Origin of the sequence: Streptomyces formicae, assembly GCF_002556545.1 — a bacterium.
GTDB lineage: Bacteria > Actinomycetota > Actinomycetes > Streptomycetales > Streptomycetaceae > Streptomyces > Streptomyces formicae_A.
Genome location: NZ_CP022685.1, coordinates 4,843,473 through 4,900,473, shown reverse-complemented (window position 1 = coordinate 4,900,473; position 57,001 = coordinate 4,843,473). Strand labels below are relative to the sequence as shown.

The following is a 57,001-nucleotide window of genomic DNA, read 5'->3' as shown; positions in this document are numbered from 1 at the left end:
TCGGTCGGTACCGGTGCGCAACGTTTTGGGCAGCGTCACGGTGTAGACGATCTCGACGCTCTTGCCGCGCGGGATGTCTCCCGTCCAGGTCAGCAGGGGCGCCGCGTACGAGGGCCGGTTCGCGGTCGCCTCGCCGTCGACGGTCGCCTTCGCGTCGTCGTTGTACGCGGCCTCGTCCACGACCCCTGCGAGGTCGTCCTGGACGGTGACCCCGCCGGCGTCGTTTCCTCCGGTGTTGGCCGCGGTGATCGTGTACGTCACCGTGCCGCCCGCGCCGACCGCCGTGCGGTCCACCCGCTTGGACAGCTCGACGCGCTGCGCGGCGACGGGGCTCGCGGTCGCCTTCTTGCCGGTGGTGTCGTCGGTGTGGCTCGGCACCGGCCCCTCGATCACGGTGACCGTGTTGGCGGGCGCCGCCTTGGCATCGGCGTCCAGAGTGCCGGTCAGCGTCCAGGTGGCGGACGCACCGGCCGCGAGCGCGTCGACGGAGCAGAGGTAGCTGTCGTCCTCCTTGCCGGGAGCGCACGCCCCGTCACCCCTCATGGAGTGGTCCGTGACCCCGGCGGGCACCCGCTCGACGACGTTGACGAGCCCGGCGTCCGAGGGCCCGTTGTTGGTCACCGTGACCCGCCACTGGACCGGCCGCCCCGGCAGCACCGGGGAGGTCACGAGGACCTTGGAGACGACCAGGGACGTGCGGTGGCTCGGCGAGGCCGTGGGCGTCGCGGTCACCGCGTGGGTGGGCGTCCCGGGGTCGGGCCCGCCCGTCACCGTCACCGCGTTCGACGGGGTGGTCGTGGCGTCCGCGTCCAGGGTCCCGCTCAACGTCCACGTCTTCGAGGCACCCGTGGCGATCTCCACGGCGTCGCAGGTGTACTCACCGCCCGCGAGCGCGCAGCTCGAACTCCCGCTCATCGAGACCTTCTTGACCCCGCTCGGCACCCGGTCCCGCACGACCACGTCACGCGCCCGCGAAGGCCCGTTGTTCTTGACCGTCACCCGCCACTCGATCTTCTCCCCGGGCACGACCGGCGAGGTGACCAGCACCTTCGTCACCTCAAGCCGCGCACTCCCGTCCGGCGAGCCCGACGGGGACGCCACCGCCGTATGCGTACCCGTACGCGGATCAGTACCACCCGTCACCGTCACCGTGTTCACCGGCGCCGCCGTCGCGTCCGGATCCAGGGTCCCGCTCAGCGTCCACGACTTCGTCGCACCCGCGGCGATCTCCACCGGCTCGCAGACGAACTCGCCCGACGTCAGGGCGCAGCCGCGCATCACGGCTCCCTCGACGCCGTCGGGCACCCGGTCCCGCACGACCACGTCACGCGCCCGCGAAGGCCCGTTGTTCTTGACCGTCACCCGCCACTCGATCTTCTCGCCCGGCACGACCGGCGAGGTGACCAGCGTCTTCGTCACTTCGAGCCGCGCCCGCGCCTGCGGGGAGGCCGTCGGGGACGCCACGGCCGTCCGCGTGCTCGCGCTCGGGTCCGGACCGCCCGTCACCCGCACGGAGTTGTTCGGCGTGGTCGTGGCGTCCGGGTCCAGGGTCCCGCTCAGCGCCCACGTCTTCGAGGCACCGGCCGCGATCTCCACGGCCGCGCACGCGTACGTCCCTTCCGTGAGCGTGCAGGTCGAGTCCCCAGTCATGGCGGGCGAGTCGACGCCGGCCGGAACCGTGTCCTCGACCACCACGTTCCGTGCCCGCGAAGGCCCGTTGTTCTTGACCGTCACCCGCCACGTGATCTCCCCGCCCGGCACGACGGGCGACGTCACGAGCACCTTCGTCACGACGAGGGACGCCCGGGGCGCGGCCGAGGTGGCGGAGGCGACCGCCGTGCGCTCGGTGGCGCTCGGGCCGGGTCCTCCGGTGACCCGTGCCGTGTTCCGCGGCGCGGAGGTGGCGTCCGGGTCGAGCGTGCCGTCCAGGGTGAACGACCGCGACGCGCCCACCGCCAGGTCGAAGGGCTCGCAGACCGCCTCGCCGTCCGTGACCGGGCACGCCTCGTCGGCAGGCCCGCGGAAGCGCGGCTCGTCCACATCGGTGGGGATCCGGTCGCGTACGACCAGGTTCTTGGCCCTGGACGGGCCGTTGTTGGTGACCGTCACCCGCCACTCGATGTCCGCCCCCGGCACGACCGGCGAGGTGACCAGCGTCTTGGTGACCGTGACGTCCGCCCTCGGGGCGACGCTGCCGGACGGCGACGCCACCGCCGTGCGCGTGGCACCGTCCGGGTCGGGCCCGCCCGTGACCGTCGCGGTGTTCTCCGGCACGCCGTCCGCGTCCTGGGCGAGCGTGCCCTCCAGGGTGTACGACCGGGAGGCACCCACGGCCAGTTGGACCGCCGGGCACACGGCGGTGCCCGAAGTGACGGGACACGCCGCGCGGTTGGCGTCGTCGGTCAGCTTCGCGCCCACCACCTGGTCCGGGATCTCGTCGCGTACGACGACGTCCCGGGCCAGCGAAGGCCCATTGTTCCTGACGGTCACCCGCCACTGGATCTTCTCGCCCGGCACGACCGGCGACGTCAGCAGCACCTTGGAGATGCTCAGCCGCGCGCGGGCTTCGGGGGACCCGCTGGGCGAGGCGACGGCCGTACGCGTGGCGGCACTCGGGTCGGGCCCGCCGGTCACGGTCGCCGTGTTCGTCGGCGTGGTGGTGGCGCCCGCGTCCAGGGTCGCGCTCAGCGTGTACGCCTTGGCAGCACCCACGGCAAGGTCGGTCGCCGCACACTTCGCGACGCCCCCGGTGACCGGACAGTCGGCGCCGTCGGAGTCGGCGGTCATCGACGCCTTCGCGACCCCGCTCGGCACGGTGTCGCTGACCTGGACGTCACGGGCCCGCGAGGGCCCGGCGTTCTTGACGGTCACCCGCCACTCGATCTTCTCGCCGGGCACGACCGGCGAGGTCAGCAACACCTTCGTCACCTCGAGGCGCGCCCGCGCCCCAGGACTCCCGCTCGGAGACGCCACCGCCGTGTGCGTACCCGTACTCGGGTCGGGACCGCCCGTCACCGTCGCCGAGTTGCTCGGCGTCGCCGTCGCGTCCGCGTCCAGCGTGCCGCTCAACGTCCACGACTTCGTCGCACCCGCCGCGATCTCCACCGCCGCGCACGCATACGTCCCGTCGGCGAGCGTGCAGACCGAATCCCCCGTCATGGACGGCGAATCGACACCGGCCGGTACCGCGTCCCTGACCACCACGTTCCGCGCCCGCGAGGGCCCGGCGTTCTTGACGGTCACCCGCCACTCGATCTTCTCGCCGGGCACGACCGGCGAGGTCAGCAACACCTTGGTGACCTCAAGGTGCGCCCTCGGCTCCGGGGACGCCGTCGGCGACGCGACCGCGGTCCGTTCGGTCGCGCTCGGGTCGGGGCCGCCCGTCAGCCGGGCCGTGTTCGTCGGCGTCGTCGTCGCGTCCGGATCCAGCGTGCCCCGCAGGGTCCAGGAGCGGTTGCGGCCCGGCTCGATCTGTACGGCGGGGCAAGTGAACTCCCCGGCAGCGAGCACGCAGTCGGACGCGCCGTCCATGGTCGCCCCGGTCACCCCGGCGGGCACCCGGTCCTTGAGGACCACCTCGCGGGCGAGCGAAGGGCCCGCGTTGAAGACCGTGACCCGCCACGAGATGGCCTGTCCCGGAACGACGGGCGAGGTCTGGAGCACCTTGCTGATCTGGAGGTTGGCCTGCGGACTCGCGGAAGAGGGCGACGCCACCGCCGTGCGCTCGCTCGCGCTCGGGTCGGGGCCTCCGGTCACGGTCGCGGTGTTCTCCGGCGCGCCGGTCGCGGCCGCGTCGAGGCGGCCCTCCAGCGTCCAGGACTTGGTCGCACCTCGGTCGATGTCCACCGCGGGGCACGCGTAACGGCCGTCCGCCAGCGTGCAGACGGACGCGCCGTCCATCGTGGTGGCGCTCACGCCCGCGGGAACGGCGTCCTTGACGACGACGTCGCGGGCCTTCGAAGGACCGTTGTTCTTCACCGAGACCCGCCACTCGACCTTCTGCCCCGGCACGACGGGCGAGGTGAGCAGCACCTTGGTGATCTCAAGTCCGGCCTTGGGCTCGGCCGTCAGGGCGGAGTCGGAGCGGCAGGAAGCGTCGCAGTTGTCGTCCACCGAGTCCGCGGGTCTGGTCACGAAGGCGCTGTTGGTCAGCCGCCCCGTCGTGTCGGCGGGCACGGTCCCCGTGACGGTGTACGTGACCTTGCCGCCCACCCCGATGTCGACCTGCCGGTCGATGGTGGCGCTCCCCGTCGTCGTACTGCCGCACGAGCTGCCCTCGGTCGCCGCGCAGCTCCAGGTGAACGCCTTGAGCGCGTCGGGCAGCCGGTCGGTGATCCGCGCGCTGACGGCCGGGGCGGGACCGCTGTTGGTGGCCGTGATCGTGTACGTCAGCGGGGATCCCGGCGTGTACGTGCCCGTCGCCGGTGTCTTGGTGATCGAGAGGCCGACCTTGACCCGGTACTGGATCACCACCATGCCCGCCCCGCCGACGTGCGACGTGTTGGCACCGCGACCGACGCCGACACCGGACACGTACTGCCCGTCGGAGGCGCCCGCGGGTGCGGTGTCCGTGCTCGCGGCGGTCGCCGAGGCACCGGCCGTCGTCGTGGCGTCGCTGACCCCCGTACCGCCGACGTAGCCGGATCCGCCGCCACCGCCGCCACCGCTGGACGTGTTGTTGGCGGCGCACCCGCCACCGCCGCCGCCCCAGTAGCCGCCGCCACCACCGCCACCGCCGTTGGGCTGGCCGACCACGACGGGGTTGCCGCCGCCGTCACCGCCCTGGAACTTCGCCCCCACCTTGGGGGCCGTGGCGCAGTTCGCCGTCGAGCCGGTGACCCCGCCCCCGTCCTGCCTGCCCCACCACGCCTGCCGACCGTCCGTGTTGGCCACGTAGGTGCCGGTGTCGCCGCCACCGCCGCCGCCCGCGTTGGTGGTGTCGCCGGTGCCGCCCGTCGAGCCGGGCCCGCCACCACCGCCGCCCGCGATCAGCAGAGGCGCGGTCGTACGCCACAGGGCGCTCATGCCACCGCCGCCACCGGCGAAGTTCGCGCCGGTCCCGGCCAGTCCGCCGCCCCCGTAGGACCTGCTCCCGCTGCTGATGGTGCCGCCGGCGCCGGCCGTCACCTTCAGGCTCTCGCCGGGCGTCACCGCCACCGTGCCCTTGGTGAATCCCGCGCTGCCGCCGCCCCTGGTGCGCACCGAGGTCGACACGTGTCCGCCGCCCGCGCCCCACATCCGCACGTCGAGCCTGCTCACCCCCGCCGGTACGGCGAAGGTCTGGTCGGCCCCGCTGGACGTGTAGCGCACGCAGTGCGTGAAGCCGGTGTCCGGGGTGCACGACTCCGTGGCGCGGCGGCCCCGGGAGCCCTCGGCGCCGCCCGCGCTCGGTGGACCGGGCGTGTTCAGTGAGCGTGCCGGACGTGGCGCGCGGGGCGAACCGGACGCACCCGCCGGGCTCTTCGACGCCACAGGCCCCCGCGACCCCTCCGTACGCCGCACCGGCCGCTTCCCCACGGCGACGACCACCCGCACCGGAGCGGCCGCCAGCGCCCGCCGCCTGCCGTCGACCACCGCGTCGGCCCGGCCCTGCACCTCACCGCTCTCGGCACCGGTCCTCAACACCCGTGTGCGGTAGGAGACCTGGGGCGCGTCACCACTGAACGCGACCACCATCCGGGCACCCGCACCGCCTTCGCCGCCCTTCGCCGTGACCGTGACCTTCGACGTGTCGTACGACGTACCGGCCGCGCGATGCACCGGATACCCGAGGCCACTCAGGTCCAACACGCCACCCGAAACCACCCGTTGGACGAAACCCGCGACCGGCCTCCCCGCCGCGTCCCGCACCGTGACCTTCGTCCGCACGCCGGTCGCCGCGCCGTCCACGCGGACCACGCCCCAGCCCCGTACGTGCGAGGCCGTGGGAAGCCCGTCCGCGTAGAAGTCGGCCGGGCTCAGCTCGACCCGGGCCCTGCCTCCCTCGAAGGGCGCGGCGGCGACCGTGGCATGGCCCTCCACGCCGTCGGGATAGCGTCCGGTCAACAGGAGCTTGTCCGCTGCGAGTTGGCTCGTGACCCCCGGTGGCGTCCGCAGGGATCCCGGCCGGTACGCAAGCCGTTCGTCGATCGTGTCCTTCACCGTGAGCCGGGACTCCCCGCCCCGGCCCGCCGCCAGGTCGGGCAGGTTGACGACCCAGCGGACCGATTTCCCCTCCCGCACCTCGGCCAGGACGCGGCCCTGCCGGTCCACGGGGTACTTGCCCTCGCCCGCGACCGCGCGCGCCCCGCGCGACACCCCCAGCGCGCTGCTGACCTCGGCCCAGTAGGGCAGGGACATCAGGAGCGCGAGGACCAGCCCCAGCACCTGGAGGCGCCGGAGGGTGGGGGCGGGCGCCTGCGGACGTCTGAAGGGGGGCATCGCGATCCCGCTCTCGGACTCGGCTGCCGGACGCACACCGCAGCAGTCACTCTGCGTGCCGACCGTCACGTACCGTCACAGCAAGCCACGGAGGAGCGAAAACGCCACTATCTGACATGCAGTCAGTAGGCTCATTCATCCACCCGGCCCACCAGATGTCGCGACGACGGGCCAGTGCGGCGGGTCACCCCCGCCGGGCGGGCAGCGCGTCAAGGAGGTGCAGCCGGGCGTCCTTGGTCGTGACGCTGCCGCACACCACCCGCGCGCCGCCCACCGTCGCGCCGCCGTCCGCCGCCGCCGTGCGCACCTCGACGCCCTCCTGGAGCGTCGGATAGGCGCGGCCCGCGGCCAGGTCGTCCTTGGTGAGGTCCTGGGCGACGACCAGCGAACGGACCGCGTCACCCGCGCCCTTCGGCTCCGTGAGCTCCTCGCGCCGGTCGGCGGGCAGCTTGCCGAACGCCTCGTTCGTCGGCACGAAGACGGTGACGTTCTGCATCGAGGCGAACATGTCCGCCGCCCCGGCCCTGTCGACGAGCGCGGCGAACCGCGAAAGCCGGGGCATCCGCCCGACGGCGTCCAGCGCCCGCATGCCGGAGGCGTTCCGCACGGCCTCCGGACACTGGGCCCCGAACGCCTTGTCGTCCCGCCGCGGCCCCTCCACCGCGCTGCCGGGGAACTGCGCGGTGGACCCGGCACACCCCGCGACGGCGGGCAGGGCGAACAGCAAGGACAGGGCGAGCACGGCGGTACGACGGGGGCTTGCCTTCATGAGCGGCTCCATTCCTCCAAGGACGGCGGCTCATCAACATGACAGTCGGGCCCGCCCGTCCCGCGCGACGCGAGGACGGGCGGGCCCGTGATTCAGCGGCTCGGCGCGGACGGCTGGGCCGTCCGGAGCACACGCGCCGCGCGGTGCGGGGCGCCGGTCACATGCCGTGGACCGCCGGGACGGTACCCAGCAGACCCTTCTGGAAGTCCTCGAAGGCCTGCTCCAGTTCGGCCCTGGTGTTCATCACGAACGGGCCGTAGTGCGCCATCGGCTCCCGGATCGGCTGCCCGCCGAGGAGCACCACCTCCAGGTCGGGGGCGTGCGCGTCCTGCCGCTCGTCCGCGCGGACGGTCAGCGAGGAGCCCGCGCCGAAGACCGCGGTCTGCCCCATGTGCACCGGACGGCGCTCGGCACCGACGGTGCCGCGTCCGGCCAGGACGTACGCGAGGCCGTTGAAGTCCTCGCGCCAGGGCAGCGTCACCTCGGCGCCCGGCCGCACGGTCGCGTGGATCATCGTGATCGGCGTGTGCGTGATGCCGGGGCCCTGGTGTCCGTCCAGCTCACCGGCGATGACGCGGAGCAGCGCGCCGCCGTCGGGGGTGGTGAGCAGCTGGACCTGGCCGCCGCGGATGTCCTGGTAGCGGGGGTCCATCATCTTGTCCCTCGCGGGCAGGTTCACCCACAGCTGGAGGCCGTGGAAGAGCCCGCCGGACTGGACGAGGGACTCCGGCGGCGCCTCGATGTGCAGCAGGCCCGAGCCCGCCGTCATCCACTGGGTGTCGCCGTTCTGGATGGTGCCGCCGCCACCGTTGGAGTCCTGGTGGATGAAGGTGCCGTCGATCAGGTACGTGACCGTCTCGAAGCCACGGTGCGGGTGCCAGGGAGTCCCCTTGGGCTCTCCGGCCTCGTACTCCACCTCGCCCATCTGGTCCATCATGATGAACGGGTCGAGGTGCTTGTAATTGATTCCCGCGAAGGCCCGGCGCACCGGGAACCCCTCGCCCTCGAAACCGCTCGGCGCGGTCGTCACCGTCAGCACGGGGCGCGCCGTGGCATCGGCCGGGGCCACCACCCGGGACAGGGTCAGCGGGTTCTCGACAGTCACTGCAGGCATGGTCGGTACCTCCTCGTGGACTCACTTTAGTTGAACGTAGAACTTTCTGCCACTGGGAACGAAGGAAGCCCGGAGGGAATTCCCTCCGGGCTTCCGGGGTGACTGAAAACGATCTACGACACAAGGGGGGGCGCCCCTCAGGGGCGCGGGGAACTGCGCGACCAGCCACAGCGGCGCCGCAGCCGAAAACGAACCAGGGGGCAAGGCCGAAGGCCGAGCACCAGAGAACCCGTCAGGCCTCAGCCATACATACGCCGCATCGCGAAGTCGACCATCTGCTCCACGGCCTTCGCGTCGAAGACCATCCGGTGCTCCCCCTCCATGTCGAGGACGAACCCGTACCCCGTCGGCAGGAGGTCGATGACCTCCGCCCCGGTGATCACGAAGTACTTGGAGTCCTTGCCCGCGTACCTCCGCAGCTCCTTGAGCGAGGTGAACATCGGGATCACGGGCTGCTGCGTGTTGTGCAGCGCGAGGAAGCCGGGGTTGTCGCCGCGCGGGCAGTAGACCTTCGACGTGGCGAAGACCTGCTGGAAGTCCTCCGCGGCCATCGAGCCCGTGGTGAACGCGCGCACCGCGTCCGCGAGGGACGGCGGCGAGGGCTCGGGGTAGAGGGGAGGCTGCTGGCCGTAGCCACCGCCGGGCATGCCCTGCATCTGCTGCGGCGGCGGCTGCGCGCCCGGCGGAGCGTACTGCTGCTGGGCGCCGGGGTTCTGGTCGTAGCCGTACATGCCCGCAAGAGTACTGAGTCACAGATGACCTATTAGGGGTTGCATCTTATTACCGACGGGTAGCATCATCGTAGCTACTTGCTGGTATTCATCCCTTTCCTGCTTACGGAGCCTTCGCCATGGGCCACTACAAGTCGAATCTCCGCGACATCGAGTTCAACCTCTTCGAGGTGCTCGGCCGCGACAAGCTGTACGGCACCGGCCCGTTCGCGGAGATGGACGTCGACACCGCCAAGAGCATCCTCGACGAACTGCGCCGCCTCGCCGAGAACGAGCTCGCGGAGTCCTTCGAGGACGCCGACCGCAACCCGCCGGTCTTCGACCCCGCGACCAACACCGCCCCGGTGCCCGCGACGTTCAAGAAGAGCTACCAGGCCTTCATGGACTCCGAGTACTGGCGCCTCGGCCTGCCCGAGGAGATCGGCGGCACCACCTCGCCGCGTTCCCTGATCTGGGCGTACGCGGAGCTGCTGCTCGGCGCCAACCCGGCGATCTGGATGTACTCGTCGGGTCCCGCGTTCGCGGGCATCCTCTTCGAGGAGGGCAACGAGGCGCAGAAGAAGGTCGCCACGATCGCCGTCGAGAAGCAGTGGGGCTCCACCATGGTCCTGACCGAGCCGGACGCCGGTTCGGACGTGGGCGCGGGCCGCACGAAGGCCGTGCAGCAGGAGGACGGCTCCTGGCACATCGAGGGCGTGAAGCGCTTCATCACGTCCGGCGAGCACGACATGTCGGAGAACATCCTCCACTACGTCCTCGCCCGCCCCGAGGGCCACGGCCCCGGCACCAAGGGCCTCTCGCTCTTCCTCGTACCGAAGTACGAGTTCGACTGGGAGACCGGCGAGCTCGGCGAGCGCAACGGCGTGTACGCCACCAACGTCGAGCACAAGATGGGCCTGAAGGCGTCCAACACGTGCGAGATGACGTTCGGCGACCAGCACCCCGCCAAGGGCTGGCTGATCGGTGACAAGCACGACGGCATCCGCCAGATGTTCATGATCATCGAGTTCGCCCGCATGATGGTCGGCACGAAGGCCATCGCGACGCTCTCGACGGGTTACCTGAACGCCCTGGAGTACGCCAAGGAGCGCGTGCAGGGTCCTGACCTGGCCCAGTTCATGGACAAGACCGCGCCCAAGGTGACGATCACTCACCACCCGGACGTGCGCCGCTCGCTGATGACGCAGAAGGCGTACGCGGAGGGCATGCGCGCCCTGGTCCTGCACACCGCGGCCGTCCAGGACGACATCCAGATCAAGGAGGCGGCGGGCGAGGACGCGTCGGCGCTGATCGCCCTGAACGACCTCCTGCTCCCGATCGTCAAGGGCTACGGCTCGGAGAAGTCCTACGAGCAGCTGGCGCAGTCGCTCCAGACGTTCGGCGGCTCGGGGTACCTCCAGGAGTACCCGATCGAGCAGTACATCCGGGACGCCAAGATCGACACCCTCTACGAGGGCACCACCGCGATCCAGGGCCAGGACTACTTCTTCCGGAAGATCGTCCGCAACCAGGGCGCCGCGCTGAACGGCCTCGCCGAGGAGATCAAGAAGTTCCTCGCGGTCGGCACGGGCGGCGAGGCCCTGGCCGGGGCCCGCGAGGAGCTGGCCAAGGCCGCGGTCGAGCTGGAGGCCATCGTCGGCGTCATGCTGACCGACCTCGCGGCCACGGAGCAGGACGTGAAGTCCATCTACAAGGTGGGCCTGAACACCACGCGCCTCCTGATGGCCTCGGGTGACGTCGTCGTCGGCTACCTGCTGCTGCGCGGTGCCGCGGTCGCCGCCGAGAAGCTGGAGACGGCTTCCGCCAAGGACAAGGCGTTCTACGAGGGCAAGATCGCGGCGGCCAAGTTCTTCGCCACGAACGTCCTGCCGGGCGTCGCCAACGAGCGGAAGCTCGCCGAGGGCGTGGAGCTGGACCTGATGGAGCTGGACGAGGCGGCGTTCTAGCACGCCGACCCCGTACGGGCTTCTTTCGCACGTCAGCGCGATGCCGCCACTCGATCCTTTCGGGTGGCGGCATCGTCGTATGCCCTGGGTACGCTGACGGAACGGCCGAGAATCCCGTCCATGGGAGGAACCATGACCGCTGAGCCTCGCACCGACGCGCTGCACGCGCTCCAACCCGACGGCTCGGCATGGCCGATGCCGCCGCAGGACGGCTACACGACGGACGACTTCTTCACACTCGACCTCCCGCCGCACACAGAACTGATCGACGGGAGCCTGGTTTTCGTGAGTCCGCAGCGAAAGTTCCATACGCTGGCGATTGATCTTTTGGTGAACGGCGTACGGGCCGCCCTCCCCGAGCACCTACGCGTCCGCCGCGAGATGGCCGTCGTCCTCGGCCACAAGCAGGCACCCGAGCCCGACCTCGTGGTCGTGACCGCGGAAGCCGACGCCGACGACTGCCAGACCCGCTACCAGGCCGAAGACGTCCTGCTCGCCGTCGAGGTCGTCTCGCCGGACTCCGAGGACCGCGACCAGGACACCAAGCCCCGCAAGTACGCCGCAGCCGGAATCCGGCACTACTGGCTGGTCCGGATGGACGAGAACAAGCGGCCCGCCGTCCACACCTACGAACTCGACCCGCACACCGGCGCCTACGCACCCACCGGCATCCACCACGACCGGTTGAAGCTCGCCGTGCCCTTCACGATCGACATCGACCTCACCGAGTACCACCGCCTCTGATCGCCCCGCCACCCGAACACCGGCCCCATTAGGCTGGCAGGCATGCGCACACCCTCCGGGCCCTTCGACCGCGGCCACACCGAAGACCTCATGTCCTTCCTCGCCGCGAGCCCCTCGCCGTACCACGCCGTGGCGAGCGCCGCCGAGCGGCTCGAGAAGGCCGGTTTCCGGCAGGTCGAGGAGACCGACGCCTGGGACGGCACGACCGGCGGGAAGTACGTCCTGCGGGGCGGCGCCATCGTCGCCTGGTACGTCCCCGAGGGCGCCGCGGCGAACACCCCCTTCCGGATCGTCGGCGCGCACACCGACTCCCCGAACCTGCGCGTGAAGCCGCAGCCCGACGCGGGCGCGCACGGCTGGCGCCAGATCGCGGTCGAGATCTACGGCGGACCGCTGCTCAACTCCTGGCTCGACAGGGACCTCGGCCTGGCCGGGCGGCTCTCGCTGCGCGACGGGACCTCGCGGCTCGTGAACATCGACCGGCCGCTGCTCCGGGTGCCCCAACTGGCCATCCACATGGACCGTTCCGTGCACACCGACGGCCTCAAGCTCGACAAGCAGAAGCACATGCAGCCCATCTGGGGACTCGGCGACGACGTCCACGAGGGCGACCTGATCCGCTTCCTGGAGGAGGAGACGGGGCTCGGCGAGGGCGACGTCACCGGCTGGGACCTCATGACGTACGCCATCGAGGCGCCCGCCTTCCTCGGCCGCGACCGCGAACTGGTCGCGGGCCCCCGCATGGACAACCTCCTGTCCGTGCACGCCGCCACGGCCGCCCTCGCCGCCGTCGCCGCCCAGGAGGACCTCCCCTACATCCCCGTGCTCGCCGCCTTCGACCACGAGGAGAACGGCTCGCAGTCCGACACCGGCGCCGACGGCCCGCTCCTCGGCACCGTCCTGGAGCGGTCCGTGTTCGCGCGCGGCGGTTCGTACGAGGACCGCGCGCGGGCCTTCGCCGGGACCGTCTGCCTCTCCTCCGACACCGGTCACGCCGTGCACCCCAACTACGCGGAGCGGCACGACCCGACGCACCACCCGCGCGCCAACGGCGGCCCGATCCTCAAGGTCAACGTCAACAACCGCTACGCCACGGACGGCGCGGGCCGCGCGGTGTTCGCCGCCGCGTGCGACAAGGCGGGCGTGCCCTTCCAGTCGTTCGTCTCCAACAACGCGATGCCGTGCGGCACCACCATCGGCCCGATCACCGCGGCGCGGCACGGCATCAAGACGGTCGACATCGGCGTCGCGATCCTGTCGATGCACAGCGTGCGCGAGCTGTGCGGCGCCGACGACCCGCACATGCTGGCCAACGCGCTCGTGGCGTTCCTGGAGGGCTGAGTACCGCTTCCCCTGTGTGGCCGCCGACTTGCCGGGTACCCGGCCACTTCGTAGCCACTACAGCAGGGAGGCGGTCCACATGGGCCTGGGCGGATGCATCATTCTGATCGCCGTGGGCGCCATACTCGCGTTCGCGACGGACTGGAAGACGGACGGGCTCAATCTCACCGTCGCCGGGCTCATCATGATGGCGGTGGGCATCATCGGCGTCGCCGTCTTCACCAGCATCGGACGACGTCGTCGGGCCGTACCGCCGGTCCAGACCACCGTCGTCGAACCGGATCACGATCGGCGTGGCTACTGAGTCCGATCTGCGGCGGTACGGGGTAGTCATGGCGTCATGAGACTTCTCGTACGCGATCGCGTGCTCGGCATCGGCGACGACTACTGGATCGAGGACGACCAGGGCCGCAAGGTCTTCTTCGTCGACGGCAAGGCGATGCGCCTGCGCGACACCTTCGAGCTGAAGGACATGCAGGGCCGCGTCCTGATCGACATCAAGGCCAAGATGCTCGCGCTGCGCGACACGATGCTGATCGAGCGCGAGGGAGAGCCGCTGGCGCGGGTGAAGCGCAAACGGCTCTCCCTGCTGCGCAACCACTACCGCGTGGAGCTGGTCGACGGCACCGAGCTCGACGTCAGCGGCAAGATCCTCGACCGTGAGTTCGCCATCGAGTACGACGGCGAGCTGCTCGCCGACATCTCGCGCCGCTGGTTCCGCGTCCGCGAGACGTACGGCCTGCACGTCGTGCGCGAGGACGCCGATCCCGCGCTCCTGCTCGCCGTCGCGGTCTGCGTGATCCGGCTCGCCGAGAAGGAGCGCGGGGAGGACTAGCGCGGGGAGGACTGGCGCGGGGAGGACTGGCCCCCGGCCGGGGCCGCCCCCCGTCAGCGGCGGGGCGCGGCCAGGCCGAGCAGGCGGTCCTTGAGCGCGGGGAACTGCTCCCTGGTCGCGGCCACCTTCGCCGGATCGAGCTCGACGGTGAGCACCTCCTCGCCGTCCCCCGCCTCGGCGAGCACCTCGCCCCAGGGGTCGACGACGACGCTGTGCCCGGCCTGCGGAACTCCCGCGTGCGACCCGCCCGTGCCGCAGGCCAGGACGTACACCTGGTCCTCGACCGCCCGCGCCTTGGCGAACAGGAGCCAGTGCTCGCGCCGCCGCGCGGGCCAGCCCGCGGAGACCACGAACATCTCGGCGCCCGCGTCCACGAGCCCCCTGAACAGCTCGGGGAAGCGCAGGTCGTAGCAGGTGGCGAGGCCGAGGGTGGTGTCCGGCGTGCGCACCGTGGCCAGTTCGGACCCGGCCGCCATCATGACGGCCTCGCCCTGGTCGAAGCCGAAGCGGTGGATCTTCCGGTAGGCGGCGGCGAGTTGGCCGTCGGGGGAGAAGACGAGCGAGGTGTTGTAGAGCGGCCCTTCCGGGTCCCTCTCGGGGATGGAACCGGCGTGCAGCCACACCCCCGCGTCGCTCGCGGCCTTCGCCATCGCCTCGTACGTGGGCCCTTCGAGCGGCTCCGCCTCGCTCGCGAAGGACTCGTACGCGAAGGCGCCCGTGGTCCACAGTTCGGGCAGTACGACGAGGTCCGCGCGCTCGCGCGAGGCGACGTCGCGGACCAGCGAAGAGACCCGCGTCCTACGGGAATTGACCGATTCGCCCTCGTCTACGGCGATCTGGATCAGAGAGGCGCGCACACTACCACCGTCCTGGCATTCGAGCCGTCAACACGGCCTACGATCGTCACACGAAAGCACTGCCGGGGTGCCTGCGGGCAGCGTACTGTGATTTTCCGGGGGAGCCCCCCGGACCCCCACGACGCCCATCAGACGCCCACCGCCCGCGTACGACCGCCGAGGGGTCCCGTGAGTCTCCATCCCAGCCTGCAAACCTACGCCGATGCCTGGACCCAGTCAGTGGAAGCGATATCCGAGCTGGTGAACCCGCTCGCCGAGAGCGAGTGGAGTTGGGCCACTCCCTGCCCCGGCTGGTCGGTGCGGGACATCGTCTCCCACGTCATCGGGCTCGACTGCGAGATGCTGGGCGACCCGCGTCCCATCCACACCCTGCCGCGCGACCTGTACCACGTACAGACCGAGGGCCAGCGGTACATGGAGATGCAGGTCGACGTCCGCCGCCACCACACGGCGCCGGAGATGACCTCGGAGCTGGAGTACACGATCATCCGCCGCTCGCGACAGCTGCGGAACGAGTCGCGCGACCCCTCCCACAAGATCCGCGGCCCGCTCGGCACCGAGCAGACCCTCGAACTGGCCACGCGCATGCGCGCCTTCGACGTCTGGGTGCACGAGCAGGACCTGCGCACGACGCTGAAGAAGCCCGGCAACCTCGACTCCCCCGGCGCCCTCGTCGCCAGGGACCTGCTGCTCCAAGGGCTGCCGAAGGTCGTCGCCAAGAAGGCGGGCGCGCCCGCGAATTCGGCGGTCGTCTTCGACGTCAGCGGCCCCGTGGAGTTCCTGCGCACGGTCCGCGTGGACGCCGAGGGCAAGGCCACGGTCGACAGCGCCCCCTCGCTCGGCCCGCTGGCCACCCTCAGCCTCGACTGGGAGACCTACTTCAGACTCGCCTGCGGCCGCGTGACGTACGCGTCGGTGGCGGACCGCGTGAAGATAGAGGGCGACCACGAACTGGCAGACGCGATCCTGCGCAACTTCGCGGTGACGCCGTAAGAATCAGCCCGCAAGAACCAGCCCGTCCGGCGTGAAATTCAGCCCGTCCGGCGTTTGAGGACCGGGGGCCCGGGGGCAGAGCCCCCGAACCCGGCTCAGACAGGCACGTGCACGGCTTCAACCCGACTGGCAACCAACCGCTCCCGCTCCCTGCGCACCGCAAGCGACTTGAGCCGCAGGATCTGCCAGAGCCCGACCGCCTCAAGGACGAACACCGCCGAGAACGCCACGCGATAGTTCTCGTCCGTCGCGTCGAGCAGGATGCCGATGGCGAGCAGCGTCGTCATGGAGGCGACGAAGCCGCCCATGTTGGTGATGCCGGACGCCGTGCCCTGGCGCTCCGGCGGATTGGCGGGCCGCGCGAAGTCGAAGCCGATCATGGAGGCGGGCCCGCACGCGCCGAGCACGGTGCACAGGACGATCAGCAGCCACATCGGCGCGTGCTCGCCCGGGTAGGCGAGCGTGGCCGCCCAGGCCGTCGCCGTCGCCCCGATGGTGCCGAGCGCGAGTGGCAGGCGCGCGGCGTGGTGCCGGGCGACGATCTGGCCGTACAGGAGTCCGACGGCCATGTTGGAGAGCACGACCAGGGTGAGCAGTTCCCCGGCCGTCGCCCGGGAGAGCCCCTGCGCCTCGACGAGGAAGGGCAGCCCCCACAGGAGCAGGAAGACCATCGCGGGGAACTGCGTGGTGAAGTGCACCCACAGGCCGAGCCGGGTGCCCGGCTCCCGCCAGGACAGGGCGATCTGCCGCCGTACGAAACCCGCTCCGGTGTGCCGCACGGGCTCCGGCTCGTGCCCCTCGGGGTGGTCCTTCAGGAAGAGCGTCATCAGGACCAGGACGACGACACCGCACAGCGAGCTGCCGGCGAACGCGGCGGTCCAGCCCACCGAGTGCAGGAGCCGGGCGAGGACGAGCGTGGAGACGAGGTTGCCCGCCATGCCCACCAGGCCCGCGAGCTGCGCGACGAGCGGTCCTCGCCGGGCCGGGAACCAGCGGGTGCCGAGCCGCAGCACGCTGATGAAGGTGAGCGCGTCGCCGCAGCCGAGCAGGGCGCGGGAGGCAAGCGCCATCGCGTACGTGGGGGAGAGCGCGAAGCCGAGCTGCCCGATCGTGAAGAGGACGACGCCGATGGTCAGCACCTTCTTGGTGCCGAGCCGGTCGACCATCAGACCGACGGGTATCTGCATGCCCGCGTACACGAGCAGCTGGAGGATCGAGAAGGTCGAGAGGGCCGAGGCGTTGACGTGGAAGCGGTCGGCGGCGTCCAGGCCCGCGACCCCGAGGGACGTACGGAAGATGACGGCGACGAAGTAGACGGCGACGCCGATGCCCCAGACGAGCACGGCCTTCTTCCCGCCCGGCGGATCACCGGGCAGGGAGACGGGCGCTGCGGCGGAGCTCATCGGACCTCGCCCCTCGCGAGGTTCTGGAACCAGCCGACGTGCCGCGTGACCACGGCCACCGCGGCCTCGGTGTCGCCCGCGGTGAGCGCGGCGAGGATCTCCTCGTGCTCGGTGAGCGTCTTGGCGATCCGGTCGGGGTGCGAGTGCATCACGGCGACGCCCATCCGCAACTGCCGGTCGCGCAGCTGGTCGTAGAGGCGCGAGAGGATCTCGTTGCCGCCGCTGCGCACGATCTCGGCGTGGAAGCACCGGTCGGTGACGGCGGCCGCGGCGAAGTCCCCCGCCTCCGCCTGCACCCGCTGCTTGTCGAGGAGCTCACCGAGCCGGTCGAGCAGGGCGGCGGGCGCGGGCACCGCCTTGCGCACGGAGTGCGTCTCGACGAGCAGCCGCGTCTCGACGACGTCGGCGATCTCCTGCGCGGAGACCGGCAGGACCAGGGCGCCCTTCTTGGGGTAGAGCCGCAGCAGCCCCTCCACCTCCAGCTTGAGCAGCGCCTCGCGCACCGGGGTGCGCGACACCCCCACGGCCTCGGCGAGCTCGCCCTCGGTGAGCAGCGTGCCGCCCTCGTAGCGACGGTCGAGGACGGCTTGCTTGACGTGCGCGTAGACGCGTTCGGCGGCGGGCGGCCGCTTGGCGGCGGCGAGGGTGGTGGCTGGCATGCGCACAGCATAGATACAACACGTATACGCCGAAACTCTCGTCCACATGGCGGGCAATCCAGCACATCCATTCACCCCCCTCACTCGTCTTATGTGTGAGCGGCACCTTCATGTGGCCGCCAACCAGGGGCATTTGGAGTAGGTAACTTGAAAACCGGCATTAAGGATGTACGCCGCGTATCGGTCGTAGCGATGACTGCGAGCGCGATACTGGCCGGCGGCGCCCTCACGACCCCGGCCCACGCGGCCGCACCGCCGAAGCCGTCGATCACCGCCAAGGGCGGGTTCGTGATGAACAACGGCAACGGAAAGACGCTGTTCACCAAGGCCGCCGACACCCGCCGTTCCACCGGCTCCACGACGAAGATAATGACGGCGCGCGTGGTGCTCGGCCAGCGGAACCTGAACCTGAACTCCAAGGTCACGGTCCAGAAGGCCTACAGCGACTACATCGTCAGGAACAACGCCTCGTCGGCGCGGCTCATCGTCGGTGACAAGGTCACCGTCCGCCAGCTCCTCTACGGTCTGATGCTGCCGTCCGGCTGCGACGCCGCGTACGCGCTGGCCGACAAGTTCGGCAAGGGCTCCACCCGCGCCAAGCGGGTGAAGAACTTCATCGGACAGATGAACACGACGGCCAAGAACCTGAACCTGAAGAACACCCACTTCGACTCGTTCGACGGCATCGGGAACGGCAGCAACTACTCGACGCCGCGCGACCTGACGAAGCTCGCGAGCAACTCGATGAAGAACTCCACGTTCCGCTCGGTCGTGAAGACGAAGTCGACGAAGCAGAAGGTCACGACGAAGAGCGGCGGCTACCGCTACATGTCGTGGTCGAACACGAACGGTCTGCTCGGTTCCTACCGCGGCGCCATCGGCGTGAAGACGGGCTCCGGCCCCGAGGCGAAGTACTGCCTGGTCTTCGCGGCGACGCGCAGCGGCAAGACCGTCATCGGCACGGTTCTCACGTCGTCCTCCGCGGCCAACCGCACCAAGGACGCGAAGAAGCTGATGGACTACGGCTTCAAGGTGGCGTAAGCCCCGCAAGGGGCGCGGGGAACTGCGCGAGCAACCCCCACGGCCCGCAGGCGAAGCACTCACGCCTGCGGGCCGCACCCATTCCTACGCCCAGGTGAGCAACCGCTTGGGCCGCTCAAGGATCGCCGCCACGTCGGCAAGCACCTTGGAGCCCAGCTCCCCGTCCACCAGACGGTGGTCGAAGGAGAGCGCGAGCGTCGTCACCTGACGGGGCTTGACCTTGCCCTTGTGGACCCACGGCTGGAGCTTGATCGCACCGACCGCGAGGATCGCGGACTCGCCCGGGTTCAGGATCGGCGTGCCCGTGTCGACGCCGAAGACGCCGACGTTCGTGATCGTCACCGTGCCGCCCTGCATGGCGGCGGGCGAGGTCTTGCCCGCGCGGGCGGTGGTGACCAACTCACCGAGCGCCTCGGCCAGTTCGGGCAGGGTCTTGGCCTGCGCGTCCTTGATCTTCGGCACGATCAGACCGCGCGGGGTGGCCGCGGCGATGCCCAGGTTCACGTAGTGCTTCTGGACGATCTCCTGATTCGCCTCGTCCCAGGCGGCGTTGACCTCGGGGTTCCGCTTGATCGCGACGAGCAGGGCCTTGGAGACGAGCAGCAGCGGATTGACCCGCAGCCCCTCGAACGCCCGGTCCTGCTTGAGCTCCTCGACCAGCTTCATCGTCCGCGTCACGTCGACCGTCACGAACTCCGTGACGTGCGGGGCGGTGAACGCCGAGGTGACCATCGCCTGAGCGGTCGCCTTGCGCACCCCCTTGACGGGAATCCGCGTCTCACGGGCGTCCGCGCCCACCGGCTGCGCCGGGGCGGCAGCGGCCACGGGTGCGTCGGCCACCTCCGGCTCCCGAACCGGGGCGACCGCCGCGTGCACGTCGTCACGCGTGATGATCCCGTCGGGCCCCGAGGGCGTGACGGTGGCGAGATCGACGCCGAGGTCCTTGGCGAGCTTGCGCACGGGCGGCTTGGCGAGCGGCCGCGAGCCGTGGCCGTTGACACCCTGCGTCTGCTGGGCGTCGCCCTGTTGTGGGCCATTGTCCCGCACGGCGGGACGGGGGGGCACAACCCCCGTCTCCGCAGGCGCGACGGCAGCCTCAGCAGAGTCAACCTTCCGGGCCCGCCGCTTAGTCGAGGACTCGGCAACCCCATAGCCCACGAGGACAGGCTGCCGCCCAGCAGGAGCAGCCTCCTCCGCAGGGGCAGCGGCACTCTGCTCAGCCTGCGCCGCAGGCGCAGGCGCACTCCCACCCACGTCGACCGTGATGATCACCTGGCCGACATCGACCGTCGTCCCCTCGGGGAACCGGAGTTCAGCCACCACCCCGTTGAACGGAATGGGCAGTTCGACGGCCGCCTTGGCCGTCTCGACCTCGCACACCACCTGCCCGTCGGTGACCGTGTCACCCACGGCCACGTACCACTTGAGGATCTCCGCCTCGGTGAGCCCCTCGCCCACGTCGGGCATCTTGAACTCGGCCGCAGCTGTGTCAGTCATCGTCGTCACGACCCTCTCCTCAGTACGCAAGCGAGCGGTCGACGGCGTCGAGCACCCGGTCAAGGCCCGGCAGGTACTCCTCCTCCAGGCGCGCCGGCGGATACGGCGCGTGATACCCGCCGACCCGCAGCACCGGAGCCTCCAGGTGGTAGAAGCACCGCTCGGTGATCCGGGCCGCGATCTCCGCGCCCGTGCCCAGGAAGACGGGCGCCTCGTGCACGACGACCAGGCGTCCGGTCTTCTCCACCGAGGACTGCACCGCGTCGAAGTCGATCGGGGACATCGAGCGCAGGTCGACGACTTCGAGGGACTTGCCCTCCTCCTCGGCGGCGGTGGCCGCCTCCAGGCAGACCTTCACCATCGGGCCGTACGCCGCGAGCGTCAGGTCCGAACCTGCGCGCGCCACCCGGGCCTTGTGCAGGGGACCGGGGATGGCCTCCTTGTCGACCTCGCCCTTGTCCCAGTAACGCCGCTTCGGCTCGAAGAAGATCACCGGGTCGTCGCTCTGGATGGCCTGCTGCATCATCCAGTACGCGTCGGCCGAGTTGGAGGGCGAGACCACCTTCAACCCCGCCACGTGCGCGAACAGCGTCTCGGGCGACTCGCTGTGGTGCTCGACCGCGCCGATGCCGCCGCCGTACGGAATGCGGATGACGACCGGCATCTTGATCTTGCCGAGCGCGCGGGCGTGCATCTTCGCGAGCTGCGTGACGATCTGGTCGTACGCGGGGAAGACGAAGCCGTCGAACTGGATCTCCACCACGGGCCGGTAGCCGCGCAGCGCGAGCCCGATCGCCGTGCCCACGATGCCCGACTCGGCGAGCGGGGTGTCGATGACCCGGTCCTCGCCGAAGTCCTTCTGCAGCCCGTCCGTCACGCGGAAGACGCCGCCGAGCTTGCCGACGTCCTCACCCATGATCAGGACCTTGGGGTCGGTCTCCAGCGCCGTGCGCAGCGATTCGTTGATCGCCTTGGCGAGGGGAAGTTTCTGGACAGCCATGGTTACTTGACCTCCCCGTCCGCGAACGACGCCTGGTAGGCGGCGAACTGCGCGCGCTCCTCGTCCACGAGCGCGTGCCCGTCCGCGTACACGTTCTCGAAGATCGCCATCAGATCCGGATCCGGCATCGCCCGCACCACCTCTCGCACCCTCTTGCCCAACGCCTCGCTCTCGTCCTCGAGTTCCGCGAAGAAGGACTCGTCCGCGTGGCCCTCGGACTCCAGGTAGGCGCGCAGGCGCAGGATCGGGTCCTTGGCCTCCCACGCCTCCCGCTCCTCGTCCCTGCGGTACTTGGTCGGGTCGTCGGACGTGGTGTGCGCGCCCATGCGGTACGTGAACGCCTCGATCAGCGCCGGGCCCTCGCCCGCGCGCGCCCGCTCCAGGGCCCACCGGGTCACGGCGAGCACGGCGAGTACGTCGTTGCCGTCGACCCGCACGCCGGGGAAGCCGTAGCCCTGCGCGCGCTGGAACAGCGGCACCCGGGTCTGGCGCTCGGTCGGCTCGGAGATCGCCCACTGGTTGTTCTGGCAGAAGAACACGACGGGCGCGTTGTAGACCGCGGAGAAGGTGAACGATTCGGCGACGTCGCCCTGGCTGGAAGCGCCGTCTCCGAAGTACGCGATCACGGCCGAGTCCGCGCCGTCCTTGGTCACGCCCATCGCGTAACCGGTGGCGTGCAGCGTCTGCGAGCCGATGACGATCGTGTACAGGTGGAAGTTGTTGCTGTTCGGGTCCCAGCCGCCGTTGTTCACGCCGCGGAACATGCCGAGCAGGTTCGTCGGGTCGACGCCGCGGCACCAGGCGACGCCGTGCTCGCGGTACGTGGGGAACACGTAGTCGTCGTCGCGGGTGGCGCGCCCCGAACCGATCTGGGCGGCCTCCTGGCCGAGCAGCGATGCCCACAGGCCCAGCTCGCCCTGGCGCTGCAGAGCGGTGGCCTCGGCGTCGAAGCGGCGGGTGAGGACCATGTCGCGGTAGAGCCCGCGCAGTTCCTCGGGGGTGATCGAGGCGACGTACCCGTCGTACTCGGCGTTCTCGACCCTCTTGCCCTCAGGGGTCAGCAGCTGTACGAGCTCGGGCTCCGTGCTCTTCTGCGGCGCGGCCTTCTTGGCGCTGGCGCGCTTACCGCCGCCCGTACTGCTGCGGCGCGGTTTGCGCGCGGCGGTGCTCTCCACGGTCACGTGTGCTCCTCCGTCGGTCCGGCCCCCGGGGTTACCGGGTAGGCCAGTGCGGCTCGCCTGGTTTCCGTGCCCGCGCACGGGGTGGGTGCGACTCGGCCGGGAACAGGCGTGACAGGTGCCCCGGCGAGCGCCCTGCTCAATGCACGTTACCCAGTGCTTCCCAATTCTGTGAAACCCCATCTGACCTGCGAATTTGCTTGGATTTCCAAGTACCTGATTGCTTGGATTTCCGAGTAAATCGAGAAAGGCGGGAACACTTCCTGGTCACAGCACTGATCACAGCCTGGCAGGGGGCCGGAACACCGGCACGTTATCCCGGCCACCCCGCGCACGGGAAGGGTTCCGCCCGGGCGTAGAAAGAGATCGTGTGTGAGACTGGCTCCGTGCGCGAAGACGGAAAAATTACGGTATTTCTCCTCGACGACCATGAAGTGGTCCGGCGTGGAGTCCATGAGCTGCTCTCCGTGGAGTCCGACATCGAGGTGGTCGGCGAGGCGGGAACCGCAGCGGACGCCCTGGTCAGGATCCCCGCGACGCGGCCCGACGTGGCCGTGCTCGACGTGCGTCTGCCGGACGGCAGCGGCGTCGAGGTGTGTCGCGAGATCCGCTCGCAGAACGAGGACATCAAGTGCCTGATGCTCACCTCGTTCGCCGACGACGAGGCGCTCTTCGACGCGATCATGGCCGGTGCCTCCGGCTATGTCCTCAAGGCCATCAGGGGCAATGAGCTCCTCACGGCCGTACGGGACGTGGCCGCGGGCAAGTCCCTGCTCGACCCGGTGGCCACCGCCCGGGTCCTGGAGCGGCTGCGGGACGGCAACAACCCCAAGGGCGACGACCGTCTCGCCAACCTCACCGACCAGGAGCGGAAGATCCTCGACCTGATCGGCGAGGGCCTGACCAACCGCGTGATCGGCGAGCGCCTCCACCTGGCCGAGAAGACGATCAAGAACTACGTCTCCAGCCTGCTGTCCAAGCTGGGCATGGAGCGCCGCTCGCAGGCGGCCGCCTACGTGGCGCGCATGCAGGCGGAGAAGCACTGACGCCAGGGGGCGAAAAGGGCAGGGCCCGAGCGGATCGACCGCCCGGGAGGGCAAGCGGATTCCGTCGGCACGTGCAAGGAATGCGGGACGCACGTGCAAGGACCGCGGAACATAAGAGGGACTTACGTCCCCGCCTTCTCGGGGCGGGATCCCCTTTTCCGACACCCTGTCCATGAACCAGAGTGGTGCTCATGCCCACCGACGAACAGCTCGCCTTCGAACTGCTCCGCCGCAGCGACTACGGCCGGGTGGCGACCAGCATGCGCGCGCTGCCCTTCCTCGCCGCGGCGCGCCACATCGTCGTCGACGGCAAGATCCTGCTGCGCATGCACAAGGGATACGGCTACCACCACGCGTGCGTCGGCAGCGTCGTCGCGTACGGCGCCGACAACCTCAACGTGGCGAGCGCCCGCGAAGGCCAGTGGACCGTCCAGCTGGTGGGCGTCTGCGAGGCCGTCGAGCCGACCAACGCCGAGCTCGAACTCTTCGGCCCCGCCCCGCACTTCGCGGACGGCGAGCTCTTCGACCCGGTGTACCTGCGCATAGAGCCGCAGTTCGCCACGGTCCACACGCTCCAGGCGGGCCACGACCGCTCGCTCCAGTACATTCTCTGACCCGCGCGCCATGCGAAAGGGCCGGCCCATCGGGCCGGCCCTTTCGTGTCCGTAGGAGGGGATCAGGCCCCGTCGCCGCCCCCGGCGCCCGGGTCCTCACCGTCGTCCGTGGGGTCCGTCGTCTCCGGGGGGTCCTCGGTCGGGTCCGTGGTCGGGTCCTCGGTCGGGTCCGCCGTCGTCGGCTGGCCGGTCGGCGTCGTCGGGTCCTGGGTGGGCTCGGTCGGGCCCTGGGTGGGCTGGGTGGGCCCGGTCGTCCGGTTGGTCGGCGGGTCGTAGTCCGTCTGCCCGCCGGGGTCGGAGCCGGGATCGGTCTCCTCGTCCGTGGTCTCGTCGTCCGCGCTCTCGCTCGGCTCCTTCTCCTGCGACTGCTTGGTCGCGGGAGTCTTCGGCGGATCCTTCTGGCCCTTCTTGTCCGCCGCCGTCAGCGCGAACGTCACGCCCACCGCGATGGCGATGATCGCGAGCACCACGAAGATCCACATCTTGCCGCGGCCGCCCTTGCCGCTGCGGTGACCGCCCTCGAAGCCGCCGTCGTCGCCGCCCCGCGAGGGCAGCATCGGGCTGGGGATCTGCGCGGTCCCCGAGTCCGGGTGCGCCATCGCCGCCGTGCCCGCGACGCCCATGGCCGGGGTGCTGCCGCCCTCGTGCATCTCGACGGGCCCGGTGTTCCAGGTCCCGGTGTGGCTGCCCTGCTCGTGCAGCATCTGCAGCCCGTACTGGACGAGTCCGCGCATCTCCTCGGCCGTCTGGAACCGGTCGTCCGGGTCCTTGGCGAGGGAGCGCATGACGAGCCCGTCCAGCTCCGGCGGCGCCGCGTCCGAGACCTCGGAGGGCGGCACTGCCTGGTCCTGGACGTGCTGGTAGACCACGGAGAGCGGCGTCTCACCGGTGAACGGCGGCCGCAGCGCGAGCAGTTCGTAGAGGAGACAGCCCGTCGCGTACAGGTCGGAGCGGTGGTCGACGGCCTTGCCGAGCGCCTGCTCGGGCGACAGGTACTGGGGCGTGCCCATGACCATGCCGGTCTGCGTCATCGTCGACTGCGCGCCGTGCAGGGCGCGCGCGATGCCGAAGTCCATCACCTTCACCGCGCCGGTGTTGGTGATGATCACGTTCGCGGGCTTGATGTCGCGGTGCACGATGCCGTGCTGGTGCGAGTACGCGAGCGCTTCGAGCACACCGGAGACGATGATCAGCGCCTGCTCGGGGCCCGGCGCCTCCGCGTTGATCAGCAGATCGCGGATCGTGCGACCCTCGACGATCTCCATGACGATGTAGGGGACGACGTTCGGCCCGACGACGTCTTCACCGGAGTCGTACACGGCGACCACGGCGTGGTGGTTCAGGCCCGCGACGGACTGTGCCTCGCGCGTGAACCGCGCCTTGGAGACGGGGTCCTCGGCCAGGTCGGAGCGGAGCAGCTTGACCGCGACCGTACGGCCGAGCCGTACGTCTTCGGCCGCGAACACCTCGGCCATGCCGCCCCGGCCGAGTCTGTAGGTCAGCCGATACCGGCCGTCTCCGACAAGCCCGCCATTCCCCCACAACTCAGGCGCGTCTGACATACCGCCGCCAGTCGCCTCGGGGTCGGACGGGCCCTGAGCGCGCTGCGTCTGTGCCATCAGTCCTCGCCGTCGTTTCTGGTCGTGGTACTTGGTGCTGAGTACGTCGCGATAACGGGGTACTCCGTCGGGTCACGCTACAGCCTTCACACCACCCACCCGATTCGAGTGGACCGGACATCAAAGCCTTTGCCGGTGCCCACGCGCAAACTTGTAACGCTTCCGAGACGCTTCTTGCGCGTACGGTCACGGAACGGGCACCGAGCTTGACGCGTCATCCTCTTGGGGCAGACTTGGCCTGGAATAGCGGTTATCGATCACCAGCCGCGGAGCCGTCCGGCAACCGCGCCGATGGGGGACGCACAGAATGAGCAGCCAGGACGGCGCACAGGGGCGGTATGCGGGGCGTTCGCTGGCCGGCGGCCGCTACCAACTGCGCGATCTGCTGGGTGAGGGCGGCATGGCCTCCGTGCACCTCGCGTACGACTCCGTGCTCGACCGCCAGGTCGCCATCAAGACCCTGCACACCGAACTCGGACGCGAACAGTCCTTCCGCGAGCGCTTCCGCCGCGAGGCCCAGTCGGTGGCGAAGCTCACGCACACGAACATCGTCTCGGTCTTCGACACCGGCGAGGACGAGCTCGACGGCGCGACGATGCCGTACATCGTCATGGAGTACGTCGAGGGCAAGCCGCTCGGCTCGGTGCTGGACGCCTCCGTCGCCCAGTACGGCGCGATGCCGTCCGACCAGGCGCTGAAGATCACCGCCGATGTGCTCGCGGCCCTGGAGATCAGCCACGAGATGGGCCTGGTCCACCGCGACATCAAGCCCGGCAACGTGATGATGACCAAGCGCAACGTCGTGAAGGTGATGGACTTCGGCATCGCCCGCGCGATGCAGTCCGGCGTCACCTCGATGACGCAGACCGGCATGGTCGTCGGCACCCCGCAGTACCTCTCGCCGGAGCAGGCCCTCGGCCGCGGCGTCGACGCCCGCTCGGACCTCTACTCCGTCGGCATCATGCTCTTCCAACTGGTCACCGGGCGGCTGCCCTTCGAGGCGGACTCGCCGCTGGCCATCGCGTACGCGCACGTCCAGGAGGAGCCGGTCGCTCCCTCCTCGATCAACCGTTCCCTGCCGCCCGCGGTCGACGCGATCGTCGCCCGCGCGCTCAAGAAGAACCCGAACGAGCGCTTCCCGACCGCCGACGCCATGCGCGACGAGTGCCTGCGCGTGGCCCAGTCCTTCCAGGCCGCGGCCCCCAGCATCGTCCCCGGCGCCCAGACGGCGAGCGGCGCGGGCGTCGGCTCCGCGGTCTTCCCGCCGGTCGACACCTCGCTCCCGCAGGGCGGCCCGGTCCAGACGCCGTACCAGCCGGGTTCCTACGGCCCGCCGACCCCGGCCCCGACGCCCGCCCCCACCCCGGGCTACGGCTACCCGCAGCAGGGCGGCTACCAGACCCCGCCGCCGGTCAACGCGTACGCGCAGCAGCAGGGCGTGCAGCAGCAGGGCGTCCACACCCCGCCGCCGTACAACCTCTCGGGACAGCCCGCGACGACCACCACCGGTCCCGGCCCCGGCGGCTCCGGCAAGCGGAACATGCCGGTGGTCGTCGGCGCGATCGTCGTCGCGCTGCTCGCCGTCGGCGGCGTGATCACCGCGGTCTCGCTCAACAAGGACGACGGCGGCGACGAGGCCAAGAACGACAAGTCGAAGCAGCCCGTCGCCGGGCACAAGGGTCCCGACCGCACCAAGACGATGGACAAGACCGAGTGCACGGACCCCGATACGGCCTACAACGACGAGAACAAGATCAAGGCCCCTGACTTCACGTTCAAGGACTGGAAGTCGGTCCTGACCTGCCTCCAGGCGGCGGGCTGGAGCTACGACAAGCGCAAGGTCGACGAGAACGCGTACGGCGAGGACACCGTCATGCGGCAGACCCCGAAGGAGGGCTCGGACATCGATCCGAAGCACGTCGAGATCCAGTTCGACATCTCCTCGGGTGACCCGGCCTAGGCACTCGGCACCCGTACGACGAGGGGCTCGGCACGCGATCCGCGTGCCGAGCCCCTCGTCGTCGCACCCTCTTGTCTAGTCGCACCCTCTTGTCTAGAGGTAGGGGCTTGTCTAGAGGTAGGGGCCTCCCGTGCGGCCCGCGATGCCGCCACCCGGCTCCTCGTCCTCGTCGCCGCCCACCCCGGGCGGCAGCGCACGCCGCATCTGCTCCAGCTGCGCCCGCGCGGCCATCTGCTGCGCGAACAGCGTCGTCTGGATCCCGTGGAAGAGACCTTCGAGCCAGCCGACCAACTGGGCCTGCGCGATGCGCAGTTCGGCGTCGCTCGGCGTCGTGTCGTCCGTGAAGGGCAGGGAGAGCCGCTCCAGCTCCTCGACGAGCTCGGGGGCGAGACCGTCCTCGAGCTCCTTGACCGAGCTGGCGTGGATCTCCTTGAGGCGGACCCGGCTCGCCTCGTCGAGAGGAGCCGCGCGCACCTCCTCCAGCAGCTGCTTGATCATGCTGCCGATCCGCATGACCTTGGCCGGCTGTTCGACCATCTCCGTCACCGGGACCTCGCGGGAGTCGTCGTCTCCGCCACCACCGAGTGCCATTCCGTCCTGGCCCACGACCAGGACCTGGGGGCTCTCCGGTGACCGTTCGTTCCTCGGCATCTCCATGCCGCCATTCTCTCGTACCCGTACATCACACATCGGTAGTGCCCCCATGAAGGACTGATCCACCCTGGACTCACCCTTCCGTCTCCCTCCTCGGCTCCCTCCTCGGCTCCCCTTCAGCCACGGCGCAGCCGCAGGCCGAGGAAGCCGATCCCCAGCCCGATGAGGACGAGCCCACCACCGAGCGGCAGCACGCGCAGCCCGGGCAGGACGGGGTCCGCGCGGGTGGGCCGGGAGGTGTCGGACGCGGTGTCCCGGTGCGCGACGGAGTCCCGTTCCGGCTTGGGGGAGGGCGGTCCCGTCGGGTACGTCGGGACGGGGAGCGCCGGATCGGACAACGAGGCCGCGGGCGTCTCCGGCGTCTCGGGCGTCTCGGACCGCCCCGGCCTCTCCCGCCCCTCACCCGCGCGACTCCCGGCACGGGAGGTCTCATCGACGCTGGTCACGGACTTGTTCGGAGCGATTTCCCCGGCATACGCAACACCCCCGGCCCCACCCCCAACCAGCCCCACCACCCCAAGAACCCCCACCGCCCCCACCGCCCCCACCACACGCCCAACCCAAGCCCCATTCACGCCCACACCGCCCGCTCCCAGAACCCAACAGCCAGACCACCGGTGACAAGCGTCACATGTAGGGCTAATTCCGGCATCTTGGGTCAGGGGGTCTGGGGGTGGGGGTCTGCGGGTGGGGATCTGCGGGTGGGGATCTGCGGGTGGGGATCTGCGGGTGGGGATCTGCGGGTGGGGATCTGCGGGTGGGGATCTGGGGGGCGCGGGGATCTGAGGGCGCGGGGAACTGGGCGCGGGGAACTGGGCGCGGGGATCTAGGCGCGGGGCTCTGGAGGGGGACTGGGGGGCGCGGGGATCTGGGGGGCGTGGATCTAGGGGCGCGGGGAACTGCGCGAAAAGCACCACGCAGGCGCACGCAACGACGACACAGACACCGGCGCGGACAAGGGACGCGAGGAACGGCGCGGACGAGGGGCACGAGGAACAGCGCGGGCAAGGGGCGCGAGGAACGCCGCGCCCAGCCCCCACCACCCCGCGCAGACCCCCCTCCGCACCACCCCGAAGCCCCCCGCAGGGGACCCCCGCTACCGAACGAGAAGCACCTTCCCGATATGCCCACTCTCCTCAAGCACCCGATGCCCCTCCCCCGCCTCACTCATCCGCACCTGCCGATCCACGACAGCCCGCACATGCCCCGCCCCGATCAACGGCCACACATGCTCCCGCACCGCCGCCACGATCGCCGCCTTCTCCGCCAGCGGCCTCCCCCGGAGCGACGTCGCCGTGATCGCCGCCCGCTTGGTGAGCAGCGCCGCGATGTTCAGCTCGCCCTTGATCCCGCCCTGCATGCCGATGATCGCGAGACGCCCGTTGACGGCGAGCGCCTGAACGTTCCGCCCCAGGTACTTGGCGCCCATGTTGTCGAGGATGACGTCCGCGCCCGCCCCGTCCGTGGCCCGCGCGATCTCCTCGACGAAGTCCTGCTCGCGGTAGTTGATCAGCACGTCCGCACCGAGCTCACCGCAGAAGTCGAGCTTCTCCTTCGTACCGGCCGTGACCGCCACCTTCGCGCCGACCGCCTTCGCGAGCTGGATCGCCATGGTGCCGATGCCGCTGGAGCCGCCGTGCACGAGCAGCGTCTCGCCGGGACGCAGGTGGGAAATCATGAAGACGTTGGACCACACCGTCGAGGTGACCTCGGGCAGCGCGGCCGCCGTGACGAGGTCGACGCCCTCGGGCACGGGCAGCAGCTGACCCACCGGCACGACGACCTGCTCCGCGTAGCCACCGCCCGCGAGCAGCGCGCACACCTCGTCGCCGACCGACCAGCCGGAGACGCCGGTGCCGAGCGCGGTGATCCGGCCCGCGCACTCCAGACCGGGGTAGGGAGAGGAGCCTGGCGGCGGGTTGTAGGCGCCCTGCCGCTGGAGCAGGTCGGCGCGGTTCACGGCGCTGGACACCACCTCGACGAGGACCTCGCCCTCGCCGGGCACGGGATCGGGCACCTCGGCCCATACGAGCGCTTCGGGACCGCCGGGTTCAGGGATCGTGATCGCATACATGCGGCCGAGGCTACTCCCGCCCCCACCCTCAGAACCCCGTGAAGCCCTCCACGAACACGACGCGAAGAACCCGCGCCAAGGGGCGCGGGGAACGGCGCAATCATGAACGCGGGGAACACCCCAACCGGGCCACGGAAAACGACCCGACAAGGGGCGCGGGGAACTGCGCAATCACGAACCCGGGGAACACCCCAACCGGGCCACGGAAAACGACCCGACAAGGGGCGCGGGGAACTGCGCAATCTTGGACGCGGGACACACCCCAACCGGGCCACGGGAGACGACCCCGACCGGGCCACGGGACGACCCGACAAGGGGCGCGAGGAACGGCGCAAAACCCCGTCGCCGCCCCACCCACCCCACCGTTCAAGTAGTCCGGACTAGTCCGCCCGCAACGGCTTGAGATCCGGCGCCACCACACTCGCAGGAGACGCCCGCACGATCGTGATCAACCGGTCCGTCAACTGAAGCTTCCCGACGGCCGGATCGTCGTACCCCAGCACCCGATGCCCACGGACGACGCTGACGACCAAGTCGTCGGTCTCCCGCACACCACGCCCCACCTCGGCCTTTATCACCGGGCGCTCGACGAGATCGAGGCCGCTGCCCTGCTGGATCAGGTCCTCCATGACCATGCCCGCGCTGGGGCTGAGCACGGAGAGACCGAGCAGCCTGCCCGCCGCGCTGGCGCTGGTGATCACGGCGTCGGCGCCGGACTGACGCAGCAGCGGCGCGTTCTCCTCCTCGCGGACCGCGGCCACGATCTTCGCCCCGCGGTTCAACTGCCGCGCGGTGAGGGCGACCAGGACGGCGGTGTCGTCCCGCTGGGTCGCGATGATGATCTGGCGGGCCCGCTGCACCTCGGCACGGAGCAGCACGTCGCTGCGCGTCGCGTCGCCGATGACGCCCGCGAAGCCCTCCGCCGTGGCCGCGTCGACGACCTTCGCGCTGGGGTCGACGACCACGATCTGGTCCGGCTTCAAGCCGGTCGCGCAGACGGTCTGGATCGCCGAGCGGCCCTTGGTGCCGAAGCCGACGACGACGGTGTGTTCACGCAAGTTGGACCTCCAGCGGGACAGACGCCACTCCTCGCGCGTCCGTTCCGTGAGTACTTCGAGGGTGGTACCGACCAGGATGATCAGGAAGAGCACGCGCAGCGGCGTGATCAGCAGGATGTTGGTGAGCCGCGCGGAATCGCTGTAGGGGACGATGTCGCCGTATCCGGTGGTGGAGAGCGTCACCGTCGCGTAGTACGCGGCGTCGAGGAAGTCGACGTGCTTGTCGGAGTTGTCGTGGTAGCCGCTGCGGTCGAGCCAGACGATGCACGTCGTCACGGCGAGGACGAGCAGCGCCATCGCGAGACGCCGGGTGACCTGCCGCAGCGGCTTCACGACCTCCCGCTGGGGCAGCTTGATCCGGTGGGTCGTGTGGTGTTCGTCGGGGTGCCGGGCGATCGCGTCGTGTCCGGGAAGTTTCACGTGAAACACACCCCGCCGTCGGAGGCCATCAGGGCCCAGGGCAGATCCAGAATCTCCAACTCCTGTTCCTGGTGCGCCCCGCCGGGCGGTACGACCACGAGCGCGTCGGCCGCCGCGATGCCGCGCAGCATCGCGGGACCGTTGAAGTGCAGCGGCACCGCGTGCTCGGAGCGCAGCGTGACGGGCACGAGACGCGTGTCGTGCGGATGTCCCTGTACATCGTCGCGGACGGGCGCGGTGTACGCCGCCTGATTTCCGCGCCCGGAGAGCGTACGCAACACGGGTTCGGCCAGGGTCAGCAGCCCCGAGACGGCCGCCAGCGGATTGCCCGGCAGCCCGACGAGGTGCTGGTCGGGCCGGATGCGGGCCAGGAGCATGGGGTGCCCTGGGCGTACGGCGACACCGTCCACGAGCAGCTCGGCACCGATGCGGTTCAGGGTGGGGTGGACATGGTCGACCGGCCCGGAAGCGGTGCCGCCGGTCGTGACGATCAGATCGGCGTCGGACGTCGTGATCGCCTTGTGGAGGGCCTCGGCGTCGTCACCGAGCCTCCTGACCGCGGTGACCTCGGCGCCGAGCGCGCGCAGCCACGGCGGCAGCATCGGGCCGAGCGCGTCCCGGATGAGTCCCTCGCGGGGGAGCCCTGCGGTCAGCAACTCGTCGCCCAGGACCAGCACTTCGGCCCGCGGGCGCCGCAGCGTCGGCAGCGTGTCGTACCCGGCGGCCGCGGCCAGACCGAGCACGGCGGGTGTCACGAGGGCGCCCCGCGGCAGGAGTTGGTCCCCGGAACGGCACTCCTGGCCGCGCGGGCGGATGTCCTGTCCCGGCACGACCTCGCGCCCCGCGTGCAGCCTGCCGTTGTCGTCGGTGCGGCCGTGCTCGCTGCGCAGGACGGCGGTGGCGTCCTGCGGGATACGGGCACCGGTCGCGATGCGGACCGCCTCGCCGTCGGTGAGCGGCTCGGGCCGCCCGTGCCCGGCGAGGATCCCTTCGGCCCGTACGTCCCAGGGGCCGGGGCCCGCGACGACCCAGCCGTCCATCGCCGAGGTGTCGAAGGACGGCAGATCGGTCAGGGCGGTGAGCGGCGCGGCCAGGATCAGCCCGAGTGCCTGGTCGAGGGCGACCGGGGTGGCCGCGGCACCGGGACGGGGCGCCCGGGCGGCGCGGGCGCGGGCGGCGGGCCAGGGGGTGGTGTGCCCGTGCTCGCCCGACGCTTCGCTCCGGGGAGACGGAGCAGGGGTGGAAGCGGAGGCGGGAGTCGGGGCTGTGGGGGTGGGCTGCGTGGCGGCGGGGGCGCCGGACGGAGCCGAGGGGCGGGAAGCCGCGCCCGGGCCCTCCCGGTGATCGTTCACCAGGGCGAGTGCTTCGTCGAGCTCGGCGTCGGGCACGGGCCGCCCGGTCATCCGGCGTCCGACGCGCCGCCGCGACCGGCCTCTGGCCTGGTGGACGCGTCCTGCTGGTCCTCGTCCGCCCACCGGAGCGCGAGCGCCGCGGCCTTGCGCGCCGCGTCGGCCACGGCTTCGGCACCGCCCGGCGCCTCGCCCCGCGCGGCCGCCTGGGCCGCCGCGTACCCGACGAGGAACGTGGTCAGCGGCGCCGCCGGCCTGGCCACGCCGTGCGCGGCGTCACGGGCGAGGTCGAGCAGCGTGCCGGTATCGACGTCGAGTTCGATGCCCAGCTCGTCCTTGACTGCGGAAATCCATTCATCCAACACGTGCCCATGCTCCCTGATGCGTGCCCGCGCGGCGGCGATGTCGTCCCAGGTGTCGCAGTCGAAGGCCGCGACGGGGTCGGCGACCCTGGTCAGCGTGAGCCGCGCGGTGAGCCGCCGCAGCGGGAGCCCGGTGAGCCCGCCGCCGTTCTCCTCCGCGAGGACCGCGCTCGCGCGCCGCAGCGGCGCGCTCCGGTAGGCCGCGACGAGCGGCTGGTCGCGGCCGTCGGGATCGGTGAGGACCGCCCCGTCGGCGCCGCTCTCGCGCAGGGCGTCGAGCAGGCCCCGTACGGTCGGCTCGGCCAGGAACGGCAGGTCGGCGGAGACCACCACCACCCGCTCGGTCGTGGTGCGCCGGAGCCCGGCGTCGAGCGCGGCGAGCGGCCCGCCGCCCGGCGGATCCTCGCGCGCCCACACCACGGGGCGCGCGGTGGCCCGCGGCTCGGCCACCACGACGGTGGTCCGCGCGCCGGAACAGGCCGAGAGGACCCGGTCGATCAGCGCCCGGCCGCCGACCCGCACCCCCGGCTTGTCGGCGCCGCCGAGCCGCGCTGCCCCGCCCCCGGCGAGCACGACGGCGTCGTACGGAGGCGTGTCACCCTCGTTCGCGGTCATGCCCCGAGTATGGGCATACGGAGGATCATTGCCACCCCCGCGAAGGGCCCTTCGGGCAAGGGACTTATGTCACTTCGGTGTCGCTCCGGTGTCCGTGCGGACGCGACCCATGCCCCTCGCACCCAGCGCCCCGTGCCCCTCGCGCCGAACGTGCCGAGGCCCCTCACACCGACCGCAGCAGCACCGCCGGTTGTTCGACGCAGTCCGCCACGTACCGCAGGAATCCGCCCGCCGTACCGCCGTCGCACACCCGGTGGTCGAACGTGAGCGACAGCTGGACCACGTGCCGCACCGCCAACTCCCCCTGGTGCACCCACGGCTTGGGCACGATGCGGCCCACGCCGAGCATGGCGGCCTCGGGGTGGTTGATGATCGGCGTGGATCCGTCGACCCCGAACACCCCGTAGTTGTTGAGCGTGAAGGTCCCTCCGGTGAGCTCAGCGGGGGTGAGCGTGCCCTCCCTCGCCGCCTCCGTCAGCCGTATCAGCTCGGCGTTGATCGACTCGGTGGTCCGCGTCTGGGAGTGCCGTACGACGGGGACGACCAGGCCACGGTCGGTCTGCGCGGCGAAGCCGAGGTGGATGTCGGCGAGGCGGCGCACCTCGCGTGCCTCCATGTCCACGGTGGAGTTGAGCATCGGGTACCGGTCGAGCGCGGCCACGGTGATGCGGGCGAACAGCGCGAGCAGCGACACCTTCTGACCCTCGCGCGGCTCCATGGCCCCGTTCATCGCGGCGCGGGCGGCGAGCAGTTCGGTCGCGTCGGCGTCGACCCAGCAGGTGGCCTCCGGTATCTCGCGCCTGCTGCGGGACATCTTGTCGGCGACGAGGCCCCTGATGCCGGTCAGCGGGTGCCGGGACGCGATCCCCGCGTGGGCCGGCTCCTCGACCGCACGCCTGCGCGGCTCTTCGCGCGTCCCCCCGACGGACTGGCCCGCCCCGTGCCGGGCCAGTCCGCCCGCGGCGATGGCTCCCTCGACGTCGGCCCGCGTGATCAGCCCGTCGTGGCCGGAGCCCACGAGGACACGCAGGTCCACGCCGTTCTCCCGCGCCAACTTCCGTACGAGGGGGGAGATCACCGGAATCGGCCCGTCATCGCGTACGGGGTCCTGCGCCTCGGGCGCGACGGGCTCCGGCGCCGAGGGCGCGGCGGGCCGCACCCGTCGGCGACGGGCGGGCGCCGCCGCCGTGCCGTACCCGACGAGGACGTTCCCCGAGGACTCCTCGGCGGCCGAGCGCGTGTCCGATTGCGCGGCCGACCGCGCGGCAGCAGCCTGCATGGCCCGCTCCGCAGGCTCCTCAGGCGCCCCCGAACCCCGCACAGGGGCTCCCACCGCGACCGTCAACAGCGGCGCGCCGACGGGCAGTTCCGCGCCCTCGTCCCCGAAGCGGGCCGTGACCACGCCTCCGTAGGGGCACGGCACCTCGACCATCGCCTTGGCCGTCTCCACCTCGACGACCGGCTGGTCCACGGCGACGACGTCACCGACCTGCACGAGCCACCGGACGATCTCGGCCTCGGTGAGCCCCTCCCCGAGGTCGGGCAGTTTGAATTCGAGACTGTTCACATCAAAAGCAGGGGCCATCAGCTCTCCGCCTCCCACTGCAGCCGCGCGACCGCGTCCAGAATCCGGTCCACGCCCGGCAGATGGTGCTTCTCCAGCATCGGCGGCGGATACGGGATGTCGAAGCCCGCGACCCGCAGCACCGGCGCCTCCAGGTGGTGGAAGCAGCGCTCGGTGATCCGCGCGGCGATCTCCCCGCCGGGGCCGCCGAAGCCGCCCGACTCGTGCACGACGACGGCGCGCCCGGTCCTGCGCACGGAGGCGGCGACCGTCTCGTCGTCGAAGGGCACGAGCGAGCGCAGATCGACCACTTCGAGGTCCCAGCCCTCGGCGCGCGCGGCCTCCGCGGCCTCCATGCAGACGGGCACGGACGGGCCGTACGTGATGAGCGTGGCGCTGCGTCCGGTGCGCCGCACCACGGCACGGCCTATCGGTTCGACGGCCGTGGGGGCGGCAGGGTTCCAGTCGGCCTTGGACCAGTACAGGCGCTTCGGCTCCAGGAAGACGACCGGGTCGTCGGAGGCGATGGAGGCGCGCAGCAGGCCGTACGCGTCGGCGACCGTGGCGGGCGTGACGACGTGCAGGCCCGGGGTCGCCATGTAGTACGCCTCGGAGGAGTCGCTGTGGTGCTCGACGCCGCCGATGCCGCCGCCGTAGGGCACGCGCACGGTGATGGGCATCGGCATCGCGCCCCGCGTGCGGTTGCGCATCTTCGCCACGTGCGAGAGCAGCTGCTCGAAGGCGGGGTAGGCGAAGGCGTCGAACTGCATCTCGACGACGGGCCGAAGCCCGTACATCGCCATGCCGACCGCCGTCCCGAGGATGCCCGCCTCGGCGAGCGGGGTGTCCGTACAGCGGTCCTCACCGAACTCCTCGGCGAGCCCGTCGGTGACCCGGAAGACCCCGCCGAGCGCGCCGACGTCCTCCCCGAGCACGTGGACGGAGGGGTCGTCGGCCATCGAGTCGCGCAGCGCCCGTCCGAGCGCCTGCGCCATGGTGGCCGGTTTGGTGGCCGATGGGGTGACCGGCTTCGCCGCGACCGTGGTCATCGCGCTTCCTCCTCCGCCTCTTCCGAGGCCACTTCGAGCTCGGCCCGCAACTGCGCCGCCTGCTCCCGCAGTTGGGAGGTCTGCTCGGCGTACACGTGCGTGAAGAGGTCCATGGGGTCGAGCTGGGGGTCCTGGTTCATGCGCTCGCGCAGGTCGGCCGCCATGGCCTCCGCGTCGTCGCCCGCCTGTCGCTTCAGGTCCTCGTCCAGGAGTCCGCGCTCCGTCAGCTCCCGCTCCAGGAGCAGGATCGGGTCGTGGTCGCGCCAGGCCGCGACCTCGCTGTCATGGCGGTAGCGCGTGGCGTCGTCGGCGTTGGTGTGCGCCTCCATGCGGTACGTGACCGCCTCGACGAGCGTCGGACCGCCGCCCGCGCGTGCCCGGGCCACCGCCTCGCCGAGCACCTCGTGCATCGCGGCCGCGTCGTTGCCGTCCACCAGGCGTCCCGGCATGCCGTACCCCACGGCCTTGTGCGCCAGGGAGGGGGCCGCGGTCTGCTTGGCGAGCGGCACGGAGATCGCGAAGCCGTTGTTCTGCACGAGGAAGACGACGGGCGCCTGCCACACGGCCGCGAAGTTCAGCGCCTCGTGGAAGTCGCCCTCGCTGGTGCCGCCGTCGCCGACCATGGCGAGCGCGACCACGTCGTCACCCTTGAGGCGGGCGGCGTGCGCGAGCCCCACGGCGTGCGGGAGCTGGGTGGCGAGCGGCGTGGACAGCGGCGCTATCCGGGCCTCGCGCGGGTCGTACCCGGTGTGCCAGTCGCCGCGCAGGAGCGTCAGCGCGCTGAGGGGGTCGAGGCCGCGGGCGACCGCGGCGAGCGTGTCCCGGTAGCTGGGGAAGAGCCAGTCCCGCTCCTGAAGGGCGAACGCGGCGGCGACCTCGCACGCCTCCTGGCCCGTGCTCGACGGGTAGACCGCGAGCCTGCCCTGCTTGGTCAGGGCGGTCGCCTGCGTGTTGTACCGGCGTCCGCGCACCAGCTCCGCGTACAGGCGGCGCAGCAGTCCCGGATCGACCTTCTCGACGGCATCGGTGCCAAGGACCCGGTACGGCTCCGCGTCCGGCAGCAGCGGCGCGGGGTCCGTCCTGGGCTGCCAAGCGGGGGGCGGGGTCGGCCGGTAGGCGCCCCGCTGCTCCATGACCGTCATGACGGCACCTCCTGGGGGAAGCGGTCTCCTCGTGAGGAGCGGCAAAAGAGGCGCGGCGGTGTGGTGCGCCTCACCTACCGATTGTTCGGTCGTCGGCACATTTTGGCTACAGGCGCCTCCAGGCTGTGGACAAACGGTTCTGCACAGCCTGGGATGGATGCAGTACGTCCATGGTAGGGAGGCGGGGGGACATGGCACCTGAACGAATGGCCGACTGGCAGGACGACGGCCGTCCGGAACCCAGGCCCCTGGACGCCATCGACCGCGACATCCTCCAGATCCTGCACACGGACGGTCGCGCCTCGATACGTTCCGTGGCCGACCGCGTCCACGTGTCGCGCGCCAACGCGTACGCACGCATCAACCGGCTCATCGACGACGGCGTCATCCGTGGCTTCGGGGCGCGGATCAACCACGAACGCGCCGGGCAGGGCGCCTCCGCGTACATCACGCTCAAGATCGTCCAGAACACCTGGCGCACGGTGCGCGAGCATCTGCGCGCACTCCCCGGTGCGTCCCACATCGCGCTGGTCAGCGGCGACTTCGACGTACTGCTCCTGGTGCACACACCGGACAACCGCGCCCTGCGCGAACTGGTGCTCACCCGGCTGCAGTCCATCCCCGAGGTACTCAGCACGCGGACGTTGCTGGTCTTCGAGGAGGACGACATGGATCCGGAGCCCTGACCCCGTCCCTGCCCGTACCGCGCGGGCGGCGTCCTCAGCTCTCCGCGCGCAGCCCGGCGAAGGCCAACTGCACGACGGCGTCGGCGACCTGCTCGCCGTTGGCGGCCCCCCGGCTCTCCGGGCGGTACCACTCCACGATGGAGTTGATCATTCCGAAGAGCAGCCGGGTGGCCAGGCGCAGATCCGCGTCCGAGCGCAGATCGCCGTCCGCGACGGCCTCCTTGAACAGCTCGGCGACCTGCTGGTCGAACTCCCTGCGCCGCTCCATGGCCCACCGCTCGGTGTCCGTGTTGCCGCGCACCCGCAGCAGCAGCGTCACATAGGGCAGCTCGGCGACCAGCACCTCCACGGTGCGGCGCGTGACGTACTCCAGGCGCTCGACCGCACTGCCCACGCGCGCGTGCTCCTCGGCGAGGATCCCGAAGAGACCGTCGAGGGCCCGGCTCACCGCGCGCCGCAGCAGCTCCTCCTTGCCCGCCACGTGGTGGTAGATCGAGGACTTGGAGATGCCCGCCGCCTTGGAGAGGTGCTCCATGGACGTGCCGTCGTAGCCGCGCTCGTTGAAGACCCGGACGGCCACGCTCAACAGCGTCTCCGGGGTGTACGTGTCCCGCCGGGCGGTGGTCATGAGTGTTCCTCTCGCACGGCCTGGCGCCGCAGGGCCTGGGACGGCGCGTAGCGCCCTGTGGGGTACTCCTCGTGGAGCTGGTCGAGCGCCTCGGCCACCCGGTACGCGGTGAGCCTCCGGCCCCATTCGCCGGGCCCGAGCGGGTAGTTGACGCCGAGCCGCATGGCCGTGTCGATGTCGTCGGCGTCCGCGACCCCGCGCCCCACGGCGTCGAGGGCGAAGTCGACGAGCATCCACACCGTGCGGGCCACGATCATTCCCGGGGCGTGGCCGATGACGCTGACCTTCTTCCCGAGCGCCTGGAAGAGACCGACCGCCTCCTGGAGGCCCTGCTCGCCCACCCGGCTCGACGGTGAGAGGGCGACGCGGGTCGCCGCCCGGTAGTCGAGGGCGAGGTCGAAGTGGATCGTGGGATCCGCCTCCGCGTCGGGCGCGGAGCCGTCCACCAGGGCGAGCCGCACGCCACTGGGCAGCTCGATGAATCCGGGGTAACTGGGGACGCCCTTCCCGCGTGCGACCTTGATGCCCGCCTCCGTCATGAGACCGCTCAGGACGTCCGCGGGGAAGAGGTCACCGTGGACGGCGACGGATGCGGGCGCCTTCGCGGGCTCCGCCGTGTGCGGCTCCGGGCGCGCGGCGTCCTCGCCGTACGCGTACCAGCCCTGCCCCGACTTGCGCCCGAGGCGGCGCGACTCGACGAGCCTGCGCTGGGCGAGCGAGGGCGTGAACTTGGGGTCCTGGAAGAAGGACTCCCACACGGAGCGCGTGACGGCCTCGTTGACGTCCTGACCGATGAGGTCGGTCAGTTCGAAGGGGCCCATCCTGAAGCCGCCGCATTCGCGCAGGACGGCGTCGATCGTGGCGGGCTCCGCGACCCGCTCCTCGTACACGCGCAGCGCCTCGGCGTAGAAGGGCCTGGCCACGCGGTTGACGATGAAGCCGGGGGTGTCCGCGCAGCGCACCGGCGTCTTGCCCCAGCCCTTGGCGGTGTCGTACGCGCGCGTGGCGGCCGCCTCGTCCGTCGCGAAACCGCTGACGACCTCGACGAGGGGGAGCAGCGGCGCCGGGTTGAAGAAGTGCAGGCCGACGAAGCGCCCGGGGTTCCTCAGCGCGCCCGCGATGGCGGTCACGGACAGGGACGAGGTGTTGGTGGCCAGCAGACAGTCGTCGGCGACCACGTCCTCCAGGTCCTGGAACAGCCGCTGCTTGACGTCCAGTCGCTCCAGGACGGCCTCGACGACGAGCCCGCAGTCGGCGAGCTCGCCGAGACTCTCGGCCGGGGTGATCCTGGCGGCAGCGGCGGCGCGGTCCTCCGCCGTGAGCCTGCCCTTCTCGACCAGCCGGTCCAGGCGGGCGCCGATCGCCTCGGCCGCCGCCCTCGCCCGGTCGGGCGCCGCGTCGTAGAGCCGCACGGGGTGCCCCGCGACCAGGGCGACCTGGGCGATGCCCTGTCCCATGGTGCCGGTGCCGACCACGGCTACGGCGCTGCTGAGCTCCAGTCCTGTCATGTTCGCGATCCTCCCGCACGGCCTGTCGGCCGCAGGGTCCGGGGGTCGCCGCGGAGAAGTTGTCCACAGGTTCGGCAGACCCTCTTGTCCCGACCGATCGTTCGGTTACTCTAGCTCTGTCAGCCAGTCCCTGCCCACTGTTCCTGCCCGGCTCACCAGCTCGATGGAGAGCTGACCGACGAGGAGTTGGTCCTGTCATGGCCGCCGAACTCACCGCGCACCAGCTGATCGCCAAGCACCGGCCCACCCTCGACCAGGCGCTGGAGACGATCCGCACGCGCGCGTACTGGTCCCCGCACCCCGAGCACCCCAAGGCGTACGGCGAGGGCGGCAGCCTGAGCCTGCCCGAGGGCAAGGCCGCCTTCGACGCCCTCCTGGGCACCCGCTTCGACCTCGACCAGCCCGGCACGGACGACTGGGTGGGCGGGGAGGTCTCTCCGTACGGACCGGAGTTGGGGATCACGTACCCCCACCCGGACATCGACACCCTGCTGCCCGCCATGCGCGCCGGGATGCGCGCCTGGCGCGACGCGGGCGCGGAAGTGCGCGCGATGGTCAGCCTGGAGATCCTGGCCCGGATCAGCGCCCGCACGCACGAGCTGGCGCACGCGGTCATGCACACCAGCGGCCAGGCCTTCATGATGGCGTTCCAGGCCGGCGGGCCGCACGCCCAGGACCGCGGCCTCGAAGCCATCGCGTACGCGTACGTGGAGCAGGCCCGCACGCCCGACGCCGCCGAGTGGACCAAGCCCCAGGGCAAGCGCGACCCGCTCGCGCTCAACAAGCGCTTCACGCCCGTCGCGCGCGGCATCTCGCTCCTCATCGGCTGCAACACCTTCCCGACGTGGAACGGCTACCCGGGCCTGTTCGCCTCGCTCGCCACCGGCAACCCCGTCCTGGTCAAGCCCCACCCGCGCGCGGTGCTGCCGCTCGCGCTCACGGTGCGGATCGCCCGGGAGGTCCTCGCCGACGCGGGATTCGACCCGAACCTCGTCTGCCTGGCAGCCGAGCGGCCCGGCGAGGGCATCGCCAAGACCCTCGCCGTGCGCCCCGAGATCAAGCTGATCGACTACACGGGTTCGACGTCGTTCGGCGACTGGCTGGAGACCAACGCCCGCCAGGCCCAGGTCTACACGGAAAAGGCCGGGGTCAACACGGTCGTCATCGACTCGACGGACAACTACAAGGGGATGCTGGCGAACCTGGCCTTCTCCCTGTCGCTGTACAGCGGCCAGATGTGCACCACCCCGCAGAACCTGCTGATCCCCCGCGACGGCATCGCCACGGACGCGGGCGCCAAGTCGTACGACGACGTGGTCGCCGACCTCGCGGCCTCCGTCAGCGGCCTGCTCGGCGACGACGCCCGGGCGAACGGCATCCTCGGCGCCCTGGTCAACCCGGACGTGAAGACCCGCCTGGAGGCCGCCGCCGGACTCGGTGAAGTCGCCCTGGCCTCACGGGAAATCGCCAACCCCGAGTTCCCGGACGCGGTCGTCCGCACCCCCGTCATCGTCAAGCTGGACGGCGCCAAGCCGGACTCGGAGGCCGCCTACCTCAGCGAGTGCTTCGGCCCCGTCTCCTTCGCGGTCGCCGTCGACTCCGCGACGGACGCGGTGGAGCTCCTTCGCCGCACCGTGCGGGACAAGGGCGCGATGACCGTAGGGGCGTACACGACGTCGGACGAGGTCTCCGCGGCCGTCGAGGAGACGTGCCTGGAGGAGTGCGCCCAGCTGTCCTTGAACCTCACGGGCGGCGTCTACGTGAACCAGACGGCGGCGTTCTCGGACTTCCACGGCTCGGGCGGCAACCCCGCGGCCAACGCCGCGCTCTGCGACGGCGCGTTCGTGGCCAACCGCTTCCGCGTGGTGGAGATCCGCAAGGACGCGTAGTGCGCGGTGCGTGAGACCTGACGCGCGGCGGGTTCAGGCCCCCGGCCCCGGGGGCCTGCCCGCCGACCAGTGGAAGAGCGCCATGCCGACGCTCGTCGCCAGGTTGTAGCTGGAGACCTGCGGCCGCATCGGCAGCGACACCAAGTGATCGGCGCGGGCGCGCAGTTCCGCCGAGAGGCCGCTGCGCTCGGACCCGAAGGCGAGCACCGCGTCGTCGGGGAGCTTCAGAGCCCGGATGTCCTCGCCCTCCGCGTCGAGCGCGAACACCGGCCCGTCCGGCAGCTCGGCGACGTCCATCCGCTCCACGGCCGTCGCGAAGTGCAGCCCCGCCCCGCCGCGTACGACGGTGGGGTGCCAGGGATCGAGCGTGCCGGTCGTGACGACGCCGGTCGCCCCGAAGCCCGCGGCCAGTCGGATCACGGCCCCCGCGTTGCCCAGATTGCGGGGATCGTCGAGCACGACGACCGGCGCGGTCCTCGGCGTACGCCCCAGTGCTTCGAGGTGGGCCGTGCGCGAGGGGCGTACCGCGAGGGCGGCGACCGCCGTCGGGTGCAGCCGCGGCACGAGGGCACGCAGCCGCTCGTCCGGGATCTGCACGAGGAGCGCGTCGAGCGCGCCCTTCACGTCCGGGGCGAGCTCGTCGGCGAGGGCGAGGACCGCGGCCTTGTCACTGGTCAGCGCCATGGGCACGGACGCGTCGAAGCGCAGCGCGTGCTTGATCGCGTGAAAACCGTCGAGCAGTACGGACGTCTCGGCGAGCCCCCGCCAGGCGCGCTCGGCGCCACCGGGATCCGCCGCCGCATCCGTCCTGTTCATGGGGTGAAGCCTACGCGCGCGTGCTCGGTGGGCTCCTCGTCCCGCTCCCCGGCCGCGGCCCGCTGCTCCGGCACGGCGTTCCCGCGGGGAAGCCGGTCGAAGGGCAGCCGGGACATCAGCCCCCCGCGTGCGCGCGCCGCCAGGACGCCCACCCGCCGCAGGAACGTCGTCGGCAGGAACACCGCGTCGGCCGTGATCATCGCGAGCGAGAAGAACGGCAGGCCGAGCACGATCGCGATGACGGCGTGCTCGAAGATCATGGCCGCGAGCAGCACGTTCTTGACGCGCCGGTTGAAGAGGGTGAACGGGAAGGCCACCTGCACGGCGACCGTCCCGTACGTCACCAGCATCAGCATGACGCCGTTGGACGAAAGGACCTCGGAGAGCGCGGGCCACGGCGAGAAGTAGTCGAGGTTCAGCGGGTAGTAGACGGCCGTGCCGTCCTGCCAGCGACTGCCCTGGATCTTGTACCAGCCCGCGGTCGCGTAGATCAGACACGCCTCGACCATGATCACGAGCAGGGCCGCGTTGTGGGCGAGGTTGGCGACGACGTCGAAGAGCTTGCGGAACTGCCCCTGGGGCGCGCGCTGCCCCACGGCCCACCACAGGCCGTGCGCGATGAGCAGCCCCCAGAAGAACAGCAGCCAGCCGCCGCTGAGTTCCCCCAGGAACATCGCACCGGACAGGACGAGCCCGAGCACCCACCACAGGGCGGGCCCCGCGCGGTCGACCGGCGCGGCGGCGAGCTCCGGGTCCGCGGCACGCGCGCGTGCCGCACGCCGCGCGTCCAGGGACCAGACCTGGCCGCACCGGGTGAACACCAAGTAGGTCGCCATCAGATGGATGACGTTGTCGCCGCCGTCGCCGATGAAGATGCTGCGGTTCTGCAGCGAGAGCACGCCGACCATGAAGAGCACCGACATCGCGCGCGTGCGCCAGCCGAGAAGCAGGAGGACGCTGCTGACCATGGCCAGCACGTAGACGGCCTCGAACCAGAGCCGCCCGTCCGACCACATCAGCACGGTGAAGGCGCCGTTGTTCGCGATGAGCTGCTGGGCCATGTCCCAGCTCCAGGGCCCGTCCGGGCCGTACAGCTCATGGCGGTGGGGGAACTCGCGGAGCAGGAAGAGCAGCCAGGTGGCGGAGAAGCCGATGCGGATGATCGCGGTCTGGTAGGGCCCCAGGGCGAACCCGGTGGCCTTGGTGAGCCCCTGCGCCAGCGGCCGTTCGAGGCGCCTCATCGCTCACTCCCCCGCGCGTCCCGCTCCGCGTCCCGTCCGGTGCCGACTCCGGCGCCGTCCCCCAGGGGCATGTCCCCGGACGTCACCGACCACCAGGGGAGCGTCCGATAGGTCGGCTTGGTGGACACCTTCTCCTCGCTCCACTTCGGCGGTCGTACGTTCGTGGTCCGGGAACGCACCTGCACGCGCGCGATGTGGTCGCCCGCACCGCCCGGCCGCTCCCTGTCGAGCCGCATGAGCGCGACGCGGCGGACATAGCGTTCGGAGAGCTGGCCCCGCAGACCGACGGGACGATTCTGCGCGTCGTGCGAGCCCACGTAGAAGTCCCAGGCGCGGCGCAGTTCGTTCTGTTGCGTGTGGCTGGGGAACAGGCTGCCGTCGATGGCGGCGCCGTCCCGCGCGGACAGGTCGTACCAGTGCGTGGTCCGCACGCCGCCACCGGCCGTACGGAGCTCGGCGCGCGCCTGCACCGCGACGTTCTGCTGGAGCGGGTTGGGCGCGAAGAGCTTCCAGTTCTGCTCGAACTCGGGGTAGATCCAGTCGTCGACCACGTCGCCGTGCTGCTTGGTCACCGTGTTCGAGGGGGCGACGTGCAGGAAGAGCATGCCGACGTGGACGCAGGCGGCCACGGCGATGAGGGCGAGCGCGACCGCGGCGGCGATCTGGTGGCCGAGCGGGAGCCCGGCGATGCCGACGCGGGGCTCGGGCGCGACGAGGGGCCGCGGCGGGTCCGCGACCGGAGCGGATGACCCGTCCGGCTCATCGGGGCCGGAGAACACGTCCGGCTCGTCGGCGCCGGAGCACCGGCCCGGCTCATCGGCGTCGGAGAACCCGGCGGGCTCGTCGGGGTCGGCGGACCCGCCGCCGGAACCCTTGTCGTACCCGTCCATTCCGCCCCGATCCCTGTTCCCGCACCGAACCCTGCCGCCGGAACGGTACTCAGACCCGCCCGTCGCGCACAGCGTCCGTGAAGTTATCCACAGGGTTGACACCTTATGGCGGCGAGCCGCACCATTGAATTCAACGAACCGAACGATCGGTCGGGCGGTTCGCTCAGGTCTAGGGGGACCGAGATGGCGACAGCAGCCGCACATCAGGCGGCGGGGACGGAGCCGGACGAGGCCGGGTCCCCGGCCGCGCGCACGGCGGGACAGGAAGCCGCCGCGGAGCACCAGGCCGTCTTCGACGCGGCGGTCGCCGCCGACGAGCGGATCGAGCCGCGCGACTGGATGCCGGACGCCTATCGCGCGTCATTGGTCAGGCAGATCGCGCAGCACGCCCACTCCGAGATCATCGGCATGCAGCCCGAGGCCAACTGGATCACCCGCGCCCCCTCCCTGCGGCGCAAGGCGATCCTCATGGCCAAGGTGCAGGACGAGGCCGGACACGGCCTGTATCTGTACAGCGCCGCCGAGACGCTCGGCACCGGCAGGGACGAGCTGCTCGACAAGCTGCACTCGGGCCGCCAGAAGTACTCATCGATCTTCAACTACCCCACGCTGACCTGGGCGGACGTGGGCGCGATCGGCTGGCTCGTGGACGGCGCGGCGATCACCAACCAGGTCCCCCTGTGCCGTTGCTCCTACGGCCCTTACGCCCGCGCGATGGTCCGGGTCTGCAAGGAGGAGTCCTTCCACCAGCGCCAGGGGTACGAATCGCTGCTCGCCCTCAGCCGCGGCACCCAGGCCCAGCACGACATGGCGCAGGACGCGGTGAACCGCTGGTGGTGGCCCTCGCTGATGATGTTCGGCCCGCCCGACGACGAGTCCTCGCACTCCGAGCAGTCGATGACGTGGAAGATCAAGCGCCATTCGAACGACGAGCTGCGCCAGCGCTTCGTCGACATCTGCGTCCCCCAGGCCGAGTCGCTCGGACTCACCCTGCCCGACCCGGACCTGGCGTGGAACGAGTCCCGGGGGCACCACGACTTCGGCCCGATCGACTGGACCGAGTTCTGGGACGTCCTCAAGGGCAACGGCCCCTGTAACGAACAGCGCATCACCCAGCGCAAGCGCGCCCACGACGAGGGCGCCTGGGTCAGGGACGCCGCGGCCGCCTACGCCGCGAAGCACGGAAAGGCGACGGCATGAGCAGCTCGACCGACTGGCCGCTGTGGGAGGTGTTCGTGCGCTCCCGCCGCGGGCTCTCGCACACCCACGCGGGCAGCCTGCATGCCCCGGACGCGGAGATGGCCCTGCGCAACGCCCGGGATCTGTACACCCGCAGGAGCGAAGGCGTCTCCCTCTGGGTCGTGCCGTCCACCGAGATCACCGCCTCGTCGCCGGACGAGAAGGACTCCTTCTTCGAACCCGCGGGCGACAAGCCCTACCGCCACCCGACGTTCTACGACATCCCGGAGGGGGTGAAGCACCTGTGATCACCGCAGCCGACGCCCCGGCCCTTCCCGCCCTGCCCCTGGGAGACGACGCACTGGTGCTCTCGCACCGCCTGGGGGAGTGGGCGGGCCACGCGCCCGTCCTCGAAGAGGAAGTCGCCCTGGCGAACATCGCACTCGACCTGCTCGGTCAGGCCCGCATCCTGCTCTCCCTGGTCGGCGACGAGGACGAGCTGGCCTACCTCCGCGAGGAGCGCGCCTTCCGCAACCTCCAGCTGGTCGAGCAGCCGAACGGCGACTTCGCGCACACCATCGCCCGCCAGCTCTACTTCTCCACCTACCAAGCCCTGTTGTACGGGCAGTTGGCGACCGGCGATGGCGAGCTCGCCCCCTTGGCGGCGAAGGCCGTCAAGGAGGTCGCCTACCACCGGGACCACGCCGAGCAGTGGACCCTGCGCCTCGGCGACGGCACCCCCGAGAGCCACGCCCGCGCACAGCGCGCCCTCGACGCGCTGTGGCGCTTCACCGGAGAGATGTTCCAGCCGGTGGCGGGCCTGGACGTGGACTGGCAGGACATGCGGGCCAGTTGGACGTCCTCGGTGACCGCCGTCATCGAGCGGGCGACGCTGACCGTGCCGTCGGGCCCGCAGTCCGGCGCGTGGGCGGCGGGCGCGGGCCGCCAGGGCCTGCACACGGAGTCGTTCGGCCGGATGCTCGCCGAGATGCAGCACCTGCACCGCAGCCACCCGGGGGCATCATGGTGACGACCGCGCACGCGACGCCCACGGCGCTCGAAGCGGAGCTCCTGGCCCTGGCAGGCTCGGTGCCCGACCCCGAGCTGCCCGTGCTCACCCTGGCCGAGCTCGGAGTGGTGCGCGGCGTGCGGGTCCTCCCCTCCGGCGAGGTCGATGTCGAGCTGACCCCCACGTACACCGGCTGCCCTGCCATCGAGGCCATGTCCGCCGACATAGAGCGGGTCCTGCACGACCGGGGCATGGCCGAGGTCTCGGTGCGCACCGTGCTCTCCCCCGCCTGGTCGACGGACGACATCAGCGCCGAAGGCCGCCGCAAGCTCACCGAGTTCGGCATCGCACCGCCGCGCTCCCACGCGACCGACGGGCCGATCCCCCTCAGCCTGTCCATCCGCTGCCCGCACTGCGGATCGACCGACACGGAACTGCTCAGCCGCTTCTCCTCCACGGCCTGCAAGGCCCTGCGCCGCTGCGCGTCCTGCCGTGAACCCTTCGACCACTTCAAGGAGTTGTGATGGCCCGCTTCCACCCGCTCCGGGTAGCGGCGGTCGACCGGCTCACCGACGACTCCGTGACGCTGACCTTCGACGTACCGCCTGCGCTGCGCGAGGAGTACGCGTTCACCCCGGGCCAGCACCTCGCCGTCCGCCGCTTCGTCGACGGCACCGAGATCCGGCGTACGTACTCGATCTGCTCGCCCGCGCCGCTCCCCGGCACCCAGGGAGAGCCCCGGACGCTGCGCGTCGGCGTGCGCCTCGTCGAGGACGGCGCCTTCTCGACGTACGCCTTCAAGGAAGTCGCCGTCGGCGACGAGCTGGAGGTGATGACCCCGGCCGGGCGCTTCACCCTGGACCCCGCACCCGGGCGCTACGCGGCCGTGGTCGGCGGCAGCGGCATCACCCCCGTGCTCTCCATCGTCACGACGCTCCTGGAGCGCGAGCCGCGGGCGGACTTCTGCCTCATACGCAGCGACCGCACCGCCGCGTCGACGATGTTCCTGGAGGAGGTCGCCGACCTCAAGGACCGCTGGCCCGACCGGTTCCAGCTGGTGACCGTGCTCTCGCGCGAGGAGCAGCAGGCCGGGCTCGACTCCGGTCGGCTCGACGAGGAGCGGCTCGCCGGGCTGCTGCCCGCGCTGCTGCCCGTGGCGGAGATCGAGGCGTGGTTCCTGTGCGGGCCTTTCGGCCTGGTGCAGGGCGCCGAGCGGACCCTGCGCGCCCTGGACGTGCCCCGTCGGCGCATCCACGAGGAGATCTTCCACGTGGACGACGGCGGCACCCCCGCGGCTCCCGCCGCCCCGGCGCCCGCGCACAGCACGGTGACGGCGACGCTCGACGGCCGCTCCGGCACCTGGCCGGTCCTGGACGGCGAGAGCCTCCTGGAGACGGTCCTGCGCAACCGCGCGGACGCGCCCTACGCCTGCAAGGGCGGAGTGTGCGGCACCTGCCGGGCGTTCCGGGTCTCGGGCGAGGTGCGGATGGACCGCAACTTCGCGCTCGAGCCGGAGGAGACGGAGGCCGGGTACGTGCTGGCGTGCCAGTCCCATCCGGCCACGGACACCGTGGAGTTGGACTTCGACCGCTGACCCGCCCACCCCTCTCCCTCCCGGCCGCCCCTGCCTGTTCCCTTCCTCTAGAACCTGTTCTATCTTGACGGTCCGTCAGATGCGAAGAGGCGGAAGAGGCGACGGATACGTCGGTCGGCCGGTGCACGGGAGGACAGGCAGTGGACTTCACCTTCACCGAGGAACAGCAGGCCGTGGTCGAGGCGGCGAAGGCGCTCTTCGCCGACGTCGCGCCCGACGGGGTGCCGAGCCCGGCCCTCACGCCCGGCGCGGTCGCCGATGACTTCGACCGCGCCCTGTGGTCCCGGCTCGCCGACGCCGACCTGCTCGGCGTGCTCATCGACGCCGAGCACGGCGGCGTGGGCCTCGACCCCATCGCCCTGTGCCTGGTCCTGCGCGAGTCCGCGAAGGTGCTCGCGCGGGTCCCGCTCCTGGAGAGCGCCGCCGCCGCGTACGCCGTAGGGGCCCAGGGCGGCGAGGAGTTGAAGCGAAGGGTCCTTCCCGGGGCCGCCCGCGGGGAGCTCGTCCTGACGGTCGCCGCCAGCGGCCGCACCGGACACGACCCCGCCGAGCTCGCTGTCACCGCACAGCGCGACGGCGACGGCTGGGTCCTGGACGGCGTGCAGACCGCCGTGCCCTGGGCGCAGAACGCCGATCTGATCGTCGTGCCGGGTCACACGACCGAGGGACGTACGGTCCTCGCCCTCGTCCCCCGCGAACAGCCCGGTCTCGCCGTCGCCGAGCAGACATCCACCAGCGGCGAACGCCTCGGCGAACTCCGCCTGGAGTCCGTGCGCGTCGCCGCGTCCGATGTCATCGACGCCGACGGGGCCTGGGACGGACTGCGCGACCTGCTCGCCACCGGTACGTGCGCGCTCGCGCTTGGCCTCGGCGAGGGAGTCCTGCGCATGACGAGCGAATACACCAGCAAGCGCGAGCAGTTCGGCCACCCCGTGGCCACCTTCCAGGCCGTGGCCGTGCAGGCCGCCGACCGCTACATCGACCTGCGCGCGATGGAAGTCACCCTCTGGCAGGCCGCCTGGCGCGTCAGCACCGGCGCCGACGGCTCCCTGCCCACCGCGGGAGACGTCGCCGTCGCCAAGATCTGGGCGTCCGACGGCGTACGCAGGGTCGTCCAGACCGCCCAGCACCTGCACGGCGGCTTCGGCGCGGACACCGACTACCCCCTGCACCGCTACCACGCCTGGGCCAAGCAGCTGGAGCTGTCGCTCGGCCCGGCAGCCGCGCACGAGGAGGCCCTGGGCGACCTGCTGGCCGCCCACGCGCTCGGCTGAGGCCGGACGCGTGCTGCCCGCCTCCTAGACGACGGTGCCCGGCTGACCCTTGTCGTCGACGACGGGTCGGCCGGAGGCCGCCCACGCCTCCATGCCACCGGCGACGTTCACCGCTTCGATGCCCTGCTGCCCGAGGTACATGGTGACCTGGGCGGAGCGGCCGCCGGAGCGGCAGATGACGTTGACCCGGCCGTCCTGCGGCGCGGCCTCGGTCAACTCGCCGTAACGGGAGACGAATTCACTCATGGGGATGTGCAGCGCGCCCTCGGCGTGACCCGCCTGCCATTCGTCGTCCTCGCGGACGTCCAGCAGGAAATCGCCGTTTGCGAGGTCATCGACGCCGACCGTGGGCACTTGAGATCCGAAAGCCATGCCCCCGACGCTACCCGACGGCCGATGCTCGGCCGCCCCGCCCACGACGTGCCCCGAACCTACGCGGTCAACCGCTCCAGCTCGGCCTCGCGCTCGGCCACCTGTGCGAGCAGCTGCTCGGCGATCTCGTCGAGCAGCGCGTCCGGATCGTCCGGCGCGAGGCGCAGCATCCCGCCGATCGCGCCCTCCTCCAGCTCCTTGGCGAGCACGGAGAGGAGCTCCTTGCGCTGGGCGAGCCATTCGAGCCGGGCGTACAGCTCCTCGCTGCGGGTGAGCAGCTGTTCCTCGGGCACGGGCCCTGCCGCCCACTCCTCGGACAGCTCCCGCAGCAACGCCTCGTCGCCACGGGCGTACGCGGCGTTGACCCGCGTGATGAACTCCTCGCGCCGGTTCCGCTCGCCCTCCTCCTGTGCCAGGTCCGGATGGGCCTTGCGGACCAGCTCGCGGTAGAGCTTGCGGGCCTCCTCGCCGGGACGCACCCGCTGCGGCGGCCGCACCGACTGGTCCGTCAGCATCGCGGCGGCCTCGGGGTGCAGGCCCTCGGCGTCCATCCAGCCGTGGAACAGCTCCTCGACGCCCGGCATCGGCATCACCCGCGCCCGGGCCTCCTCCGCCTTGCGCCGGTCCTCGGGGTCGCCCGTGCGGGCCGCGGTGGCCTCGGCGATCCGCGCGTCGAGCTCATCGAGCCGTGCGTACATCGGTCCGAGCTTCTGGTGGTGCAACCGGGAGAAGTTCTCCACCTCCACACGGAAGGTCTCGAGGGCGATCTCGTACTCGATCAGCGCCTGCTCCGCGGCGCGCACCGCGCGCTCCAGACGCGCCTCCGGCCGGGACGTTTCCTCGCCCCCCGCCGGGACCTGTCCCGTAGGGGCCTCAGAGGTTTCGGGCTGCGTCGGCTCGGCTTCCGGGGTCGTCACCCACCCAGCCTAGGCCACCCACCGGCACCACCGGACAGAGCCGCCGAGCCGCCCGCCTCCACGCCCCGCCACGCCTCTTCACACCCCTGCCTCAGCGGCGATCCGCCCCTCCTTGACCGCCCGCACGAGCAGCGCGTGATCCGCCTCCGTACGGTCCGCGTACGCCGTGGCGAACCGCGCCACCGCCTCGTCCAGCTCGTCGTTCTTGCCGCAGTACCCCGCGATGAGCCGCGGGTCGGCGCTGTGCGCGTGGGCGCGGGCCAGCAGGGCGCCGGTCATCCGGCCGTAGTCGTCGATCTGGTCGGCGGCAAGGGCCGCGGGGTCCACGCTGCCCTTGCGGTTCCTGAACTGCCGTACCTGGAAGGGCAGTCCGTCCACCGTCGCCCACCCCAGCAGGAAGTCGCTGACCACCTGCATCCGCTTCTGCCCGAGCACCACCCTGCGCCCCTCGTGCGTGGCCTCGGGCGCCTCGAAGCCCGCGACCGGCAGATGCGGAAGCAGCACGGAGGGCCGCGCCTCCTTCACCTGGAGCACCAGCGGCTCGCCCCGGTGGTCGAGCAGCAGCACCACATAGGACCGTAGCCCCACGCTGCCCGTGCCCACGACACGGAACGCCACGTCCTGGATCGCGTACCGCGCGAGCAGCGGCAGCCGGTCCTCGGCCAGCGTGCCCAGGTACCCGCCGAGCGCGCCCGCCACCGCCGCGGCCTCCTCGTCGGGAACGCGGCGCAGCACGGGAGGAGCGTCGACGAAGCGCCGCCCCACGGCACCGTCGGCGCCGTCGAACCGCTCCGTGGCCTTCGCGGCGAACCGGGCGCTCGTGTTGTTCCGCGCCTTCTCCGAGACCCGCTCCAGGGTGCCCAGGAGGTCACGCGCGTCGGTGTGCGAGACGAGCTGCTCGTCCGCGATGGCGTTCCACGCGTCGAGCGCGGGCAGCTTCGCGAGGAGGCGCATGGTCCGCCGGTACGCCCCCACCGCGTCCAGCGCCGCCTCCTCGCAGACGGACTCGCTCGCCCCCGCCTCGCGCCCGGCGAGGACCAGGGAGGCGGCAAGGCGCTTGAGGTCCCACTCCCACGGGCCGTGCGCCGTCTCGTCGAAGTCGTTCAGGTCGATGACGAGACCGCCACGCGCGTCCGCGTACAGACCGAAGTTCGCCGCATGCGCGTCTCCGCATATCTGCGCGCCCACGCCGGTCATCGGGGTGCGCGCGAGGTCGTACGCCATGAGTCCCGCCGAACCGCGCAGGAAAGCGAAGGGCGAGGCCGACATCCTGCCGACCCGGATCGGCGCGAGCGTGCTGAGCCTGCTGCGGTTGGCGTCCACCACGGCGGCCACGGGGTCGGGCCGCCCCTCGTCCACCGCGAACTCCGCGTGCGAGGAACGGGGCACCCGCGCCCGCAACGCCTTGCCCTCGGCCTTCGGCGACCCCTGCGAGGGCCACGCGGCGAACCCCGCGACCCTGGGAAGCCGCCCCCCGGACCGCCCCTCGGTCAGCTCCTGCGACCGCTGCCGCCCCCGCTGCTTCGGAACCGCCCCATCAGCCCGCGCCATACCCATCGCCCCCACCGATCCCGCCCCCACCGATCGACCCAGTGGATCAACCCACTGGCACTCGGCACGACGGTACTGCCGCTCGCCGATCCTCGTCAGAGCCTGTGGACAACTTCGGTGACATACATCACCGCCCGCCCTGAAGCACGGACGCGCCCCGAGCCCGGAGCACAAAAAGAAGCGGCCCCCGCCCGGACTTTCGTCCGAGCGAGGACCGCTTCCTCATGGTGCGCGAGGGGGGAGTTGAACCCCCACGCCCTTTCGGGCACTGGAACCTGAATCCAGCGCGTCTGCCTATTCCGCCACCCGCGCATGGGTGTTGTCTTTGGGTCTCTCACTGTGTGGTGCGAGCGCCTGCCGACATCCAGAAGATTAGCACGCTGCGGAGGGTGGATTCACATCCGTATTCGGGGGCACCTGCCCAGGGACCCGGGCCCGCCCCGGCCCCGATCCGGCCCCGACCAGGTCCCTGACGGCACCCCTGAGAGGGCCAGGACCCACCCGGCACCCACTCCCTCCCCGGCCGAGCTCGCCGAGCTCCACAGCCAGGTGCGGGACACTGGCTTGAGGCCCCCTCTACGATCCCTGTGAAGAGGAGGCTCGAGCAGGCGTCCCGAGCAGCTGCCCGGAGGGGTTCCGGAGCCGAGGATCAGGGTCCCGTCAGGGGTCCTGGGAGGATCCCCGGAGCCCTGTGCGGGCATGCCTTGTGAGAGGCGACACTCGTCGACTGGGCGGACAGGGGGAACCAGCCGATTTCCCGGCGCGTGGATACGATCAGTAAGCAGTACCAGGATGACTACGACGGAGGAGGTGCCCCATGGGAGTCCTGAAGAAGTTCGAGCAGCGACTTGAAGGTCTGGTCAACGGCACCTTCGCCAAGGTGTTCAAGTCCGAGGTCCAGCCCGTCGAGATCGCCGGCGCCCTCCAGCGCGAGTGCGACAACAACGCGACGATCTGGAACCGCGAGCGGACCGTCGTCCCCAACGACTTCATCGTCGAGCTCAGCGCGCCCGACTTCGAGCGCCTGAGCCCGTATTCGGGCCAGCTCGGGGACGAGCTCTCCGGCATGGTCCGCGACTACGCCAAGCAGCAGCGGTACAGCTTCATGGGCCCCATCAAGGTCCACCTGGAGAAGGCCGAGGACCTCGATACCGGCCTGTACCGGGTGCGCAGCCGCACGCTCGCCTCCAGCTCCTCCCAGGGGCCCGACCAAGCTCCCGCGGGCCCCGGTGGCCCTGCCGGACCCGGTCGGGGCGCGGGCGGCGGCGCAGGCGGCGCGAGTGGCGCGGGCGGCGGCTACGGCTACCCGCAGCCGCCCTCCGGAGCTCCCGGTGGCGCCGGCGCACCTCCCATGCCGAGCGCGCCGCCACCCGGCGGCGGTCGTCCCGGCGGCCAGTCCCCTGCACCGAGCAGGCCCCAGAGCCCGGGCGCCGGAGCACTGCCGGGCGCCCAAGTGCGGCGCTGGATCGAGATCAACGGCAATCGCCATCAGATCTCCCGCCCGACGCTGGTGCTGGGTCGCAGCACCGACGCCGATGTGCGGATCGACGACCCCGGCGTATCGCGTCGGCACTGTGAGATCCGGACCGGAACGCCCTCGACGATCCAGGATCTCGGGTCTACCAACGGCATCGTGGTAGACGGGCAGCACACCACCCGCGCTACGCTCCGCGACGGTTCGCGGATCGTCGTGGGCCAAACCACCATCGTTTACCGGCAAGCCGAAGGGTGAAGCGGGGGCAATGTCAGAGCTGACCCTGACGGTCATGCGGCTAGGTTTTCTAGCCGTCCTGTGGCTGTTCGTGATCGTGGCCGTCCAGGTCATCCGCAGCGACCTGTTCGGAACGCGCGTCACACAGCGCGGTTCGCGCCGCGAGCGGCCGCAGCAGGCCGCCCGGCAACAGCAGGCCGCCGCGCCTCCGCAGCAGCGCCAGCAGGGCGGTGGCGGCCGCCAGCGTCGCGGCGCCCCCAGCAAGCTGGTCGTCTCCGAGGGCATCCTCGCCGGGACGACGGTCGCCCTCCAGGGGCAGACCATCACGCTGGGCCGTGCGCACGATTCCACGATCGTGCTGGACGACGACTACGCCTCCAGCAGGCATGCCAGGATCTACCCGGACCGGGACGGCCAGTGGATCGTCGAGGATCTCGGGTCCACCAACGGCACGTATCTCGACCGGACCCGACTCACCACCCCGACGCCCGTTCCGCTGGGCGCACCGATCCGCATCGGCAAGACCGTCATCGAGCTGCGGAAGTAGTACGACAATGAGCGAGCGGAGCGAGCGAGCCGACGCGGTCCAGTCACTGGACGCCAGCGCGCTCCCGACCGGAGGGTGGGCACCGTGCGGATGTACCCGGAGCCGACGGGCGAGGTGCGCATGAGTCTGTCTTTGCGCTTCGCCGCCGGATCGCACAAAGGCATGATCCGGGAGGGGAACGAGGACTCCGGTTACGCCGGACCACGTCTCCTCGCGATCGCCGACGGCATGGGGGGCCAGGCCGCGGGCGAAGTGGCGAGTTCCGAGGTGATCTCGACGATCGTCGCGCTCGACGACGACGTACCGGGCTCGGACATCCTCACCTCGCTGGGCACCGCCGTGCAGCGGGCCAACGACCAGCTGCGGATCATGGTCGAGGAGGACCCCCAGCTCGAGGGCATGGGCACCACCCTGACCGCCCTCCTGTGGACGGGCCAGCGCCTCGGCCTCGTGCACGTCGGCGACTCGCGCGCCTACCTCCTGCGGGACGGCGTCCTGACGCAGATCACGCAGGACCACACCTGGGTGCAGCGCCTGGTTGACGAGGGCCGCATCACCGAGGAAGAGGCCACCACGCACCCGCAGAGGTCCCTCCTCATGCGCGCGCTGGGCAGCGGCGACCACGTCGAGCCCGACCTCTCCATCCGTGAGGTCCGTGCCGGTGACCGCTATCTGATCTGCTCGGACGGCCTGTCCGGAGTCGTCTCCCACCAGACGATGGAAGACACCCTCGCCAGCTACCAGGGCCCCCAGGAGACCGTGCAGGAGCTGATCCAGCTCGCGCTGCGCGGCGGCGGCCCCGACAACATCACGGTGATCGTCGCCGACGTCCTGGACATCGACAGCGGCGACACCCTCGCGGGCCAGCTGTCCGACACCCCCGTGGTGGTCGGCGCGGTCGCCGAGAACCAGCTCCAGGCGCAGGACGACGGCGCCATGCAGACGCCCGCAGGCCGCGCGTCCGGGCTCGGCCGCCCGGTGCCGCCGCAGCCCTCCGGAGGCGGCGGCTTCGGTCCCCCCGGAAGCGGTGACACCACGGGGTACGCCCCAGAGGGCGGCTTCGGCGCGTACGACGACGAGGACTTCGTGAAGCCCCGCGGCGGCCGCAAGTGGATCAAGAGATCCCTCTACGTGG

The 57,001-nt window shown here is 71.2% G+C and carries 49 protein-coding genes and 1 tRNA gene (2 of these 50 only partly in view); 21 read left to right on the top strand and 29 right to left on the bottom strand.

The window, feature by feature from the left end:
* The 4 genes from KY5_RS21065 to KY5_RS21050 all read right to left on the bottom strand — a co-directional run.
* Positions 1 to 6,420 carry the 5' portion of a glycine-rich protein gene (locus KY5_RS21065; RefSeq protein ID WP_159072571.1) on the bottom strand. It extends 1,473 nt beyond the left edge of the window, so 6,420 of the gene's 7,893 nt are visible here — the first part of the coding sequence; it begins with the start codon at positions 6,418 to 6,420; its stop codon lies off the left edge, out of view.
* Between the two features lie 184 nt (positions 6,421 to 6,604).
* Positions 6,605 to 7,189, bottom strand: coding sequence for a fasciclin domain-containing protein (locus tag KY5_RS21060; protein WP_159072570.1), 585 nt, complete (start codon positions 7,187 to 7,189; stop codon positions 6,605 to 6,607).
* Between the two features lie 157 nt (positions 7,190 to 7,346).
* Complete coding sequence (locus tag KY5_RS21055; RefSeq protein WP_098243711.1) at positions 7,347 to 8,303, bottom strand: pirin family protein; 957 nt, start codon at positions 8,301 to 8,303, stop codon at positions 7,347 to 7,349.
* A 239-nt stretch (positions 8,304 to 8,542) separates the two neighbouring features.
* Positions 8,543 to 9,034 carry an SseB family protein gene (locus tag KY5_RS21050; protein WP_098243710.1) on the bottom strand — a complete coding sequence of 164 codons (492 nt, stop codon included), beginning with the start codon at positions 9,032 to 9,034 and terminating at the stop codon, positions 8,543 to 8,545.
* Between the two features lie 119 nt (positions 9,035 to 9,153).
* On the opposite strand from KY5_RS21050, the gene KY5_RS21045 reads away from it, so the two are divergent.
* From KY5_RS21045 to KY5_RS21025, 5 genes are all read left to right on the top strand, one after another.
* Positions 9,154 to 10,980, top strand: a complete 1,827-nt coding sequence (locus KY5_RS21045) for an acyl-CoA dehydrogenase (RefSeq protein WP_098243709.1) — start codon at positions 9,154 to 9,156, stop codon at positions 10,978 to 10,980.
* 132 nt (positions 10,981 to 11,112) lie between these two features.
* Complete coding sequence (locus KY5_RS21040) at positions 11,113 to 11,724, top strand: Uma2 family endonuclease (protein WP_234362795.1); 612 nt, start codon at positions 11,113 to 11,115, stop codon at positions 11,722 to 11,724.
* A 42-nt stretch (positions 11,725 to 11,766) separates the two neighbouring features.
* Positions 11,767 to 13,065, top strand: coding sequence for a M18 family aminopeptidase (locus tag KY5_RS21035; protein WP_098243707.1), 1,299 nt, complete (start codon positions 11,767 to 11,769; stop codon positions 13,063 to 13,065).
* A gap of 79 nt (positions 13,066 to 13,144) precedes the next feature.
* Positions 13,145 to 13,369, top strand: a complete 225-nt coding sequence (locus KY5_RS21030; protein ID WP_098243706.1) for a DUF6458 family protein — start codon at positions 13,145 to 13,147, stop codon at positions 13,367 to 13,369.
* Between the two features lie 36 nt (positions 13,370 to 13,405).
* Positions 13,406 to 13,900 carry an LURP-one-related/scramblase family protein gene (locus KY5_RS21025; RefSeq protein WP_098243705.1) on the top strand — a complete coding sequence of 165 codons (495 nt, stop codon included), beginning with the start codon at positions 13,406 to 13,408 and terminating at the stop codon, positions 13,898 to 13,900.
* A gap of 53 nt (positions 13,901 to 13,953) precedes the next feature.
* On the opposite strand, the gene KY5_RS21020 is transcribed toward KY5_RS21025, so the two are convergent.
* Positions 13,954 to 14,757 carry a carbon-nitrogen family hydrolase gene (locus KY5_RS21020; protein ID WP_098243704.1) on the bottom strand — a complete coding sequence of 268 codons (804 nt, stop codon included), beginning with the start codon at positions 14,755 to 14,757 and terminating at the stop codon, positions 13,954 to 13,956.
* Between the two features lie 168 nt (positions 14,758 to 14,925).
* On the opposite strand from KY5_RS21020, the gene KY5_RS21015 reads away from it, so the two are divergent.
* Positions 14,926 to 15,750, top strand: coding sequence for a maleylpyruvate isomerase family mycothiol-dependent enzyme (locus KY5_RS21015; protein ID WP_098243703.1), 825 nt, complete (start codon positions 14,926 to 14,928; stop codon positions 15,748 to 15,750).
* Between the two features lie 95 nt (positions 15,751 to 15,845).
* Here KY5_RS21015 and KY5_RS21010 read toward each other — a convergent pair whose 3' ends face one another.
* Both KY5_RS21010 and KY5_RS21005 read right to left on the bottom strand, forming a co-directional pair.
* Entirely contained in the window at positions 15,846 to 17,153 is a 1,308-nt protein-coding gene (locus KY5_RS21010) for an MFS transporter (protein WP_098243702.1), read from the bottom strand.
* Positions 17,150 to 17,812 (bottom strand): GntR family transcriptional regulator, encoded by a 663-nt coding sequence (locus KY5_RS21005; RefSeq protein WP_098247380.1) that lies wholly within the window; start codon positions 17,810 to 17,812, stop codon positions 17,150 to 17,152. The genes KY5_RS21010 and KY5_RS21005 overlap by 4 nt, the downstream gene beginning before the upstream one ends.
* 192 nt (positions 17,813 to 18,004) lie before the next feature.
* Here KY5_RS21005 and KY5_RS21000 point away from each other — a divergent pair, with 192 nt between their 5' ends.
* On the top strand, positions 18,005 to 18,853 hold the full coding sequence (locus KY5_RS21000) for a D-alanyl-D-alanine carboxypeptidase family protein (protein WP_098243701.1): 849 nt from the start codon (positions 18,005 to 18,007) through the stop codon (positions 18,851 to 18,853).
* Between the two features lie 84 nt (positions 18,854 to 18,937).
* Here KY5_RS21000 and KY5_RS20995 read toward each other — a convergent pair whose 3' ends face one another.
* From KY5_RS20995 to pdhA (KY5_RS20985), 3 genes are read right to left on the bottom strand one after another with little or no spacing between them, the layout of a single operon-like run.
* Complete coding sequence (locus tag KY5_RS20995) at positions 18,938 to 20,359, bottom strand: dihydrolipoamide acetyltransferase family protein (RefSeq protein WP_098243700.1); 1,422 nt, start codon at positions 20,357 to 20,359, stop codon at positions 18,938 to 18,940.
* Positions 20,360 to 20,369: 10 nt separating this feature from the next.
* The gene (locus tag KY5_RS20990) at positions 20,370 to 21,350 is read right to left on the bottom strand and encodes an alpha-ketoacid dehydrogenase subunit beta (RefSeq protein WP_098243699.1); all 981 of its coding nucleotides are present in this window, start codon (positions 21,348 to 21,350) and stop codon (positions 20,370 to 20,372) included.
* A gap of 2 nt (positions 21,351 to 21,352) precedes the next feature.
* The gene (gene pdhA / locus KY5_RS20985) at positions 21,353 to 22,531 is read right to left on the bottom strand and encodes a pyruvate dehydrogenase (acetyl-transferring) E1 component subunit alpha (protein WP_098243698.1); all 1,179 of its coding nucleotides are present in this window, start codon (positions 22,529 to 22,531) and stop codon (positions 21,353 to 21,355) included.
* A gap of 383 nt (positions 22,532 to 22,914) precedes the next feature.
* Between pdhA (KY5_RS20985) and KY5_RS20980 the strand changes: the two genes are divergently transcribed.
* Both KY5_RS20980 and KY5_RS20975 read left to right on the top strand, forming a co-directional pair.
* Positions 22,915 to 23,574 carry a response regulator gene (locus KY5_RS20980; protein ID WP_098243697.1) on the top strand — a complete coding sequence of 220 codons (660 nt, stop codon included), beginning with the start codon at positions 22,915 to 22,917 and terminating at the stop codon, positions 23,572 to 23,574.
* A 191-nt stretch (positions 23,575 to 23,765) separates the two neighbouring features.
* Complete coding sequence (locus KY5_RS20975) at positions 23,766 to 24,188, top strand: pyridoxamine 5'-phosphate oxidase family protein (protein ID WP_098247379.1); 423 nt, start codon at positions 23,766 to 23,768, stop codon at positions 24,186 to 24,188.
* Between the two features lie 62 nt (positions 24,189 to 24,250).
* Here the strand turns inward: KY5_RS20975 and KY5_RS20970 are convergent, their stop codons facing one another.
* Positions 24,251 to 25,807 (bottom strand): protein kinase domain-containing protein, encoded by a 1,557-nt coding sequence (locus KY5_RS20970; protein WP_098243696.1) that lies wholly within the window; start codon positions 25,805 to 25,807, stop codon positions 24,251 to 24,253.
* Positions 25,808 to 26,114: 307 nt separating this feature from the next.
* Between KY5_RS20970 and KY5_RS20965 the strand changes: the two genes are divergently transcribed.
* A complete protein-coding gene (locus tag KY5_RS20965; protein ID WP_098243695.1) occupies positions 26,115 to 27,767 on the top strand; it encodes a protein kinase domain-containing protein in 1,653 nt (550 codons plus the stop codon).
* A 111-nt stretch (positions 27,768 to 27,878) separates the two neighbouring features.
* On the opposite strand, the gene KY5_RS20960 is transcribed toward KY5_RS20965, so the two are convergent.
* The 9 genes from KY5_RS20960 to pdhA (KY5_RS20915) form a co-directional block, all read right to left on the bottom strand.
* The gene (locus tag KY5_RS20960; RefSeq protein WP_098243694.1) at positions 27,879 to 28,424 is read right to left on the bottom strand and encodes a bacterial proteasome activator family protein; all 546 of its coding nucleotides are present in this window, start codon (positions 28,422 to 28,424) and stop codon (positions 27,879 to 27,881) included.
* A gap of 113 nt (positions 28,425 to 28,537) precedes the next feature.
* Positions 28,538 to 28,867, bottom strand: coding sequence for a hypothetical protein (locus KY5_RS20955; RefSeq protein WP_159072569.1), 330 nt, complete (start codon positions 28,865 to 28,867; stop codon positions 28,538 to 28,540).
* A 650-nt stretch (positions 28,868 to 29,517) separates the two neighbouring features.
* Positions 29,518 to 30,495 carry an NAD(P)H-quinone oxidoreductase gene (locus KY5_RS20945; RefSeq protein WP_098243691.1) on the bottom strand — a complete coding sequence of 326 codons (978 nt, stop codon included), beginning with the start codon at positions 30,493 to 30,495 and terminating at the stop codon, positions 29,518 to 29,520.
* A 380-nt stretch (positions 30,496 to 30,875) separates the two neighbouring features.
* Positions 30,876 to 31,982 (bottom strand): potassium channel family protein, encoded by a 1,107-nt coding sequence (locus KY5_RS20940; protein WP_199843174.1) that lies wholly within the window; start codon positions 31,980 to 31,982, stop codon positions 30,876 to 30,878.
* Positions 31,970 to 33,376: a molybdopterin molybdotransferase MoeA gene (locus tag KY5_RS20935; RefSeq protein ID WP_098243689.1), complete on the bottom strand. Its 1,407-nt coding sequence runs from the start codon at positions 33,374 to 33,376 to the stop codon at positions 31,970 to 31,972. The genes KY5_RS20940 and KY5_RS20935 overlap by 13 nt, the downstream gene beginning before the upstream one ends.
* A complete protein-coding gene (locus KY5_RS20930; RefSeq protein WP_098243688.1) occupies positions 33,373 to 34,299 on the bottom strand; it encodes an NTP transferase domain-containing protein in 927 nt (308 codons plus the stop codon). The genes KY5_RS20935 and KY5_RS20930 overlap by 4 nt, the downstream gene beginning before the upstream one ends.
* Before the next feature lie 163 nt (positions 34,300 to 34,462).
* Positions 34,463 to 35,884: a dihydrolipoamide acetyltransferase family protein gene (locus tag KY5_RS20925; protein WP_098243687.1), complete on the bottom strand. Its 1,422-nt coding sequence runs from the start codon at positions 35,882 to 35,884 to the stop codon at positions 34,463 to 34,465.
* A complete protein-coding gene (locus KY5_RS20920) occupies positions 35,884 to 36,912 on the bottom strand; it encodes an alpha-ketoacid dehydrogenase subunit beta (protein ID WP_098243686.1) in 1,029 nt (342 codons plus the stop codon). The genes KY5_RS20925 and KY5_RS20920 overlap by 1 nt, the downstream gene beginning before the upstream one ends.
* A complete protein-coding gene (pdhA, locus tag KY5_RS20915; RefSeq protein ID WP_098243685.1) occupies positions 36,909 to 38,054 on the bottom strand; it encodes a pyruvate dehydrogenase (acetyl-transferring) E1 component subunit alpha in 1,146 nt (381 codons plus the stop codon). Before pdhA (KY5_RS20915) ends, KY5_RS20920 begins: the two co-directional genes overlap by 4 nt.
* Positions 38,055 to 38,245: 191 nt before the next feature.
* Here pdhA (KY5_RS20915) and KY5_RS20910 point away from each other — a divergent pair, with 191 nt between their 5' ends.
* Positions 38,246 to 38,740, top strand: coding sequence for an Lrp/AsnC family transcriptional regulator (locus KY5_RS20910; RefSeq protein WP_234362794.1), 495 nt, complete (start codon positions 38,246 to 38,248; stop codon positions 38,738 to 38,740).
* Positions 38,741 to 38,774: 34 nt separating this feature from the next.
* Here the strand turns inward: KY5_RS20910 and KY5_RS20905 are convergent, their stop codons facing one another.
* Both KY5_RS20905 and KY5_RS20900 read right to left on the bottom strand, forming a co-directional pair.
* A complete protein-coding gene (locus tag KY5_RS20905) occupies positions 38,775 to 39,368 on the bottom strand; it encodes a TetR/AcrR family transcriptional regulator (protein ID WP_055553378.1) in 594 nt (197 codons plus the stop codon).
* Positions 39,365 to 40,876, bottom strand: coding sequence for a 3-hydroxyacyl-CoA dehydrogenase (locus KY5_RS20900; RefSeq protein ID WP_098243683.1), 1,512 nt, complete (start codon positions 40,874 to 40,876; stop codon positions 39,365 to 39,367). The genes KY5_RS20905 and KY5_RS20900 overlap by 4 nt, the downstream gene beginning before the upstream one ends.
* 197 nt (positions 40,877 to 41,073) lie before the next feature.
* Here KY5_RS20900 and paaN point away from each other — a divergent pair, with 197 nt between their 5' ends.
* Positions 41,074 to 42,765 carry a phenylacetic acid degradation protein PaaN gene (paaN, locus tag KY5_RS20895; protein WP_098243682.1) on the top strand — a complete coding sequence of 564 codons (1,692 nt, stop codon included), beginning with the start codon at positions 41,074 to 41,076 and terminating at the stop codon, positions 42,763 to 42,765.
* Between the two features lie 33 nt (positions 42,766 to 42,798).
* Here paaN and KY5_RS20890 read toward each other — a convergent pair whose 3' ends face one another.
* Genes KY5_RS20890 through KY5_RS20880 form a run of 3 tightly spaced genes read right to left on the bottom strand, consistent with a single transcriptional unit; the run spans position 42,799 to position 45,712 of the window.
* Entirely contained in the window at positions 42,799 to 43,581 is a 783-nt protein-coding gene (locus KY5_RS20890; protein WP_098243681.1) for a TrmH family RNA methyltransferase, read from the bottom strand.
* On the bottom strand, positions 43,578 to 44,822 hold the full coding sequence (locus KY5_RS20885; RefSeq protein WP_098243680.1) for an HTTM domain-containing protein: 1,245 nt from the start codon (positions 44,820 to 44,822) through the stop codon (positions 43,578 to 43,580). Before KY5_RS20885 ends, KY5_RS20890 begins: the two co-directional genes overlap by 4 nt.
* The gene (locus KY5_RS20880; protein ID WP_098243679.1) at positions 44,819 to 45,712 is read right to left on the bottom strand and encodes a DUF5819 family protein; all 894 of its coding nucleotides are present in this window, start codon (positions 45,710 to 45,712) and stop codon (positions 44,819 to 44,821) included. The genes KY5_RS20885 and KY5_RS20880 overlap by 4 nt, the downstream gene beginning before the upstream one ends.
* 183 nt (positions 45,713 to 45,895) lie before the next feature.
* On the opposite strand from KY5_RS20880, the gene paaA reads away from it, so the two are divergent.
* The 6 genes from paaA (at position 45,896) to KY5_RS20850 (ending at position 50,768) form a co-directional block, all read left to right on the top strand.
* Complete coding sequence (gene paaA, locus KY5_RS20875; protein ID WP_098243678.1) at positions 45,896 to 46,912, top strand: 1,2-phenylacetyl-CoA epoxidase subunit PaaA; 1,017 nt, start codon at positions 45,896 to 45,898, stop codon at positions 46,910 to 46,912.
* A complete protein-coding gene (gene paaB / locus KY5_RS20870; protein ID WP_055553366.1) occupies positions 46,909 to 47,199 on the top strand; it encodes a 1,2-phenylacetyl-CoA epoxidase subunit PaaB in 291 nt (96 codons plus the stop codon). The genes paaA and paaB overlap by 4 nt, the downstream gene beginning before the upstream one ends.
* Entirely contained in the window at positions 47,196 to 47,921 is a 726-nt protein-coding gene (paaC, locus tag KY5_RS20865) for a 1,2-phenylacetyl-CoA epoxidase subunit PaaC (protein ID WP_199843172.1), read from the top strand. Before paaB ends, paaC begins: the two co-directional genes overlap by 4 nt.
* Entirely contained in the window at positions 47,915 to 48,424 is a 510-nt protein-coding gene (gene paaD, locus KY5_RS20860) for a 1,2-phenylacetyl-CoA epoxidase subunit PaaD (protein WP_098243677.1), read from the top strand. The genes paaC and paaD overlap by 7 nt, the downstream gene beginning before the upstream one ends.
* On the top strand, positions 48,424 to 49,494 hold the full coding sequence (locus tag KY5_RS20855) for a 2Fe-2S iron-sulfur cluster-binding protein (protein WP_098243676.1): 1,071 nt from the start codon (positions 48,424 to 48,426) through the stop codon (positions 49,492 to 49,494). Before paaD ends, KY5_RS20855 begins: the two co-directional genes overlap by 1 nt.
* Positions 49,495 to 49,634: 140 nt before the next feature.
* Positions 49,635 to 50,768, top strand: coding sequence for an acyl-CoA dehydrogenase family protein (locus KY5_RS20850; protein WP_098243675.1), 1,134 nt, complete (start codon positions 49,635 to 49,637; stop codon positions 50,766 to 50,768).
* 24 nt (positions 50,769 to 50,792) lie between these two features.
* On the opposite strand, the gene KY5_RS20845 is transcribed toward KY5_RS20850, so the two are convergent.
* From KY5_RS20845 to KY5_RS20830, 4 genes are all read right to left on the bottom strand, one after another.
* Positions 50,793 to 51,122 (bottom strand): rhodanese-like domain-containing protein, encoded by a 330-nt coding sequence (locus KY5_RS20845; RefSeq protein ID WP_199843592.1) that lies wholly within the window; start codon positions 51,120 to 51,122, stop codon positions 50,793 to 50,795.
* Between the two features lie 77 nt (positions 51,123 to 51,199).
* Positions 51,200 to 52,057, bottom strand: a complete 858-nt coding sequence (locus KY5_RS20840) for a hypothetical protein (protein ID WP_098243673.1) — start codon at positions 52,055 to 52,057, stop codon at positions 51,200 to 51,202.
* 78 nt (positions 52,058 to 52,135) lie between these two features.
* Positions 52,136 to 53,608: a DUF2252 domain-containing protein gene (locus tag KY5_RS20835; RefSeq protein ID WP_199843170.1), complete on the bottom strand. Its 1,473-nt coding sequence runs from the start codon at positions 53,606 to 53,608 to the stop codon at positions 52,136 to 52,138.
* Positions 53,609 to 53,833: 225 nt separating this feature from the next.
* A tRNA-Leu gene (locus tag KY5_RS20830) sits at positions 53,834 to 53,920 on the bottom strand.
* Positions 53,921 to 54,425: 505 nt separating this feature from the next.
* Here KY5_RS20830 and KY5_RS20825 point away from each other — a divergent pair.
* The 3 genes from KY5_RS20825 to KY5_RS20815 all read left to right on the top strand — a co-directional run.
* Positions 54,426 to 55,340, top strand: coding sequence for an FhaA domain-containing protein (locus tag KY5_RS20825; RefSeq protein ID WP_098243671.1), 915 nt, complete (start codon positions 54,426 to 54,428; stop codon positions 55,338 to 55,340).
* Between the two features lie 10 nt (positions 55,341 to 55,350).
* A complete protein-coding gene (locus KY5_RS20820; protein WP_098243670.1) occupies positions 55,351 to 55,866 on the top strand; it encodes an FHA domain-containing protein FhaB/FipA in 516 nt (171 codons plus the stop codon).
* Between the two features lie 120 nt (positions 55,867 to 55,986).
* Positions 55,987 to 57,001: the 5' portion of a Stp1/IreP family PP2C-type Ser/Thr phosphatase gene (locus KY5_RS20815; protein WP_098247377.1), read on the top strand. Its footprint extends 506 nt past the window's final position; only the first 1,015 of its 1,521 coding nucleotides appear in the window; its start codon is at positions 55,987 to 55,989; its stop codon lies off the right edge, out of view.

Excerpts from the sequence above, each read along its gene's own strand:
- KY5_RS20970 (WP_098243696.1), bottom strand. The coding sequence starts at position 25,807 with ATGGCACAGACGCAGCGCGCTCAGGGCCCGTCCGACCCCGAGGCGACT.
- KY5_RS20935 (WP_098243689.1), bottom strand. The coding sequence starts at position 33,376 with ATGACCGGGCGGCCCGTGCCCGACGCCGAGCTCGACGAAGCACTCGCC.
- paaN (WP_098243682.1), top strand. The coding sequence starts at position 41,074 with ATGGCCGCCGAACTCACCGCGCACCAGCTGATCGCCAAGCACCGGCCC.
- KY5_RS20900 (WP_098243683.1), bottom strand. The coding sequence starts at position 40,876 with ATGACAGGACTGGAGCTCAGCAGCGCCGTAGCCGTGGTCGGCACCGGC.
- KY5_RS21035 (WP_098243707.1), top strand. The coding sequence starts at position 11,767 with ATGCGCACACCCTCCGGGCCCTTCGACCGCGGCCACACCGAAGACCTC.
- KY5_RS20885 (WP_098243680.1), bottom strand. The coding sequence starts at position 44,822 with ATGAGGCGCCTCGAACGGCCGCTGGCGCAGGGGCTCACCAAGGCCACC.
- KY5_RS20905 (WP_055553378.1), bottom strand. The coding sequence starts at position 39,368 with ATGACCACCGCCCGGCGGGACACGTACACCCCGGAGACGCTGTTGAGC.
- KY5_RS20965 (WP_098243695.1), top strand. The coding sequence starts at position 26,115 with ATGAGCAGCCAGGACGGCGCACAGGGGCGGTATGCGGGGCGTTCGCTG.
- KY5_RS20990 (WP_098243699.1), bottom strand. The coding sequence starts at position 21,350 with ATGGCTGTCCAGAAACTTCCCCTCGCCAAGGCGATCAACGAATCGCTG.
- KY5_RS20925 (WP_098243687.1), bottom strand. The coding sequence starts at position 35,884 with ATGGCCCCTGCTTTTGATGTGAACAGTCTCGAATTCAAACTGCCCGAC.
- KY5_RS20855 (WP_098243676.1), top strand. The coding sequence starts at position 48,424 with ATGGCCCGCTTCCACCCGCTCCGGGTAGCGGCGGTCGACCGGCTCACC.
- KY5_RS21050 (WP_098243710.1), bottom strand. The coding sequence starts at position 9,034 with ATGTACGGCTACGACCAGAACCCCGGCGCCCAGCAGCAGTACGCTCCG.
- KY5_RS21060 (WP_159072570.1), bottom strand. The coding sequence starts at position 7,189 with ATGAAGGCAAGCCCCCGTCGTACCGCCGTGCTCGCCCTGTCCTTGCTG.
- KY5_RS21025 (WP_098243705.1), top strand. The coding sequence starts at position 13,406 with ATGAGACTTCTCGTACGCGATCGCGTGCTCGGCATCGGCGACGACTAC.
- paaA (WP_098243678.1), top strand. The coding sequence starts at position 45,896 with ATGGCGACAGCAGCCGCACATCAGGCGGCGGGGACGGAGCCGGACGAG.
- paaB (WP_055553366.1), top strand. The coding sequence starts at position 46,909 with ATGAGCAGCTCGACCGACTGGCCGCTGTGGGAGGTGTTCGTGCGCTCC.
- KY5_RS20910 (WP_234362794.1), top strand. The coding sequence starts at position 38,246 with ATGGCACCTGAACGAATGGCCGACTGGCAGGACGACGGCCGTCCGGAA.
- KY5_RS20880 (WP_098243679.1), bottom strand. The coding sequence starts at position 45,712 with ATGGACGGGTACGACAAGGGTTCCGGCGGCGGGTCCGCCGACCCCGAC.
- KY5_RS21000 (WP_098243701.1), top strand. The coding sequence starts at position 18,005 with ATGACTGCGAGCGCGATACTGGCCGGCGGCGCCCTCACGACCCCGGCC.
- KY5_RS20825 (WP_098243671.1), top strand. The coding sequence starts at position 54,426 with ATGGGAGTCCTGAAGAAGTTCGAGCAGCGACTTGAAGGTCTGGTCAAC.
- paaD (WP_098243677.1), top strand. The coding sequence starts at position 47,915 with ATGGTGACGACCGCGCACGCGACGCCCACGGCGCTCGAAGCGGAGCTC.
- KY5_RS20930 (WP_098243688.1), bottom strand. The coding sequence starts at position 34,299 with ATGACCGCGAACGAGGGTGACACGCCTCCGTACGACGCCGTCGTGCTC.
- KY5_RS21040 (WP_234362795.1), top strand. The coding sequence starts at position 11,113 with ATGACCGCTGAGCCTCGCACCGACGCGCTGCACGCGCTCCAACCCGAC.
- pdhA (WP_098243685.1), bottom strand. The coding sequence starts at position 38,054 with ATGACGGTCATGGAGCAGCGGGGCGCCTACCGGCCGACCCCGCCCCCC.
- KY5_RS20945 (WP_098243691.1), bottom strand. The coding sequence starts at position 30,495 with ATGTATGCGATCACGATCCCTGAACCCGGCGGTCCCGAAGCGCTCGTA.
- KY5_RS20835 (WP_199843170.1), bottom strand. The coding sequence starts at position 53,608 with ATGGCGCGGGCTGATGGGGCGGTTCCGAAGCAGCGGGGGCGGCAGCGG.
- KY5_RS21010 (WP_098243702.1), bottom strand. The coding sequence starts at position 17,153 with ATGAGCTCCGCCGCAGCGCCCGTCTCCCTGCCCGGTGATCCGCCGGGC.
- KY5_RS21045 (WP_098243709.1), top strand. The coding sequence starts at position 9,154 with ATGGGCCACTACAAGTCGAATCTCCGCGACATCGAGTTCAACCTCTTC.
- KY5_RS21030 (WP_098243706.1), top strand. The coding sequence starts at position 13,145 with ATGGGCCTGGGCGGATGCATCATTCTGATCGCCGTGGGCGCCATACTC.
- KY5_RS21005 (WP_098247380.1), bottom strand. The coding sequence starts at position 17,812 with ATGCCAGCCACCACCCTCGCCGCCGCCAAGCGGCCGCCCGCCGCCGAA.
- KY5_RS20920 (WP_098243686.1), bottom strand. The coding sequence starts at position 36,912 with ATGACCACGGTCGCGGCGAAGCCGGTCACCCCATCGGCCACCAAACCG.
- KY5_RS20960 (WP_098243694.1), bottom strand. The coding sequence starts at position 28,424 with ATGGAGATGCCGAGGAACGAACGGTCACCGGAGAGCCCCCAGGTCCTG.
- KY5_RS20975 (WP_098247379.1), top strand. The coding sequence starts at position 23,766 with ATGCCCACCGACGAACAGCTCGCCTTCGAACTGCTCCGCCGCAGCGAC.
- KY5_RS21055 (WP_098243711.1), bottom strand. The coding sequence starts at position 8,303 with ATGCCTGCAGTGACTGTCGAGAACCCGCTGACCCTGTCCCGGGTGGTG.
- KY5_RS20820 (WP_098243670.1), top strand. The coding sequence starts at position 55,351 with ATGTCAGAGCTGACCCTGACGGTCATGCGGCTAGGTTTTCTAGCCGTC.
- KY5_RS20890 (WP_098243681.1), bottom strand. The coding sequence starts at position 43,581 with ATGAACAGGACGGATGCGGCGGCGGATCCCGGTGGCGCCGAGCGCGCC.